A 54,897-nucleotide genomic window follows, 5' to 3' on the forward strand; every position below is an offset into this window, starting at 1 on the left:
TATCGTCGTCGAAGAGCCGATTCCGGATGTCGGCGTGCAAGCGAACGAGATGCTGTCCTCCGTGTTCCGGAACCTGCTGAACAACGCTGTCCAACACAACGACAAGGACAGGCCGGTCGTCGAGGTAACTATCCGCGAGAGAGCGGACGAGGTCGAAGTGACGGTCGCGGACAACGGGCCGGGAGTGCCCGAATCCCAACGCGAGACGATATTCGGGAAGGGCGAGATGGGCCTCGATAGCGGTGGAACGGGCATCGGGCTCTACCTCGTCCACACGCTGGTCAAGCAGTACGGCGGCGACGTTCGGGTCGAAGACAACGACCCAGAGGGTGCGGCCTTTACCGTAACGCTCCCGAGAGCGGGGTGACGAATCGTCTTCGCCAGTGACCGCTCCGACAGGCTCCCCGAATCTATATTATAAATCGAGTGCACTTTTTCGGCATGTCTTTCGATACCACCCCACAAAAAATCGAATCCGGAACGTCCGGACTCGACGACGTGCTACACGGGGGACTCCTCTCGGGCCACACAGCGATCGTCACTGGTGGACCGAGGACGGGAAAGACTATCTTGGCCCTCCAATTTCTCGCGGCCGCCGATGGTGACGCGCTGTATATCGGCTTCGAAGAGCGCGAACGAGAACTGCGACGGAACGCAGAACACCTCGGGATCGATCTGTCTGATGTCTCGATATTGGATCTAAGCGCGAAGGGAGACCACTTCTTCTCCGAAGAGGCGTACACCCTCTTCTCCAGCGAGGAGGTCGAAGGTGAAAAGTTGCTCAAACAAATCGCCTCGGCAATCGAGAACTACGACGTTGATCGTCTCGTCGTCGACCCGCTCTCGGAACTCCGCTCGCTGCTCCCCGACGACTTCCAGTTCCGTCGCAACATCTCCTCGCTGTTCAACACGCTCAACGACCGGGACATCACGGGCGAGTTCAGATCGACGAACTACCAGACCAGCTATCTGGCAGACAACCTCATCTTCCTGCAGTATCTAGAAGTCGACGGCGACATCGAGAAGGCAATCGGCGTGCTGAAAAAGCGCTTCGGCGGGTTCGAACAGTCGTTACGCGAGCTGTGGATCGACACCGGTGGACTCCATGTCGGCGAGCGACTGAGCGGCTACCGTGGGATCCTCACCGGAACCCCGGAACCGACCACCGAGGATCGGTAGCCCGGCCGGAGCAGAGATCCCAATGAACGAGGTTATCGGACGTGGTGCGACGCGAATAGCCCTTCGGGTGAGTCGCGACCGTAATCGACGCCTGCTTGCCGACCTCCTCGCGGATCACGACGTCGTCGATATCACCGATACCGTCCCGGGAGGGACCGATCTCTGCATCGTCGATGATCGAGGGTTGACTCGGATAGCGACAGCGCTCACCGACTGGAAGCACGACCAACAGCCGACCTACGCGCCGGTACTTCTCCTGTCCGAGTCGAGCAGAACGAATCCATGGAAACGGTACGGCGGTCGGTTAGGTGAGCAAATCGACGCCATCCAGCCGATCCCGGCCCCGAAAATGGCGATTCGCACACGCGTCGAGTCGTTGCTGGAGACACGACGGTACTCCGAAGAGTTGGCGAGTGAACGTCAGTTGGTCGAGCAAATCTTCGACACGAGTCCGATAGCCAAGGTCGTCCTCGACGCCGACGGCAATATCGTGCGAGCGAACCAGCGCGCCGAGGACGTACTCGGACTGAGGAGATCGGAGCTCTCCGAGCGATCGTACGATTCCCCGGAGTGGCGGATCATCGACGAGAACGGCGACCCGATCCCGAGCGACGATCTCCCCTTCTCTCGGGTCATGAGGTCGGGCGAACCGGTCTACGGCTACGAACATGGGATCGAGCGTCTCGACGGGGACCGAGCGTGGCTCTCGATCAATATGGGACCGATCCTCGACGAGAACGGTGAGATCGACTATCTCGTGAGTTCCATCGAGGACGTCACCGAGCGCAAGCGACTCGAACGTGAACTACGGGAGTCCGATGAACTCCACCGGGCCACGCTGAGCAACATCATGGATACGGTGTTCATCACCGACGACGCGGGCCGGTTCACGTACATCTGCCCGAACGTCCACTTCATCTTCGGGTACACGGCCGACGAGGTTCGAGAGATGGGAACAGTAGAGGCATTGCTTGGGGAAGATCCCGCACCAGATGGGGTTGCCGACGGGGAGACGGCCGAAAATATCGATTGGCAAGTCACCGACTCCGAAGGGGAAGAACACATTTTGCTGGTCACGGTGACCTCGGTCTCGATTCAAGACGGGTCGAGACTCTACAGCGCCCGTGACGTCACGGACCTCGTCGAATCCGAGCGTCGGCTCGAACTCGAGCGAGAGCGCCTCGAAACCGTCGTCTCGAATGCCCCACTCATCCTCTCCGCCGTCGACAGCGACGGGACGATCACGCTCAGCAAAGGGAAACAGCTCGAACAGATCGGCCTCGAACCCGGAGAACTGGTAGGAAAGTCAGTGGAGGACGCGTTCGGCGACGTGCCGGAGATTCTCGACAACGTCGAGCGGGCACTCGACGGCGAGGAATTCTGGACGGAAACGCGCATCGGAGACCGGTATCTTCAGGCGTGGCATCAGCCCGTGTTCGAGGACGGCGACGTGGCTCACGTAATCGTCGTCGCGCAGGACATCACGGATCGCAAACGCCAAGAGGAACGGTTCCAGGCGTTCGTCGAGGGGTCCTCGGACATCATCACCGTCCTCGGCAGTGGGGGGGTCGTCGAGTACGTGAGTCCCTCCGTCGAGCGCATTCTCGGATACGACCCCGACGAACTGGTCGGTGAGAACGCGTTCGACATAATCCATCCGGAGGACCGCGACGACCTCGTCGCGGGCTTTGCAGAACTTTCCAGGGAGGACGGGGAGACGTTTACCAAGCGGTATCGAACGAGACACGCGGACGGGTCGTGGCGGTGGACGGAATCTCGAACGACCAAGCGACCGGACATGGCCCAGGGGAGATACGTCGTCAACACGCGCGACGTCACCGAGCAGGTAGATGTCGAACGAAAGCTCCGTAGGACCGAGCAGAGTCGCTCGCTCGCACTCAAAGTCTCCCAGGCCGGTGTCTGGGAGTGGAACCTGGAAACCGACGAGGTGATATGGAACGAGGCGATGGAGGCGCTGTTCGGAATCAACCCGGACACGTTCGAGGGGACCTACGAAGCATTTGCCGACCGCCTCCACCCCGAGGACCTCCCCGACGTCGAAGCGGCCATCGAACAGTCCATCGAACAGGACGAGCCGTTCCACACGTCGTTTCGAATCGTCCGGGACGACGGTGTCGAACGCTGGGTCGAGGCACGAGGAAAAGTCGTCTCCGATGGGGCCGGGGCCCCGGAACGAATGTTGGGCGTTAACGTCGATATCACCGAGCGAAAAGAGCGAGAACGCGAGCTCGAACAGTACGAGACAATCGTCGAGACGGCGGCCGACCCGATCTACGTACTCGACGACGATGGCCAAGTTACGCTGGTGAACGAAGCGTTCACAGCGGCGGTTGGTCTCGCGAAATCTGAGATCACGGGGGAGAAGGTCACGACGTTACTGGACCGGGACGACGTCGAGGCAAGCCTCGTACGCGTTGAGGAACTGAGTGAAGGCGCCGGGAGTCACGAGACGCTCGAAGTGTCCGTTTCGACACCGGAAGGGCAACGGCAGTACGAGGTCAATATCACACCCATCACCGGTGCTGAAGACGGCGTATCGGGGACGGTAGGCGTCGCACGCGAGGTCACCGACCTCAGGGAACACGAGCGTCAGCTTCGGCGGACACAACGGGCAATCGAAGCCTCCGGCCACGCCATCTACATCACGGATCCCGATGGAGTAATCGAGTACGTCAACCCGGCCTTCGAAGAGATCACGGGCTATGCGCGAGAGGAGGTGATTGGGAACACGCCGCAGCTCTTGAGTTCGGGAGAGCTTCCGGAGACCCACTATGCGGAGCTCTGGGCGACGATCAAATCGGGCGACATCTGGGACGAGGAGATCGTCAACGAGCGAAAGGACGGCGGGCAGTATCACGCCGCTCAGACGATCGCGCCGATCATGGACGAAAACAGCCGAATCGAGGGGTTCGTCGCCATCCAGACGGACATCACCGATCACAAGGATCGCCTCCAGCAGTTGCGGGTCATGGATCGCGTGCTCCGGCACAATCTGCACAACGACATGAACGTCATCCGGGGGTTCGCCGAGATAGTTCGACAGGAGGCCGAAGACCCAGTGTCGAACTATGGAAAACAGATCGTCGAACACAGTGACCACCTCCTGAACCTCACTGACAAACAGCGGAAGATCACCGAGGTTCTCTCGTCGGAGCCACATCGCGAGTCGGTCGATGCGGTGTCCACAGTCCAACGGACCGTCGAGATGATCTCGAAAAACTATCCGGACGCACGCATCGATCTCGACCTTCCGGAAGAGGCGACCGTGTCGGCAACTGATGGCCTCGGACAGGCCATCGAAGAGTTGGTGAGCAACGCGATCACGCACACCGATCGGGAAGTCCCCGACGTAGCGATTCAGGTCACGAACGACGTTGAGACCGTCCAGATTCGGATCGCGGATACCGGTCCCGGTATTCCGGAGATGGATCGCCGGGTCGTGCTGGGTAAACACGAGGTCGAGCAACTCTATCACGGGACTGGATTAGGACTCTGGCTCGTCTCGTGGATCATCCGACGCTCCAACGGAAGTCTGTGGTTCGAGGAAAACGAGCCACGCGGGTCGGTGGTCGTGATCACGCTTCGAAAACCGACCGACGCAACGAATGGATTGTCCTAGCCCGGTTGTGACTAACGCGCGGTGCGAACAGCCGATGAGCAAGCGCTCGCAGTGGTGACGAATCGGCGTTCAGATCGGCCGCGCTCGGCCTGTCAGGCGACGGACGGGCGTGATCGACTCCGAGAGATGCTCCGAACTCCCGCTAGACGGTGATCCATCTGCACTGCAGTCTCGACTGTCGCGGGATAATTCATATCGCGACATGCGATTTATGCGCCGTTTTCGGGAACCAGTATCTTCAATTGGACCGGCGGCCGAAAGACAGCTATGAGCCTCGAGATGGAACACGACTGCCCGGAGTGCTCGAACGACACCTTCTGGCGGACTGCGAGCACGACGCTCCACCTGGGCGAGAAGACGAAGTGGACGTGTACCGACTGCGACTACGGGCTGGTTCGTGTCGACGGCATCGACAGCTCCGACAACTACGGCGCCTTCTGAGACCGTCGGCCGAACTGATTCGGGAGTAGGGGTGCTATATCGACGAACAGCCGACAGCCGTCACTCGATCTGCTCGCGGTACTCGTCGGCCGAGAGCAGGTCGTCGAACTCGCTCTCCGAACTCGGTTCGATTTCGATCATCCAGCCCTCGCCGTAGGGGTCCTCGTTGACCAGTTCGGGTGCGTCGAACAGATCCTCGTTGACGGCGAGGACGGTCCCCGAGACGGGCGAAACGAGGTCGGAGACGGCCTTGATGCTTTCGACGACGCCGAACTCGCCCTCTTTCGTCACGTCGTCGCCCTCGGCCGGGAGTTCGACGAACACCACGTCGCCCAACTCGTCCTGTGCGAAGTCGGTGATGCCGATCCGAACGCTGTCGCCGTCGGTGGTCGTCCATTCGTGCGATTCCAGATACCGTCGATCCGTGGGTACGTCGAAGCTCATTTGTCGATGAAGGGGGGAGTTACTACGTTCGCCTGTTTCGGTTCGCCCCGGACCAGCACCCGAACGCGGGTGCCCGGAGGTGCCTGTTCGGTCGAGAGGTAGCCGAGACCGATGGGTTCGCCGAGCGTGGGACTCATCGTCCCGCTCGTGAGATGGCCGAGATGCTCGCCGTCGGCGTCGACCACCTCGTAGCCGTGGCGGGGCACGCCCCGTTGCTGGAGGACGACACCCCTGAACCGCTCGTCGACGCCCTCGCTCTCGACGCGTTCGAGGGCGTCACGCCCCACGAACTCCGTGTCGAGGTCGACCGTCCACCCGACGCCCGCCTCGTAGGGGGTACGGGGTTCGTCCTCGGGATCGAAGTCCTGCCCGGAGAGGAGAAAGCCCATCTCCAGCCGCAAGGTGTCGCGAGCGCCGAGGCCACAGGGCTGGCAGTCGAACGCCGACCACACCGTCTCGGCCTCGTCCCACGGGACGAGGAACTCGAAGCCGTCCTCGCCGGTGTACCCCGTCCGCGACGTGAAACACCGCACGCCGGCCACGTCGAGGAACGCCGCGTCGAAGCGGGCGATATCGCGACTCGCGCCATCGGTCGCCGCCGCGGCGAGATCGGGCGCATCGGGACCCTGCAGCGCCAGCATGGCCCACTCCTCCGTGGCGTTGTGGACCGTCGCGTCGAGATCCCACTCGTCGCGATACTCGATCCAGCGCGTGTACATTTCGGTGTCGTGCCCCGCGTTCGGGATGAACAGGTACTGCGGGACACCGTCGGCATCGGCGAGCCGAAACACCACCGTGTCATCGAGGATGATCCCCTCGTCGTCGGTGATACACGCGTACTGGGTATCGCCCGGATCGAGTTCGGCCACGTCGTTGGTGGTCAGTCGCCCCATCAACTCCGCCGCGTCGGGGCCTGATACCCGAATCTCGCCCATATGCGAGACGTCGAAGAGGCCGGCCGACTCCCGAACGGCCGCGTGTTCGGTCCGGATCGAGTCGAACTCGACCGGCATCTCCCAGCCGCCGAACTCGGTGAACGAGGCATCCCGGTCGGCGTGGATCGCGTGTAAGGGTGGCTTCCGTAGGCCCATATCCGTATCTCGACGCCTCGTGACCTAATGGTTTTGTCCGTCGCTGAACGGATAGTTATTGGATAAACCGTATACTGCAATACAGAATCGAGGGTGCGCGTCCCAACCGAAAAGCGAAAGTCCAGCCCTGCTCGTACGTGCCCGTCTGGATGGTATCCACCCGACGACTTCGACTGCTGTCCCTGTGTCTCGGTCTCGGTGCGCTCGCCGTACTCGGGTGGCAGTATTCGGTGGCCGACCTGCTCGCCTACATTCGGGGCGAGAATCGGTGGGTCGTCGTGTTCGGCCTCGGTGTCTTGTATCTCGTGCGCCCACTGCTGCTGTGGCCGCTCAGCGTGTTCTCCGTGTTCATCGGCTACGTGTTCGGCTTTCCCGTCGGCGTCCCGCTGGTGCTTGGAGGGACGCTGCTCACCTGCCTCCCGCCGTTCCTCGTCGCGACGCACTTCGGCCACGAATTCGGTCGACTCGCAACCCACGGTTCGGCGCTGGTCGAGACGACCGGCGAACTCCGGGGAATGGTCGCCGCACGCCTCTCGCCTGCCCCTGCCGACGCGGTGTCGTACGGGGCCGGCATCGCCGGCGTGCCGCTCCGGAGCTTCGCGCTCGGCACACTCGTCGGTGAACTGCCGTGGGCGCTGTTTTACGTGCTTCTCGGTCGCTCCCTTCGCACCTTCTCGGCGGCAGGGATCGAACAGATCGACCTCCGTCTGCTCCTCCTCGCCGCGCTCGTCTCCGTCCTCCTCGTCGCACGGCCGCTCTACGAATACCTCCGGGACCGACTCCGATTCTAACCGTCGACAGGCGTGGAGTTGCGTCGATTGCGGAGGAACCGGTAGAGGACGAACACCGCCGTTCCAAGAAGGGCACCGAACCAGAGCGTGCCGACGCGGATGACGAGCGTGGAACTGACGGCGACCGTCCGCGAGTAGCCGAGGACGACGAGCAACCCGACCATCGTCGCTTCGGCGGCGGCCAGGCCGCCGGGAAGCAGGCTCGCAGCGCCGACCACGGAGCCGAGGCCGAACACGAACAGCGCGAGGAGGAGCGAAGAATCGACGACGAACCCGTTCAGGACGATCCACAGCGCGACCCCTTCGAGCCCCCACGCGACGACGCTGATGCCCATCGAGACGACGAGCGGTCGGAGCCGGAAGAGCGTGTACGTATTGTCGTAGAACTCCCGTACGTCGTCGGCGTATCCGCCGATCACCGGAATCGTCTCGAGGCCGTCGAGCAGTCGCAGACAGAGGGTGCGCCACTGGATGAGCATCAGCCCGCCGAAAAACAGTGCCGCGACGACTACCAGCGTCGTCGACGACTGCTGATAGACGACGAGACCGAGGCCGGCGAACGCCATCAGCGCGAGCAGGTCGGTGACACGCTCCGCGCCGACGACCGACGCCGTTCGATTCACGGCGACATCGTGGAGGTCCCGGAGGAACCACGCCTTCCAGACTTCGCCGGCCTTGCCCGGGGTGACGACCATCATGAGGCCGCTCACGAACACCAACAGACTCGATCTGAGGGGCACGTCGATGCCGAGTTCGTGCAGGTAGAACTCCCACTTCAAAAATCGGACGCCGTAACTGACGGCGACGAGTCCGAACACGGCGCCGATTCGCCACCACTCGAGGAGCGTGAGCGCATCGACCACCGCATCGGCGTCCCCAAAGAGGAAGAGACCGAAGAACACGACGACGGTCAACAGCGCTGTGACCCAGAGACCGTGTGTTCGAACCGCGCGTCGCACACGGGGGAGAACGCCGCTCATCGCTGCAGGAGAGCGAGGGCGTCGTTGAGTTTCGTGGCGACGTGCCCCGACAGGTACCCTCCACGGCCGCCAGTCTCGGTCGTGCCTGCGAGAATCGCGTCGAGAACGGGCCCCCCACACTCCGTGTAGGCGCGCCCGATCTCCATCGGGAAGTGGGCGTCGCTGCCGCCTGTGATCGCGAGGTCGTGTTCGGCTGCGAACGAGCGGGCCGCCCGGTTGTAGCGCGAAAAGACGCACCGCGAGTTCGTCACTTCGACACCGTCGACCGCGGCGGCAATCCGATCGAGATCCTCGGCGTAGTATTCACGGAGCCTGTCGAAGGGGTGTGAGAGGACGGCCACGCCACCCTGCTCGTGAACGTGATCGACGACCGTGAGTGGATCCGCTTTCGGCGGCACCTCGTCGACACCGAGGGCGAGCAGGTGCCCCTGCGAAGTCGTCACCTCGACCCCCGGAACGACGGTGAGGGAGTCGGGTGCGAGCCTCGCCACCGCGGCGTAGCCGTCGAGCGTGTCGTGATCGGTGATGGCGATACCGTCCAGACCGGCGGCGACCGCGGCGTCGACGATCCCGGAAGGCGTCGCGCGCGAACACGGCGACGCGTCGGTGTGGACTTGCAAATCGAAGCGGCTCATCGAATCACCTGCACGACGAGAGCCGGGACGTTGTACAGCACACCGGCGGCGGTGAGTCCCCACAAAAAGAGATTCAGGATCGACGGGCGGTCGGTCAGCAGATACTCGGGTCGGCCGGCGATGTCGGTCGTGTAGACGAGGTGGTGGTACCGAAAGGCGCCGAAGAAGGCGAACGGGAGCGTCAGCATCATCGTATGACTGGTTCGTGAGAAGGAGTACAGCGAGTACGCCATTAACAGCGTTGCCATCGTCATCACGAGGAGTTGATCGAGGTTTCCCTCCGAATACGCGTCGAGCACCACCCGAGTGTCACGGGGATCGGTGGCGAGTTCCAGTTCGCTCCGGCGCTTGCCGAGGGCGAGCACCAGCGCGAGGAGGAAGGTGCTGACGATCAACCACGGACTCAAGAACACGCCGATGGCGACGACACCGGCGACTGCGCGGAGCACGAACCCGATGGCGACGACGAGAATATCGACGAAGACGACGTGTTTGAGATAGAGCGAGTAGAGCGCATTCTGGGCGAGATAGACGCCCAAGACGGCGAGAAACAGGGGGCCAAGACTGTAGGCAGCGACGAGACCCGCGACGACGAGTGAGCCGCCGAAAGCGACGGCAATCGGGACGGATACCTGTCCGCTGGCGATGGGGCGGTGTCGTTTCTCCGGGTGGTTTCGATCCTCCTCCAGGTCGCTAACGTCGTTGAAGATGTAGGCCGCGCCGGCTATCGCGGTGAACGCCGCCACGCCGACGAGGAGTTCGATCCACGCGCCGAGATTCAAGAGGTTCTTCGAGAAGACGATTCCCAGAACCATCACGCCCTGTTTGTACCACTGCCACGGACGGAGTGCCCGGCACAATCCAGTGACCGTGGCGACTGGATTGGTCGCGGAAAGTTCCGTCATTCGGTTGTTCGGATTTCCGACAGCGGATATATAAATATTCGGTCACGGCGTCAGGTTAATCCGCTCCGGCGAGATACTGGTCACGGGTTCGGCCATCGGAGTATAGATCCGCAAGGACGTGCGTGTACACCGACGCGAGCGTACAGATCGCCCAGTAGCGGCTCACGGGGTAGAGGAAGGCAACGAGTGCGCCGCCGAGGAGGAGGTGACTCAGAAGCCGCTGATCGCGCCAGACATCGCCGTGGTCGAATATCGACGCCTGATCGGCGAAGATCCGTGACGGGTCGCGGAGACACCGCCGGAGGCTGGTCCAGTCGCCACGGTTCAGGCGAGCGATTACGAAGTGATCGAAGTCGATTCCGACGCCGAGGGCGACGAAGTACACCCACAGGAGGATCCGAGAGTGCTGGGCGGGGGCAGCGGCGGCGACGGGGATGCCGAGGACGGCGGCGAGGAGTGCGTGGTTTCGAGAGTACATCGTAGATCAGTCTCGACTAGCGGTGACAGCGGGAGATGGAGAGAGGAACAATAAAGACACTGCGTTAGTCAGTCCGACACAATGAGTGAGTCGGATCAAGAGACGTCTCCGGTATCTCACTACGACTCGGTGGTAGTGACGGGCGGAACGGGGTTCCTCGGCCTGCACACGTGTCAGCACTTCGCAGAGCGGGGATATGACGTGACGGCGCTGGATCTGAAACCGTTCGACGCGGCGGACGACACGGCAGGTATCGACTTCGTCGAAGCGGACGTTCGCGACGAAGACGCCGTCGTCGAAGCGTTCGAACGGGCGAACGCCGACGTGGTCGTCCACACGGCGGCAGCCCTGCCCCTCTGGGACGACGCCAAGATTCGCGATGTGACGATCGGCGGGACGCGCTCCGTCCTGTGGGCCGCGAAGGAACTCGACATCGACCGCGTCGTCTACGTCTCCTCGACCGCGGTCTACGGAACCCACGACACGCATCCGATCACCGAGGAGTCGCCGCTGGACGGCGTCGGGCCGTACGGCGAGGCGAAGATCGAGGCCGAAAACGTCTGCAGGGACTTCCGTCGAATGGGAATGTGCGTCCCCATCGTCAGGCCAAAGACGTTCATCGGCCCACAGCGCCTCGGCGTCTTTCAGGTGCTCTTCGACTGGGTGGAAGACGGTGCGAACGTTCCCCTCGTCGGCTGGGGGAACAACCGGTACCAACTCCTCCACGTCAAGGATCTGGTGCGGGCGATCGAACTCCTGTTCAGCCGCGACGAAGGTGAGGTGAACGACACGTTCAACGTCGGTGCGACGGAGTACGAGACGATGAAAGAGGACTTCCAGGCGTTGCTCGACGAAGCGGGAACGGGGAAACGCGTCGTCGGGACCCCCGCGCCGCTGACCGTCCTCGCGCTTCGAGTCCTGAACGAACTCGATCTCTCGCCCCTCTACCCGTGGGTGTACGAGACGGCCCACGAGGACTCCTACGTCTCCGTCGAGAAACTCCGTGGACTCGGCTGGGACCCCGAATACTCGAACGAGGAGGCCCTGATCGACACCTACCACTGGTACCTCGAAAATTACGAGCCGACACAGGAGCAGACGGGCAAGGACCACCGCGTCGCGTGGGACCAGGGTGCGCTCACACTCGTGAAGTACGCTTTCAAGCAGTTCTAGATGGATATCGACCGCAGAGAGGCGACCGTCGTCGGTTCCCTCATCTCGCTCGGTGCGGCGTTGCGAGTCTTCCGGATCGGGACCGAGAGTCTGTGGCTCGACGAAGCCGCGTCGGTCAGCTACGTCACGACGATGAGCGTCCGCGAACTCGTCGTCAGAATCCCGTGGACGGACAACAGCCCACCGCTGTACTACCTGTTGCTCGACGCGTGGACGGAGCTGTTCGGCGTTTCGGAAGCCAGCGTCCGACTGCTGTCCGCCGTCTTCGGAATCCTCTCGATTCCCCTGCTGTACCTCATCGGAAAGCGGCTGTTCGGCGAGCGCGTCGGGCTACTGAGCGCCGGGATACTCGCGCTCTCACCCTTCCAGCTCTGGTACGCACAGGAAGCGCGAGCATACAGTTTGCTGTTGCTCCTCTCGCTGCTGTCCTACTACTACTTCCTCCGGGTGGATGGCGACGGAACCGCAGCCGACACGGTCGGATACGTGGTGTTCTCGGTCTTGCTCGGCTACACGCACGTGTTCGGATTCTTCGTCATTCTCGCGCAGTCGCTCTACGTCCTGCTCAGATACGTCCCCGCAACCGAGGGGCTCGTCGGGGAGGAAGTCGTGGCGTGGATCAAACATCAGTCGCTGATCGGCCTCCTGCTCTCCCCCTACGTGGTCGTGTTGCTGGTTAGAATCGTCGCCGAGCAGGGGGACGTGTGGGTGTCGATGCCCACCCTCAGGAGTATCGTCGCCGCGCCAGTCGTCTACTTCGGGACGACGGGCAGCGTCCGCCGGAGCATCCCGATCAACCTCCTGATACTGGCCGTTCTGGGGGGACTGACGCTGCTGTCGCTGACGCCGCTTCTCCGGCAGTTGCGAGCAGGCGAGTGGCCATCGCCCGACACCGAGAGCGGGTACGCCACGCTCAACGCACTGCTGTGGTTTCTCGTGCCGATCGTCGTGCCGATCGTGCTGTCGGTCCTGCTCACCCCGATATATCTTATCCGGTATACGATTCCCGCGTCGGCGGGCCTGTATCTCCTCGTGGCGAAGGGGATCGAGACGATTCCGCGGCGCAACGTGCGACTGGTCGCGGCCGGACTGATCGTGCTGACGCTCGTCCAGCCACTCCCGATCCTGTACGCCGACGACCAGAAAGAGCAGTGGCGGGAAGCGGCACACGCGATCGAGTCGAACGCCGACGAGGGGGATCTGATCGTGATCAGCGCGACGTACGTGCAGACGCCGTTCGAGTACTACTACGAAGGGAAGCTGGCGGTGGTGCCGGTCGAGGAGGACGTGTCGGCGACGGCCCTCCGGTCGAACACACGGGGTCACGACACCGTCTGGTTGATCACGTCACACGTAAAAGACCACGAGCGGGAGCGACTGAGGGACCTGCTCGACGACGACTACGTCCGCGTGGACGAGATTCAACTGAATCGGATCAGGATACAGAAATTCAGCACTGCGTCGGCATAGCGCGGGCACGAACGGCCGAGCGTGTGGTTACTGCCACGGGTTCGACGCGACGGTGTGGAGGATGGCCAGCGCCAGCACCGAGACGGCGACGAGGACGATGGCGACCGGATACGCGGCGTCGAGGCCGAGCGAGACGAACGACACCCAGATCTGGACGGGCATCGTCCGGGGGTAGTACGCGAGCATCATCGTCGCGCCGAACTCGCCCATCGCGCGAGCGAACGCGAGCGTCACGCCCGCGAGGATGCCCGGCCCGGCCAGCGGGAGCGTGACGCGCCGGACGGTCGTCAGTCGGTCCATCCCGAGGACGCGCGAGGCGTGTTCGAGCGACCGGTCGACGCCCTCGAACGCCGCCTTCGCCGTCACGACGACGAACGGCGACGCGACGAACGTCTGGGCGAGCACCACGCCCGCGAGCGACCGCGTGAGCGGGAGGCCCGCCGCGGCCGCCGCGTCACCGAGGAGCGTGTTCGGTCCGACCACTGTGAGGAGGACGACCCCACCCACCGTCGGCGGCAACACGAGGGGAAGCACCACGGCCGCGAGGACCGCATCCGTCCACCGCGTGTCGGCGCGGGCCAGCCAATACGCGAGCGGCAGGCCGAAGACGGTGCCGACGAGGGTGCTGAGCGTCGCGGAGAGCACGGACGTAGTCACCGCGTTCACGACTGTCGGCTCGGTCAGACTGGCGGCGACCGCACCCGGTGGCGCCGAGAGGAACAGCGACGCCAGCGGCGCGAGATAGTAGCACAACAGCAGGCCGCCGAGGGCGAGCGTGACGGTGAGCCAGTCGAGACGGAGCGAGAGCCGTCGGCGCATCGATTGGGCCGACATCGTCACCGGAGGATCGTCACGTCCGACACCGGTTCACGGAGTGATCTGGCGTCGGCAGTCGTCGCTCGCCGCACCTCGGGCGGCACCTCGCCCCGGTAGCGCGGGAACCCCTCACGGCGCAGGAAGCCCGAGTCGTCCAGATAGTCGCCGGTCGTGTGGACGACGAAGACCGACCGCGCGGCGTCGCTCGGCTTCCGGATCGTCGAACCGTAACTGATGAGGTCGCCACGGATCTCCTGTCCGCTCGGCAGCGTGTAGGAGACGGTCGAATACCGGTCGGCGTGGTCGGGGTTGCTGAGGTCGATCCGGTCGGGGAGGTCGACGTAGTCGTAGCCGCGTTCGACGGCCATGTTTCGGTAGGCGAAGGCGGCGTCGATAGCACCGGTCTCGAACTTGCTGAGCAACGCCGTCTCGGGGTAAATCTGCCGACGGGCCGGAATCGTCTCGTGGAGCGCCGGCGCGTCGTCGTAGTAGCGAGCGGCGAGTTCGAGGGAGAAGAGCGTCCGATACCCCAGCGGATCCTGATCGGGGTCGGTACGGCCGAGTCGGACGGCACCGTCGGTCAGCGGTTCGTACCACTGTTCCGTACCCGCGTCGGCGACACGCCGACCGCCCTCGGTGTCCGGGTTGTACGCGAGGACGACCGCGTTGCTCGTGAAGGTCGCGTACCACGGCGGCGAGAGCGGGTTCTCGAAGAGCGCGGTGTCGGCGACGGTAAGGATGTCGGGATCACGTTTCCCCGCGGCGACCATGCGCGCGACGGTCGCCGAGCCGTGGGCTTCGACCCGGATGGGCACGTCGACGGCGGGAGTGAGCCCCGACTCCAGGGCGTGCTGAAGGCTCCCGGCGGCGAGAATCGCGACCGTCAGGGTCCGGCCGCCACCGTCGCCGGCAGTGCCCGCCCGCGCGCCCCGCCCGACACAGCCCCCCAGTCCCACCGCCCCCAGCGCGCCGACCCTCCGCAAGAACGCGCGACGGGAGTGGGTGGGGTTCTCGTCCATAGAGTCGTGTACTAATGGTTGAGAAAAAAGTTTATCTCAAATGATTTTGTTTTAGTCGCATGGTCTCGGCCGAATCGACGACGCTGACCGACCGACAGGTGGAGGTGCTCGAACTCCGGGAGCAGGGGCTCACCCAGCGTGAAGTCGCCGAGCGACTGGGGAGTACGGGGTCGAACGTGAGTGCCATCGAGCGCGCGGCGGAGCAAAACGTCGAGCAGGCCCGGCGAACGCTGCAGTTGATCCGGACGATCCGCTCGCCCGTCCGCCTGACCGCCGACACCGGCACGACGTTCGACGACCTAGTCGACACCATCTACGACCGGGGCGACGAGGACGGCGTGAAGATCGCCTACTGCCGACCGGAACTCTACGCCCACCTGTTCGGGCAACTCGAACCGTACACGACGCGGAATCGCCTCGACAGGGAGATCGAAATCGGCCTGACCCGCGACGGCGAGGTGAAGGTGTTCGTCCCCGACCAGTAGGCATCATCGACGGACGTGCATCGGTGCGCCGGCGACCAATCGCGACGGCGTCGCTCTCGGGATCGGTGAGCATGAGCGCCGCGGAAGCCGGCGACGGTGACGCCAACAAACTGCTCGCCCGTGCCGACGACGAACGGATCGTCACCCGAAGCGTCCGGATGTACCTCGACGCGGTGGTCGACCCCGTCGTCATCGTGGTCGGTCACGAGGCGAACCGGGTTCGAGCCGCGCTCCCCGAGGCGGTCCGCGTCGTCCACAACCCCGACTACGCCGACGGGCAGGCGTCGTCGGTCCGGATCGGCATCGGTGCCCTCCCGGACGACGTGGACGCCGCGGTCGTCGGCCTCGGCGACATGCCGTTCGTACGACCCGAAACCGTCACCCTGCTCGCTCGCGCCTTCCACGCGGGCGCTGGAGACCCACTCGCGGCCGCGTTCGACGGCCGACGCGGCAACCCGGTCTGTTTCGGACGGCAGTGGTTCGACGCCCTCCGCGACGTGCGCGGGGATACGGGCGGGCGGGAACTCCCCCTGACGGCGCCCGACGCCGCGCTGGTCGAGACGGCCGACCCCGGCGTCCGCCGGGATATCGACCAGCCGTCCGACCTGCCGTCGGAGTGACCAACCCCCGGCAGAGCGAAGTGATCCCCTCGCGTACACGCACTCATGACCGGACACGTCGGCCGCGTTGCCCTGCGAGTGACCGATCTCGACCGGACGGTCGCTTTCTACGAGGACGTGATCGGGTTGGAGACGCTCTCCCGTGACGGCGACCGGGCCGTCCTCGGGGTCGACGAACCGCTGCTGATCCTCCAGAGATCGGACCGCCCGGCCCGCGGTCCGGACGAGACCGGCCTCTTCCACACCGCGTTTCGAGTCCCGTCGCGCGCCGCCCTCGGCGACGCCCTCGCCCGGATCGAAGCGGCGTGGCGCCTCGACGGGGCCTCGGATCACCACGTCAGCGAGGCGCTCTACCTGCGCGACCCGGAGGACAACGGCATCGAGGTGTACTGCGACCGACCGCAGACGGAGTGGCCCACGACCGACGACGGCCGGGTCGAGATGGACACCCTGCCGCTGGCGCTCGATCCGCTCCGCGACGCCGCGGCGGGTGACGACCGGGCACCGTCCGGCACGACCGTCGGCCACGTCCACCTCGAGGTGTCGGATCTCGACGCGGCGCGGTCGTTCTACGCCGACGATCTCGGCCTGAACGTCCGGGCGTCGATGTCCGGAGCGCTCTTTCTCGCGTTCGGCGACTACCACCACCACGTCGGCGCGAACGTCTGGAACGATCGGTCGACGCCGCCCGACGGCAGAGGACTGGCGTGGGTGGAACTCGTCACCAACGACGCGGACGCGATCCGCTCGCGCATCGATACGGTGACGGCCCGCGAGGAGGGATTCGAGGTGGTAGACCCCGACGGCATCACGATCCGGGTGCGCCGACCGGCGTCTCACCCGCCTTCCGGCCGGTGAGTCGTGTTCGGCGTGGCATTCGAGTAACGCCCGCAGCGCGCCAGTCGGTTTAGCATTGGCCAAATTCAGAATACGGAACCGTAGCAACTGTGGTCAAAATTGCTTAGTATATGCTAACCATAACTGCCGACAGAGCGACGCCACGCATGAAGGAAATCGAGTTCGCGATCCGCTACGAGCCGGGCGCCGACAAGCTGATGGACGTGTTCCACGAGAATCCGAGCCTCTCGTGTCGGTCGTCGGCCTGTTACTCGAACGAGACGGCGATGTGGCGGATCGACCACGTCCGCGGCTCCGAGGCGGCCGTTGAGGCGTTCGCGGAGGTGTTTCTCGACGAGGATCGTTGCAACGAGTGTCTCGACCGGCCGACCTGTGACTCCAGTCGGGAGTACCACGTCCTCGACCGGACGCCGGAATCTCGGACCATCTACACGTACCGGCGCGAGGTCCACCGCTGTCACTCGCTGCCCTACTTCGTGCTGGATCACGTCGGTGACGGCGTCGTCTTCGAATCCAGACGGACGCAGGGAGAGTACCGCTGGAAGATTCTCTACCCCGGCAACGAACCGGTCGGCGAACTGTTCGACACCATCGACCGCATCCTCCGGCAGGGCCTCTCGCTGGAACTCTCGCATCTCCGCCAGTCGGGGAACTGGAACGCCGACACCCGCACGGCCTTTCAGCTCTCACACGAGCAGTGGGATATTCTGAGCCACGCCGTCGAGGAAGGCTACTACGCCCGCCCGCGCGAAGTGACGGTGGCGGAACTGGGCGAGCAACTCGGGCTGCCGCGGTCGACGGTCCAGTATCGCCTCCGCTCCGCAGAGGACCTGATCGTCACGGAGTTCGTCCGCAACACGCTCTAGCCGATCAACAGCCGGAGGTTGTACGCGGTGGTGAACGCCCCGACGATAGCGAGCATCGCCGGCGGCCCGTAGTAGAGCGCGGAGTCGGCGTCGCGGGCGCCGTGGAGGCTGATCGCCAGACAGACGAAGAAGGCGAGCAGTTTCAGCCCGACCAGTCCCGACAGCCCGAACGCCTCGATGGCCATTCGGAGCAAGACGTTGCCCTCAGCCACCGCGTCGTCGTATCCGACGAGCGCGAGGGTGGTCACGATGTCGCCGACGCCGTATGTGGCCGCGGAGACGAACCAGAGCCAGGAGAACTCGGCCGGATCGAACGGCGTCTCCTCCAGAGAGACGGGGACGGCAGATTCCATACCCGATCATCGTTACGTCGGCTAATAACGTCGACTCCCAAATTATCACGAACGAAAAGAGGGACGGGCGACACGGCGCCGTCGGGAGCGAGAACCGGGACGTATATCCCCACGAGCGGGGTAGGGCGGCTATGGACCTGTTCGGACGGGGGGACGACGGCGAGGCGGACGGGGAGCCACGGGTCGCGCTGTTCGTCGACGGGCCGAACGTCCTTCGGAGCGAGTTCGACGTAGACCTCGACGACGTGCGTGAGGCCGCGGCGGCGGTCGGGGTGCCGGCCGCAACCCGCCTCTACGTCGACGAACACGCCACGCCCGAACTCATTCAGGCCGCCGAAGCCCGCGGATTCGAGGTGATCGTCACCAGCGGCGACGTGGACGTGAAACTCGCGGTCGACCTCACCCGCTTCGCCGTCGAGGGTCGCGCGGACGTGATCGCTATCGCCTCCCGCGACACCGACTTCAAACCCGCCATCGAGGCGGCCAACGCCTGCGGCCTCCGGACGCTCGCCATCGCCCCCGGCGAACACGGCCGGTCCGATGCGCTGCGCAACGCCGCGGCGGAGAGCGTCACGCTCGACGACGCCTGATTTTTAACGTCCGCGCTCCGATCCACACCCGTGACCGACCCCGATCTCGACACGCCAGTCCTCGACGATCACCTCCACCTCGACCCGGACGCCGGCCGGGGGCTGGAGGCCGTGCGTGACTTCCGTCGCCTCGGCGGGACGCACCTGCTGGTCGTCAACAAACCGTCGTGGCATCTCGGCGTCGAGGCCGAGACTGGCGAGGACTTCCGGGCCGTCTTCGACCGGACGCTCGACGTCGTCACGGACGCCGACGACCTGCTTCCCGGTCGAGCGTGGCCCGTCCTCGGCGTCCATCCCGGCCTGATCTCGCGGCTCGTGGACGACCGTGGGTTCGCGCCCGACGAGGCCCGCGACCTGATGCAGGCCGGCCTCGACGTGGCCGCCGAGTACGTCCGCGAGGGACGCGCGCTCGCGCTCAAGACCGGCCGTCCCCACTACGACACCCCCGACGCGGTGTGGGACGCCTCGAACACGGTCCTCCGTCACGGGTTGGCGCTCGGCGCCGACGCCGACTGCGCGGTCCAACTGCACACCGAGGCCAGCGAGGACCTCACCGATATCGCCGGGTGGGCCGAGGAACGTGGGCTCTCCTCCCACCGCGTCGTCAAACACTACGCGGGGCCGACGCTCGCCGGGCCGACACCCAGTGTGATGTGTCGCAAAGAGTGGCTCCGCGAGGCGGCCGAGCGCGGCGACCCCTTCCTCATGGAGACGGACTTCGTCGACGACCCGGACCGGCCGGGGGCGGTGATGGGGCCGAAGACCGTTCCCCGGCGCGTCCGCATGTTGCTGGACGAGGGGTACGACGATGCCGTCCGGCGGGCACACGTCGAGACGCCCGCGCAGGTGTACGGAATCGATACCGAGGCGACGCTGACGGGGTGACGGGGTACATAGGAAAGGTCTTTGAGTCCACAAGCGTTCGAACGAGGTATGACCGACGTGGAGGACACGTTCTACACGGAAGACCGCTGGCAAAACTGGATCGGCCGCGTAGCCGAGGAGGATCTCGACCCCGAGAACGAGGATTCGGCGCGCCTCCTGCTCAACCTGCAGGACGACGCCGCCATCGCCGTCGCGAAGATCGTCAACGCGTACGAGGACGGCCGCCTCGACGAGGAGGAAGCCATCGACGAGTTGACCGACGTGCGCGACATCGTCCTCGACGACGTGGAACTGGAGGACGAGGAAAAGCGGATGCTCGTCGACGGCGTCCAGACCAGCCTCGTCTGTGTCTTCTACGCCGCCGAGGAGTACATCGCCGCCGGCCCGGCCGAGGACGGCACCATCGAGGAGTACGTCCACGCCGCGGCCGACGCCGAGGCCAACGAGGATCTCGACGCCGCACTCGGCTACCTCGTGCAGGCCGGGACGCGCATCATCGACGGCGACGAACTCGACATCGCGCTGGTCGAGGATCTGGAGTACGGGCTGGTGTCGGAGTGGGTCAACGGACTGGACAGCCTCCAGAGCGCGATGAGCGACCCCGAAGTGGTCGAAGAAGACGACGAGTGATAATTGGGCCGGCACCCTTTTGCGTGTCCCCCGGAAACACCGGGCGATGAGCTTCCGGGGCGACCGTCGTGCCGTCACCGTCCAGGTCGGAGCGATCCTCCTTTTCGGGATACTCGTTCTCCTCCTCGCCACCTATCAGGCGACGATCGTCCCCCAGCAGAACGAACAGGTCGAGTTCAACCACAACGTCGAGGTCCAGCAGGACCTGCTCACCCTCCGGGGCGAACTCCTCGAAGCCGCCGACGGCGAGCAGTTCCGCGCGGTCACCATCAAACTCGGCACCACGTATCCCGAGCGCGCCCTGTTCGTGAATCCGCCGCCGGCGTCGGGGACGATAGGGACGGCCGACGCCGGGGGGATGGGCGTGCACAACGTCCGCGCCACCAACGAGGAGACGCGCGACTACCTGAACGGGAGCCAGGAATACGGAACCAACCACGTCAGCTACCGGCCGTCCTACAGCGTCTACCAGAACGCCCCGGCGACGACGTATCAGAGCGGCGTCCTCGTCAACGGCTTCGACTCGGGGCGGGCCGTCGCCATCAGCGAGCAATCGATCGTTCGCGGCAACGAGATTCGGCTCGTCGCCGTCGCGGGCAACCTCTCGCGGTCGCAAGTGCGAGCCATGGACGTCCAGCCCCGGTCGCTGAGTACCGTCCACCAGTCCACGACGGTCCGTGACAACGGGAGCGGGATCGAGATCACCGTCCCGACGACGCTCTCGGAAGACGCGTGGGAGTCACTCCTCCGCGACGAACTCGATCCGGCCGGCGATCCGAACAACGACCGGTACGTGACGGGCGTGACGGACGTGGCGGGGACCGACGCCGTTCGCATCACGCTCGAAGCCGGACGCACCTACCGGCTCCGAACGGCGCTGGTGGGGGTCGGGATGGGTGGCGAGACGCCACAGCCGGCGTACGTGACCAACGTGACCGAGCGGAACACGTCGCTGGCGGCGGGGACGCCGCTCGTCGTCGAGGTGCGCGACCGCTACAACAACCCCGTCGATCCGACGACGTATCCGACCGACGTGACCGTGAACGTCACCGAGGGGCGGGATCTGGTCGCGCAGAACCGGACGACCGTCAGAGCGGACGGTCGGGCACAGGTCACCTACACCGGCGGTGAGGGGACCGTCACGCTCGCCGTCGAGCGGTTGAGCGGCCCCGAGTCCGAGGTGAGCTTCAATGTGACCGAGCGGACAACGAGCGACAGCGACGACAGTAACGACACGACGCCGAACCTCCGGGTTAGAGTCGACGATCTGACTAACACCGACACCGGGGCGCCACATTACATCGTCTCCTACGACGCCTCGAACGCGAACGGCCAGTTCGACCGCGTCGAAGTGAAGTTCATGTCCGACAGCGGCGGTAGCGGCACGGAGATCGGGCAGTCGGAGCGGGGGAGCGTGGAGTTCCAGACGACCTACGGTGGGAACACCGACTACTACATCACGCTCCGCGCGTACTACGAGGACGGGAACGGGGGAACGACCGTCGAGCGGATCCGAACGGTCATCGACGAGGCGGACGCGCGGAACCCCAGCGACAACGAGGATTTGAGCGAATCCGGCAGCCCGTCGCTCGCCTCGTGGTCTATCGAGGACAGAACCAACAACAACGTGAGATACCGCTTCCAGTACGACGTCGACACCCGGGGGAACTTCCGGAACGTGTACCTCGGCGTAATCAGCCGCGACGGCAACGGTGGAAAGACCGTCGAGAATACGACGCAGTCGGGGCGGACGTGGCAGGGGTCGACCTACGGCGTCAACGCCGAGTACAAGGTGACGATTCTCGTCACCGACGCCGACGGCGTCGTGGTCGAGGAGAAGATGCGAATCGACCGGGCCGACGGGGATGCCAATGGCGATCCGCCCTGATTCCGACCGCGGCCAGTCGGAAGTCGTCAGCGAGGTGCTGGCGGTGGCGCTAGTCGTCATCATCGTGACGGTCACCGGAACGTATCTCCTCCAAGACGTGACGACGCCGGACGAGGAGACGCGTGCCCAGATGACGCTCTCCGTGACCGACGACCGGATCGAACTGACCCACGCGGGCGGCGAGGCCGTCCCGGAAGACGCGCTGAACGTGGTGGTGCGGGTGAACGGGACCGAACAGCCGGGAATTACGTGGGAAAGTGGAAGCGTCGACGGCGACGGCGACGCGACGTTCGACCCCGGGGAACGCTGGATTCGCGTCGGCCTGTCGCTCTCGGGCGACGCTAGGGTACGTGTCCTGCTTGCCGACACCCACACAGGAACCGTACTGCTCGACCGAACGGTGACGCCGTGAGGGCACAAACTACTCACGGCCGGCAGCCGAAACCGCGAGAGATGAGCGTCGTCTCCCGACTCGCCGCCCTCGCCGGCGCGCTTCTCCTCGCCGTCAGCGCGCTCGCGGCCCTGTGGGGTGTCGGCCTCGTCGGCTGGATGCTCTGGGCCGGCCCGACCGCCACCCGGGTCATGGCCACGATGGTCGCGTTCGGCCTCTCCATCGGGTGTGGGCTGACCGGTGTCGTCCTTCGGAAGCACGCCGCGGGCACGCTCCTACCGAGCGACGTTGATCTCTCCGTCGGGTTCCGGGGCGGGCAGGGAGGACTGTGAGCGAGGGCGCAAGGAGCGAGTGAGGGCGCAGGGAACGAGCCCACGTGAAGCGACCGAGGCTTCGAACCGAGCGGGGGAGAAACGCCCGCGAGACGAGTGGAGTGAGCCACGGAGCGACGAGATGCCCTTCGACGTTCGACGTAGCTAGCATCGACAAACCCATATGCTGGCTCGAAGAACACGGGGGTATGACCGCCGTCGGCATCGACGCAATCGAAATCTGGACGGGGAAGCTCAAACTCAACTTGGCCGAGACGTTCGCACCGGCCAAGGACGAGTCCCCGGAGAAGTACACGAAGGGCCTCGGACTCGAGGTTTCGTCGTTCCCCGACACGTACGAAGACATCGTCACGATGGGGGCGAACGCCGCCAAGCGGTTGATGGACCGCAAGGGTCTAGCACCCGACGACATCGGTCGCATCGACGTGGCGACCGAGAGCGCCTTCGACAACTCCAAACCCGTCTCCACCTACATCGCCGGGTGTCTGGAAGAGGTGTACGACGGCGACTTCCACCACGCGAACAAGGGCGAGCGGAAGTTCGCCTGCGTCGCCGGGACCCAGAGCATCGACGACGCGTACAACTGGATCAAGGCGGGGCGCAATCGCGGCCGCGCGGCGCTGGTGATCGCCACCGACACCGCGCTCTACGCCCGCGGTGACCCCGGCGAGGCCACACAGGGTGCGGGCGCCGTCGCCATGCTCATCTCGGAGGACCCGAGCGTGGTCGAACTGTCGACCGAGCAGGGCTACGGCAGCGCCGACGAGACGGACTTCCTCAAACCCAACCAGCAGTTCCCGAGCGTCGACGGCAAGCGCTCGGTGCAGGTGTATCTCGCGCGGATGCGCGAGGCGCTGACGGACTTCGAGAGCGTCGCCGGCCGCATCCACCCCGACGACTACGCCTACTTCCCGTTCCACACCCCGTTCCCGGGGATGGTGCGGAAGGCCGCCCTCCTCGGGTTCCGGCACATGACCCGCGATACGGAAATCGAGGACGGACTCGCGGACGAACTCGGCCGCCAGCCCCGCGAGGAGGAGTACGAAGACTGGGACGCGTACGAGGACGCGATCCGGGAGTACATGGACGCGCTGAAAGAGACGGAGACGTACAACGACTGGTACGCGCGGGCCATCGACCCGACGCTCACCCTCTCCCGGCGGGTCGGCAACTGGTACACCGGCTCCGTCCACGTCGCGCGGGCGAGCGCGCTCAAGACCGCCGCCGAGACGGGGCGGGCGCTCTCGGGCGAGAAACTGCTCGTCGGCTCCTACGGCTCCGGCGCGCAAGCCGAAATCCACTCCGAAACGGTCGCCGACGGCTGGCGCGACGAGGTCGACGCGTTCGACATCGACGAGCAACTCTCACGGCGCTACGACCTGAGCTTCGAGGAGTACGGCCGCGTCCACGACGCCCACAACCACGAGAAAGAGCGGGAGTTAGAGGAGTTCACCGTCCCGAGCGGCGAGTTCGTCTTCACCGGCTGGGGCCGGATGAACGAACGCAAGTACGAATACGTCGACTAGGGGAGTTCCCGCAGTTTCGCGAGCGCCTCGTCCAGATCACAGGTCGACACGGCGAGCGCGAAGCCGTCGATTTTCGCCAGCGCTGTCGCGTGTTCCCACAGGTCCTCGGGTTCGAGACCGTGGAGGACGACGGCGTTGGGTGTCGGATTCACCACCCGGAGCGCGACCAGCGGCGACTCCCCGCGGGTCACGTCGGTGAAGACGAGCGCGCGGTTCGTGCTCTGGCCGTAGAGGCGATAGAACTCCTCGCTCGGGAGGCGTTTGATCGCCTCGATGCTGTTGATGACCGTGTGGCCGCTGACGTGATCCCGATCACCGGGGACCACCTCGGTCGCGTCCATGGCCTCGTAGAACCGTTCCAGCGGGATCGACGTGGGATACTCACGGAGGTCGTGGACGATGTCGCTCTCGAAGCCCGCGGAGATGACGCGCGCGTACTGGCGGATACGACCGCCGCCACGGGACTCGTCGATGTCGAGCAACGCCCGGACGATCCGGCTGACGACACCGATCCCGGGGCTCTCACGCCGACCGCTCTCGTAGTCCGAGATGACCGAGGAGGAGACGTCCAGCCGCTCGGCGAGTTCGGTCTGTGAGATATCGAAGTCGGTCCGCCACTTCCGGAGGGTCGCGCCGGGGTTGGAGCTGAGCGTTATTTCGCCAGCGATGCGCCTGGCGAGGTCGTCGCGGGGATCGTCGCTCATTGGCCACCCCACCGGCCCTGTGACCACACCATACCGAATGAGGCGAGCGGTGAGCGCAAAAGGCTACCGACTCGGGGGACGGACGAGGGAGAGGTGGCCTTTAGGCGACCCGCGCCCAGAGAGAGCCCATGACCCGGACCATCGACGACGCGACGGCCGACCGACTCGGGGCGCGACTGGCCGACGCCGCGCGTGACGGCACGGCACTCGACCCGTCGACCCTCCCCGACCTCACCGTCGCGGACGGCTACGCGATTCAGCGAGCACTGCTCGACCGCCGCACGGCCGACCCCGTCGGCTACAAAGTGGGGTTCACCTCACCCGCGATTCAGGACGAGTTGGGCGTCGACGCGCCCGCCTACGGCCGCGTCCTCGCCGACACCGTCCGGTCGGAAGGACGGCTCGACGCCGCCGCCCTGATCGACCCGAAACTCGAACCGGAGCTCGCGCTCCGTCTGGGCGAACCGCTCGACCCGCCGGTGACACCTGCTGACGTACTCGCCGCGGCGGATGCCGTCGTCCCCGTGATCGAAGTGGTCGACTCGCGGATCGAGGGGTGGGAGCTGACCGCTGGGAGCGCCGTCGCCGACAACGCCCTCGCCGCAGGCGTGGTCCACGGCGACCGGATCGGCGACCCCGCCGACCGCGACCTGTCGCTCGAAGGCGTCGTCGTGCGCCGGAACGGCGAGCGCGTCGCGACGGGCGTCGGCGCCGACGTACTCGGCTCGCCCGCGCGGGTGGTGTCGTGGCTGGCCGACGCGCTCGCCGACCGTGACGAACGGCTGAGCCCCGGCGATCTGATCTCGACCGGATCGCTCACCGAACTGATCCCCTTCGACCCGGGCGACACCGTCGAGGTGCGCTTTGCCTCGCTCGGCTCGGTGACTGTTTCGCGCTAACGGGCGACAACCTCAAGCCAGTCACGGGCCGACGGTCACCCATGCCCTCGACGGTCGTCCACCTCGCCGTCGGCGCCGTCGTCGCCGCCGCACTCCTGGGCGACGAGTTCGACCGCCGCTCGGTGGCCGTCGTCCTCGCCGCGACGGCGATACCGGATATCGACACCTTCGCCGGCCTCTACCTGCAGGGCGCCCACCGAGCCCTGTTGCACACGCTCGTCCTGCCCGCCGTCGCCGGCGCGGTTCTCACGTACGACACCCGAGTTCGCACGGCCTCGCGCCTCCACGCGCGCTGGGGGCCACGCGGCGTCCGTGTGGCGTGGGTCGCGCTCGCGGCGCTCCTCCTCGGTGGCATCCTCCCCGACCTGATGACCAACGGCGTCAACGCCTTCTACCCGCTCTACGACCGCTTCCTGACCGTCGACGGCGAACTCCTGCTATCCAATCAGCGGGGCGTCGTCCAGACGTTCGTCGACCTCTCGGCCGATCCCGAGCGGACGACCCAGAACACCCACTACTGGACGGGAGTCGATCCGTCGCCGGGAGCGGAACCGGAAAACGTCGAGCGCATCTTCCCCGTCGTCCGCTCGGGCTTCCAGTTGCTCGTGGTCGTCCTCGGGGCGTTCACACTGGGGGCGCGGTTCTGGGAGGAGCGATAGCGAGGGTGCGTTCATGTGAGTCCAACCATTACCCCTCGCGATGGTCACCACGACGCTCCTGTGGCTCCGCCGTGATCTCCGCCTCCACGACAATCCGGCGCTGGTCGCGGCCGCCGACGCCGACCGCCTCCTCCCAGTCTACGTCTTCGACGAGGATCACTACGGCACCGCCGACTTCGGCGGCACCGACTCGTTCACCTACGAGAAGACCGGGGGTCGGCGAACGCAGTTCCGGATCGACGCCATCGCGGACCTTCGCTCGCGCCTGCGCGACCGGGGGAGCGACCTCGTCGTCCGCGTCGGCGACCCCGAAACGGTCCTGTCGACCCTCGCGGACCGCGTCGATGCCGACGCCGTCCACGTCCACACGCGCCCGACGCCAGAGGAGCGAGCGGTCGAGCGGGCGGTGGAGCGGGTCGTCGACGCCGATCTCGTCCGCCACTGGAGCCACACGCTGTACCACCCGGACGACCTCCCGAACGACGTGTCGACCATCGACGACACGTACACGCCGTTCCGGAAGGCGGTGGAGTCGGGGGCGAGGGTTCGCACGCCGGCGTCGGTGCCGACGCTGCCGGATCGACCGGCGGCCGCCGTCGACGCGGGCGTGATTCCCGACGCCACCGACCTCGGCGTCGAGGCCGATCCGATAGACGACCGCGCCGTGCTGGCGTTCGAAGGTGGCGAGACGGAGGGGCTGGCCCGCCTCGACGAGTATCTCTGGGCGACCGACTCCCTCCGGGAGTACAAGGAGACCCGGAACGGGTTGCTCGGGCGGGACTACTCCTCGAAGTTCTCGCCGTGGCTGAACGAGGGATGTCTGTCGCCGCGGCGGGTGAGCGCTGCGGTGGACGCGTACGAGGACGAACGCGTCGCCAACGACTCGACGTACTGGCTCCGATTCGAACTCCTGTGGCGCGATTTCTTCCAGTTCCAGTTCGCCAAGCACGGCGGGACGTTCTTCACGCCGGGCGGCATCCGCCGTCGCGACATCGCGTGGCGCGAGGACGACGCGGCGTTCGACCGCTGGACACGCGGCGAGACGGGGATTCCGTTCGTCGACGCAAACATGCGCGAACTGGCGGCGACGGGCTACCTGTCGAACCGCGGCCGGCAGAACGCCGCCTCGTTTCTGGCGAACGACCTCCGCGTCGACTGGCGGTGGGGTGCGGCCTACTTCGAGACGCGGCTGCTCGATTACGATCCGGCGTCGAACTACGGTAACTGGGCGTACGTCGCTGGCGTGGGCAACGACTCTCGGAACCGCTCGTTCGACGTACTGTGGCAGGCGCATCGGTACGATCCGGACGCCGAGTACGTCCGTCGGTGGGTATCCGAACTCGACCGCCTGCCGCCGGACCGGGCCCACGAACCGTGGACTCTCCCCGACGACGAACGGGCGGCGCTCGACTATCCGGCGCCGATGGTCGACCCCGAGACGCAGTACGGTGAGGGATGAGCGAGCCCGACCGCTGCGACGTGGTCTACGTCCGCATTGACGACGGCGACGGCGATCACCTGTTGACCGCACCCGTAGGGTCGAGACTCCGGGACGTGCTCCGCGACGCTGGTCACTCGCCGCACACCCGTCTCACCGCGCGGGCGAACTGCGGCGGGCGGGGGCTGTGTGGCACCTGTGGCGTCCGGCTCGACGAGAGTCCGGCTCCGGACCACTGGCACGACGCCCTCGCGGATCGCTGGGGGTATCCGCGGCTCTCCTGTCAGGTGACGCTTCGCGAGGACGTGCGGGTGCGCCTCCCAGCAAAGATGATCTGGGGGCGGCGGGAGTAAGGACTCAGACCGGCCGGCCGTCGACGTCGGTGCCGACGAGGTAGGTGCCGAGAGTCAGGAGCGCTGCCGCGGCGACGGCGACCAGGTCGACGGTTCGTGTCGTCCCGGGGAACACGGTCGGGAGGAACGCCGCGGTTCCCACGATCATCAGGACGATACCGATCAGGCCACGCTGCTTGAGGCCGAGCATACGACACCGCTCGTGCCCCAGTCACATAATTGATTAGCTTTTGCGCCGGCGGCTGGGGTGCCGACTCACCGCCGGTACTCGTGGCCGACGACGAGGGCGACGACGTTCGCGAGGAGGAGGCTGGCGAACACCGTGGTCTGCTGGCCCTGGAGGCCGCCGACGAGGAGGGGCAGGTAGAGGAACGGCAAGGCCACGGCGGCCCAGAACGCCAAGAATCGAAGGGGGGCGACGACGACAGCGAGACTCAGGCGGACGAGCCGGGAGTCGGTGAGTTCCTCTGGGCGGGGCAAGCGGTCGATCGGAGCGGTGGGGGACGAGTTCGACATCGGGGACACCTCGACTGATAGGTGTCTCCCCGAGACCATATACCCCGCCGAGCGTTCCCGTCGTTTCGGGGTATTTCACGCGCGTCGCGTGTGGTACGCAGTCCTTCACGAACACTTCTAATCGGTCGTAACCTTTCATTGCGTTCTCTCATTCTTTTATTCTGGATAGAACGAGAGAATACAGTGCGAGCGATTTAGGGGGTCATTAGCGACTTCGAACCGGTGTTCTCTTAACGCCGGTGACGCGTAGGACACGACGAACGTTCATGTCGAATGCGAGCGCCACCACAGAGCGGCAAGTCGACAGCAATCTGTTCATTACCGTCTCCGGACCACCGGGATGTGGTGCGACGACGCTCACCGAGGGACTCGCGGATGCACTGAACTGCGGGTACGTCATCGGCGGCGAAATCTTCCGCGATCTCGCCGAGGAGCGCGATATGTCGCTGCAGCAGCTCATCGCCAAGGCCGAAGAGGACGACACCATCGACCGGGCGCTCGATCAGCGGCTCCGCCGGATCGCCGAGCAGTGGGGGGCGGCGAACAAGGCGTTCATCCTCGAATCGCGGCTCGCCGGGTGGCTCGCGGGTAACCGTGCCGACCTGCGCATCTGGCTCGACGCACCGGAGGAGGTCCGCATCGAACGGCTCAGCGACTACGAAGTGAGCTACGAGATCGAGCGACCCGACGAACGTGCCTCGGAGGAGATCGACCTCAAACACCTCGACGAGGAGGACGAAATCGGGCCGCTCCTCCGCGTCCGCGAGGTGAGCGAGGCCGGCCGCTACGAGAGTTACTACGGCATCGACGTGGATGACCAGTCCTTCTACGACCTCTCGATCAACACCGCCCGGTGGGACGCCGACACCGTCCTCGACATGGTACTCACGGCTATCGAAGGCTACGACCCGGAGACGGACGAAGGCGCCTTCACCACCCGCGACGTGACGATTTAATCCTCGCCGACGAGTGCGCGGCGGAGTCGTGGCAGTTCACCCCGTATCGCTCGCCGCTTGACCAGCAGGAATCCGAAGAAGATCAACGCGAAGCCGGCCGCGGTGGCGACCGAGAGCCCTTCGTCGAGGAAGAGCCACCCGGAAAGCGCCGCGAATATCGGAGCGACGTAGGAGACGAGGTTGATCTCGACGGCCCCCAGTCGATCCAGCAGGTCGAAGTAGATGAGGAAGCCGAGGGCGCTGGCGGCCAGCGAAAGGTACGCGAGCGCGAGCATTCCCTCGACGGTGACGGTCACGCCTGCGAGCGACTCACCGAGGCCGAGCGAGACGGCGTGCATGAGGAGCGCACCGCCGAGCATCGACCACGCTTCCAGCGTCTCGATCGGTAACTGGGCCTCGATCCGCCGAGTCAGGACGGAGCCGAGCGCGAACGAAGTCGCGGCACCGAACACGAGGAGTTTCGCGACGACACCGCCCGTCAGGAGCGCACCCGGTTCGGGCCGGGCGAGAACGATCACCCCCAGCAACCCGAAGCCGAGGCCGACGATGCCGACAGCGGTCAGGCGTTCGTCGGGGAGGAACGCGCGGGCGAAACCAGTCGTCAGGACGGGGCTGAGACTGACGATGACGGCGGCGGCCGCGCTGGTGACGGCCGGGTCGGATTCGCCAATAAAGAGAAAGACGTGGTAGCCGGCGATCAGGAGCGTCGACCCGACGGCGACGAGCGCCCACTGGCCGCGGCCACGCGGGATCGGATCTTCGACGACCCACGCGGCGTACGCGAGCATGAGGACGCCGGCCACGTCGTAGCGGATCGCCGCGAACAGGACCGGCGGGAAGTAGTCGAGGCCGGCCTTGATCGCCATGAACGCCGAGCCCCAGATGGCCGCGAGAGTGAGAAAGAGCGCGAGATTGCGGTAGCGGGACACGGCGGTTATCGACCCGACGCGGCACTCAACGTTTCGATTCCCGCCGCTGGTCGCGGATCGTTCGAAGCACGTCCTGCCGGGCGACGATGCCGACGAGTTCGCCGTTTTCTACGACCGGCAGCCGATTGATATCCCGTTCGTCGTCGGCCAGCAGGTCGAGGATGGTGTCGAGGTCGGTGTCGGGTGTGACCGTCACCACGTCCGCCGTCATCACCTCGCGGATCGGTCGGCCGGCGTGTTTCGCGAGGTCGATGCCGAGGTCGAGGTCGTCCCACGACACGTCGATGGCGTAGGTGAGCGTCTCGGTGAAGGGCGGGAGGCCGATGGGAAGCCACAACACGCGGTCCTCGGTCTGGAACAGGTGGACGAGGTCGTGTTGGGTGACGATGCCGACGACGCGGCCACCATCGACGGCTTCGCCGTCTTCCCGAGGCGTCTCCGACGTCTCGCTCTCGACGACGGGAAACCCGTTGAAGTCGGCCCGTGCCAGTCGGCCGAGCACCTCGCTTACCTCGTCGTCCGGCGCGACCGTCTCTACGTCCGTCTCCATCAGGTCGCGAGCAGTCAAGGGCATGCGTGTGGTGAGGGCCGTCGACCGTGTAGGTGTTACGGGTCGCTCGACGCGGCACGCGGGACCGAACGGCACCGACTCCCCGACACCGCGTCCGACTACCCGTCCCCGTTCGCCCCGCCATCGATTAGTGTAAATGCGCCACACAGTGGGGTATGGGTCACTTAGTGCGGTGCCGTACGGAGGCGGGAATCGAACTGGACCGAGCCGATCGATGGGCGGCGGAAATACGGAGTGCAGTGGGTGACGGGGCATGAACGGGCCTGTCCTCCAGGCTGCGGGGAGCGAGACCGGATTCGTCGGCGAATATCTCACCGACTTCGGAATCCCTCCCAGTCTGGCGAGCGCGATCGGCTCTGCAGCTGTGTTCGTCGTGGTGTTCGTCGCGCTGTACATCATCGGGAAACAGCTCTTCGTTCCCTTTGTCGACGGTCTGCTCCGTCGGCAAGGTGTCGACGAACACGCTCGGAAGCCTCTCCGGGTGCTCAGCTACGCGATCGTCGTCCTGGGTGGTCTCGGCCTGGGCTTCGCGCTCGCGGGCTACGGCAACATCCTGCTTGCCCTGTCGACCGTCGGGGCAGCCGCCACGCTCGCGATCGGGTTCGCGCTACAGGACGTCATCAAGAACTTCGTCGCCGGCGTCTTCATCTACACGGACCAGCCGTTTCGAACTGGCGACTGGATCGAGTGGGGAGGGAACTCCGGGTTCGTCGAAGATATCGGTCTCCGGGTAACTCGCGTTCGCACGTTCGACAACGAACACCTGACGGTTCCCAACTCGCAGTTGACCGACGACGTGATCAAAAACTACGACAGAAACCGGACGCTACGGCTCAAATTCACGTTCCGAATCGGTTTCGAGGACGACATCGACGACGCGATGGACCACATCATCGCCGCCGCGGAGGCGGAAGAAGAGATCCTGGAAGAGCCGGCACCGTCGGTCAAATTGATGGAGATCAACGAGGCGTCGTTCGACCTACAGGGCCGGATCTGGATCCGCGATCCTGGCGATTCCGATTTCCTCGGGATTCGCGGGCGGTTCGTCAAGGATGTCACCGACCGGTTCGAGGCCGCGGGAATCTCGATCCCGTATCCACACCGCACCGTCGACGGCTCGCTCGACACGTCGTCGCGCGTCCGATCGGGGTTCGTGTCGGACGATTGATCATGTCCGAGACGGTTCGGATGCCGGAGCCGAACGCGACATCCCGTCATCGACGCCAACGACCGACCCAGCGCCGCCGTACGTTTAAGTAACCCGACCGCGAAGGCAGCGTATGGCCGTTCACGGCCGTTCGACGCTCCGGGATCTGTTCGACGACTCGCCCACGCCCCACATCGCGCATCCGCCGCGCACCCATCACCGACACTTCTACGTCGCGACCGACGGCTCCTATCGAGCCGACGGTGGCGGCCTCGGGGCGGTCATCGAAGCGCGTGACGGGACGCGGGTCGCCCGACTCGCGCTCGAAGACACACCGCCGGACAACAACGTCGCGGAGTATCGGGCGCTGCATCTCGGGCTGGATGTCCTCGCCGCACGGGCGCCACCCGGCTCGCGGGTCGGCATCCTCGTCGACCACGACGACCTCGCGGCGAACGTCAACCGGGCCGTCCTGACCGCCGATCACCCCGACTGGGAGCCAACCGGCCCGGTCACCGTGCCGTCACGGAGCGAGTATCACTGGCGCGGCATCCGCGCCCGCATCGGAGACTTCGACGAACTCCGAGCGGCGCGGATCGACAGTCGCGTCAACCCCGCGCACCCGCTGGCAAACGCGCCCGAGCGGTACGCCCACGTCAACGGCCGTGAGGAGAAGTGCGTGATTCCCGAACGAGACGGCCGGCCGTCGCGGACTCACGGCCGTAGTCGCACGCCCTCGCCAGATACCGAGGACGCGACACCCGAGATTCCGCCGCCGTCGCGGGCCGAACGGCGGGCGGGAGATTAGCGCTACTCGTCGCGTTCCTGCGCGTCGACGACCGCCACGCCCGCGAGGTTGACGATGTCTTTCACCTCGTCGCCGCGCTGGAGGACGTGAACCGGCTTGTCCATCCCGACCAGCATCGGGCCGATGGCGTCCGCGCCGCCGAGCCGTTGCAAGAGTTTGTAGCCGATGTTGCCAGCTTCGAGGTTCGGGAAGATCAGCACGTTCGCCGGCTCCTCTAGCTCCGCGAAGTCGTAGGTGCCGTTCAGGATGTCCTCGACGACCGCCGTGTCGGCCTGCATCTCGCCGTCGACCGGGAAGTCGACCTCGGGATCGTCACGGAGCATCTTCGCGGCCCGCCGGGGCTTGCGCGTGCCCTGATTGTCGACGCTCCCGAAGTTGGAGTAGGAGAGCAGGGCAGCCCGGGGTTCGACGTTGAACCGACGGGCGAGTTCACCTGTATGCCGGCCGATTTCCGCCAACTCGGCCGCACCGGGGTCCTGATTCACCGTCGCGTCGGCGACGAAGATCACCCGATTCCGGAAGGTGAGCATGTAGACGCCGGCCGCGTACTCGGCGTCCTCGGCCGTCCCGATCACCTGCAGCGGCGGACGCAGGGCGGACGGGTAGTGGTGCATCAGACCGGTGAGCATGGCGTCGGCGTCGCCCATCTCCACCATCACGCTTCCGAGGTAGTTGCCGTCGCGGACGAGTTCGTTCGCCTCGCGCCGGGTGACGCCCTTGCGCTTGCGGAGTTCGTACAGCCGCTCAGCGTACGGTTCGAGTTCGTCCGCGCTGGGATCGACGATTTCGGGCTCGAAATCGAGGCTGAGGTCGTCCATCGTCGTCCAGATCTCGTCGCGGTCACCCAGCAGGACGGGCGTCGCGATCCCCTGATCCGTGATCTGGTAGGCGGCGCGGATCATCTTCTCGTCGGTCCCCTCCGCTAGAACGACCCGTTTGGGGTCCGTTTTGGCCTTGTTGAGGACGACCCGCATCATCTCGCGGGACTTGCCGAGTCGTGCCTCCAGTTCCTCGCGGTAGGTGCTGAGGTCGATGGATTTCCGGGCCGCGTCGCTCTCGATAGCCGCCTGCGCGACGGCGGGTGCCACCTCGAACATCACCCGCGGGTCGACGGGTTTGGGGAGGATGTACTCGGGGCCGAACTGGAGCGGTTGGTCGCCGTAGGCCTTCACGACCGCGTCGGGCACGTCCTTGCGGGCGAGAGCCGCGAGCGCGCGGGCCGCCGCGACCTTCATCTCCTCGTTGATCTCCGTCGCGCGCACGTCCAGGGCACCCCGGAAGATGAAGGGGAAGCCGAGGACGTTGTTCACCTGATTCGGGAAGTCCGACCGTCCGGTGCCAACGATGACGGTGTCGTCGCGGGCCTCTTTGGCGTCGTGGTAGTCGATTTCGGGTTCGGGGTTGGCCATCGCGAAGATGATGGGATCGTTGGCCATCGACCGCACCATCTCCTGACTGACGATGCCGCCGACCGACAGGCCGACGAACACGTCCGCCCCCTCCATCGCGTCGGCCAGGTCGCCCGCCGGGCGGTCCTGTGCGAACTTGGCCTTGTACTGGTTGAGTTCGCCCGCCTCGACCCGCTCGGACGTGATGATGCCCGAGGAGTCACACATCGTGATGTTCTCTCTCCGGACGCCGAGGGAGACGTAGAAGTCGGCGGTGGCGATGGCGCTCGCCCCCGCCCCGGAGATGGTCACCGTCAGATCGTCGAGATCCTTGTCGACGATGTCGGCGGCGTTGACGAGGCCGGCACCGGTGATGATGGCGGTACCGTGCTGGTCGTCGTGGAAGACGGGGATGGACATCTCCTCGCGGAGGCGCTCCTCGATTTCGAAGCAGTCGGGTGCCTTGATGTCCTCCAGATTGATCCCGCCGAAGGTGGGTTCCATCGCCCGCGTCGACTTGATGATGTCGGCGGGGTCGTCGAAGTCGAGTTCGATGTCGAAGACGTCGATGTCGGCGAAGCGCTTGAACAACACGCCCTTCCCCTCCATGACGGGCTTGGACGCCTGCGCGCCGATGTCGCCGAGACCGAGAACGGCCGAGCCGTTGGAGATGACGCCGACGAGGTTGCCCTTGGACGTGTACTCGTAGGCGAGGTCCGGGTCCTCGTGGATGTCGGAACACGGGGCCGCCACGCCGGGGGAGTACGCCAGACTCAGATCCCGCTGTGTGTTCGTCGGCTTCGTCGTCGAAATCTCGATCTTGCCGGGAGGGTCCTGTCGGTGATACTCCCTGGCGTCGTCTTCGAGTCCCATAGGCGCGACCACAAGGGGGCAGACAAAAAACCTTCCGTGGCGCGTCGACAACGGTATTCGGCAGACGACGAGAGCTTCAGCGACGAACGCGCGTGGTGTCACCGGCGCCCACACGTCAACAGGAGGTATCGTAACTGTCGAGAGATTCTCGGCGAGAATCTCTCGTGACTTCCAATTCCTCCTAAACGTTTGGGCCGATTCCTCACGAACGGGAGGTTCGGACAGGTCTAAGTACGCAGGGTGCCGAAGCGCGCGTATGAGCCTCCGCGACCGAGTTACGTTTCCCCGGTTCGCCGCGTTCACCACGGGGCTGACGCTCACGCTCGTCATGCTCGGCGTCTACACCGCCGCGACGGGGTCGGGGCTGGCCTGTTCGGCCCAGTGGCCGCTCTGTGACAACGGCCTCCTCCCCCAGACGATTCCGAGTTTCATCGAGTGGTTCCACCGCCTCGTCGCCATGGTGACGGGGTGGTTCATCATCGGCACCGCCGTCTGGGCGTGGCGCCGGCCCGAGACGGGAACCCGACTCACGGCCACGCTCGCCGCCCTCCTCCTGCCCCTCCAGATCAGCATCGGCGCCGTGACCGTGACGCTCAACGGCATGTTGCCCGACGGGTACTCGCCGCCGACGCAGGGCGCCCACCTCGTCGTCGCGCTCACCATCTTCTCGCTGCTCGTGTGGACGGCGCTCTCGGCACGCGAGGAGACGGGACCGACGCTCGAACGCGTCCGTCGGGCTCTCCTCGTCGCGCTCGGTGCCCTCGTCGTCACCGTCCTCGCCAGCCGTGTCTTCACGCCGACACCGTACGGTCCGGCGGGACAGGCAGTCTTCTACGGCGCGGCACTGCTCACCGTCGCCGCGCTCCTCGCCGCGACCCGGTGGCTCGCCGACTCGGCAGTGTCTCGGCTTCGGATCGCCACGGGGACGGCGCTCACCCTCCTCTTCGTCGGGATGCTCCTCGGCCGTGACCTCGTGTTCTACACGTCGACCGTTCGCCTCGTCAACGCGGCCGCGTTCCTGCTCGCGGGCGCCATCGTCGCCGCCGTCGCCGTCCTCACGCGGCGGGCACGGGCCGACGGTCGCGTCGGCTCCACGGTGAGTTAGAATTCGGTGACGACTTCGACGCCCGTCGTCTCGTAGTCGGTCATCGCCGCCAGTCGCTCCGGCACGTCCGACAGTGACACTTCCCGGCGGACGAGACGCGCGGGTTCGATAGAGCCCGATTCCAGCAAGCGGAGCAGTTCGTCGTAGCGCGTCGGCGGCATCCCCCGCGCCCCGTGGAAGTCGGCCTCCATCATCGCCATGCGCTCCACCGGGAGCGACACCTCGCCGCGTTCCTCGTCGGTCGTCAGCCCGACCTGGACGTGGGTCCCCCGGCGGCACAGGGAGAACACCGAGTTCCGACAGGTCTCGGCCACACCGAGAGCGTCGACGGAGACGTGGGCGCCGCCGTCCGTCTCGCCGCGAATCGCGCCAGTGACCTCCTGTCCCGACTTCCCGTCGGCGTTCACCACGGCGTCGGCACCTAGATCGCTGGCGAGGTCGAGCGCCGCGTCGCGGATGTCGACGGCGACGACCCGTGCGCCGAGGGCATCGGCGATGTGGACCGTCGAGAGACCGACGCCGCCACAGCCGTGGACAGCGACCCAGTCGCCGGCGCCGACATCGCCGCGAGCGGTCAGCGCGTGGAAGGCAGTCATGAACCGACAGCCGAGCGCCGCCATGTCACGGGCCGAGACACCGTCGGGGAGGGGCATGGCGTTGTAGTCGGCGTGGGGGGCGTGGACCTGTTCCGCGAACGCCCCCTGGGCCTCCTGCTGGAACCCAAGGGCGAGGCCGTCCTCGCAGACGTTGCCGTGGCCGCTCAGACACTGGGGACACGAGCCGTCACCGAGGTTGAACGGGACGGCGACGCGGTCGCCCTCGCTCACCGTCTCGACCTGGTCGCCGACGGCGACGACCCGACCGGCGGGTTCGTGTCCGAGGATCTGACCGTCCGAGACGCGGTCCCCGACCCATTCGCCGTGGCCCTGCCAGGCATGCCAGTCGCTCCGGCAGACGCCACAGGCCTCGACCTCGACGACCGCGCCGTGAGGCGCGGGATCGGGTCGTTCGACGTCGGTGATCTCCAGCGGTTCGCCGTGTTCCCGGAGGACTGCGGCGCGCATACCCGTCGCCACGCCGCGACGGCCCAAAACTCATAGGGATTATCGCCACTGTCGATACGTTCGTGCCGGCACGGTGCAGCGCGAATCGACCGTGGCTTCGGAGACGCTCACATGAAATCGGAGAGGCCGGACTGGCCGTCGTCGGTGTCCGCGTCCGCGTCCGCGCCCGCATCCGCATCCGCATCCGCAGTCTCTCCGTCTCCGTCTCCGTCTCCGTCAACTGGATCGTCCGCGCCGTCCGCGTCGTCGGCATCGCCGTCGAGAACACGCCCCTCGTCGACGCCGTCACTCACGTCCCCCCGGCCTCCGCCGAACGCCCCCGAATGCTCCTCTAGCTCCGACTCACGGAGTTCCTGTGCGTCGGCGACGATGGACTCTACCTTGTTCGTCGTCTCGCCGCTCCCCGTCACGAACGACACCGCCGCCTCGTCGAGATCGTAGTAGGCGACCATCGCGACGGTCAGATCACGGGGCTTGCAGTGGTGAGTCATCGCCGCGAGGAAGGGGAGCACCTCGCGACGCGCCGTCGCCATGCTGAAGCCGCCGCGCTCGGCCACCTTGCGGACTACTTCGTCCGCGGTCGAGTCGGAGGAGGGCCAGAACTGTGGACGGTTGAATCGCGTCCACCCGCCCTTGGACCCGTCGCGCGCGGCCGCCACGCCGCCGGCGAGGGCATCGGTCGCGTAGCGCCAGTAGCCGTACTCCTGGCTAGCGCGTACTCGCCCCAACCACCGGTCGGCGTCCGCGAGGCTGTCGTACGCCCGAGCGAGTTCCGCCCCCTCGTACACCTTCGTGACGTTCTCCGCGATCCACTTCGTCAGATCGTCCGGCGTCTCGTCGACGCGGTACGCCGACTGGATCGCCTCTTCCGCCGACTCCTCTTTCAACACCGCGTCGAGGAATGGAAAGACCCCCAAACTCCGGTCGCGGTCGCTCGTCACCACGTCGTCGACGGTCAGCCGACGGTCGTCCTCCGCGGCCGCCTGCAGGTCGTTCACCGCCGAACGGAGGTCGCCGTCGTTCACCTCGGCGATACGGTCGAGGGCGTCGGCGTCGAATTCGACGTTCTCGCGCCGGCAGATGTCCCGGAGGACGGGGACGATCGAACGTGCCGATACGTCCCGGAATTCGATCTCCCGACAGGCGTTGCGGAGTCCTCGACTCATGTCGTAGTACTCGTTGGCGATCAGGACGATGGGCTGATCGGCGTCCTTGACGACCCTGGTGATGGCACTCGCACCGCCGCGGTCGTAGTTGCCGTGAATGTTGTCCGCTTCGTCGAGGATGACCAGTTGCCGACCGCCGCTCCCGTCTCCCATCGATCCGGCGAGCGTCGCGTTCTTCGCGGCGCGACCGGCGAACCGTTCGATCACGTCGGCCGTGCGCTGGTCGGAGGCGTTGAGTTCGACCGTCTCCCACCCCATGTCGGCCGCGAGAGCGTGGGCAGCAGAGGTCTTGCCCACACCCGGACTGCCGTGGACGACGACCGCCTCTCGGTGGTCGTCCCACGTCTTCGCCCACTCCGCCAGTGCGTCACGGGCCTTGTCGTTTCCCCGGACCGCGGAGAGCGTGGATGGGCGGTATTTCTCCGTCCAGTCGGTCATTACCGGACGAAGGCGCGAGACGCGTTTAGTGGTTCCGGAGCGACCCCAAACCGGCCTACCCCTCAACATCTCGAAGAATATTTCCGGAGAGCGCGGACCGCATCATGCAGTACTGGACGGGAGTCGCTCCGTGATCTAGGAGTCGCCGCGACAGTCATCGCCGTCTGGACGAACATGTCAAATTCGACAACACACTTATACACCAGGCTCTACAAGCATCCGATGCCCGCGGCCCACCTCTCCCCCCCATCAACTGGCACCCCAGTTCGAACGCGAATCACTCGCCGTTCGGGGCCGCGGTTCGTTTTTCGGCGCTACGACAACCAGCCAACATCGGTATCGAGAACAGATCGTCACGAAGGATGAGGCTCAGTGACTACTCTCGCCGCCATCGTCGGACGGCGCTGCCGCTATCGGCTCCTGTGAGTCGTTACGTCAAATAAAAGAATCCGCACCGAACGACCGCTTTCGGCGGTCAGTCGTGGTTCGTCGGACGATCGTAACCGTCGATCGAGCCGCACGAAGCGACTCGATCGTGGCTCACGATCGACCGATTAGTTGTCGCGCCGAGCGGCCAGCAGCGCAGCCGCGATGAGCGCGATGACCGCGACGATGGCACCGAAGCCGGGACCGCCGCCCTCAGTGGGCGTCGGCGTCGCCGTCGCCGTCGGTTCCGGCGTCGGTTCCGGCGTCGGTTCCGGCGTCGGTTCCGGCGTCGGTTCCGGCGTCGGCTCCGGCGTCGCGGTGTCCGTCGGCGTCGGTTCCGGCGTTGCCGTCGGTTCCGGCGTCGCCGTCTGGACGTTCTGGACGATCTCTACCTCGACCGTGTCCGAGTTGTAGGAGTCGTCGGCCTCGAGCGTGTACGTGCCCGTCTGCACGTCCTCGAGCTCCAGCGACACCATGTAGGAGCCGTCGTAGCTCCACTCCTCGGTGGTTGCGAGGGCGACGGAGTCACCCTCTTCGGTCAGCAGTTCCACGGTAATCGAGTTGTCGTCCGGACGCAGGTTCGTGCGGCCTTCGACGACCATCGTGTCGTCGACGCCCACCGGGTTCACACCGGAGGCTTCCATGCCGTCGGGGTAAACCGAACCGATCGTCGTCCGGGAGTCAGCGAGGCGGAACTGCTGCGTGACCATGCGGTCGTCGCTCGCAACAGCCTCGGTCGTCTGGTCCAGGAGACGTGCGCGGGCCTGACTACCGGTCAGCGAGTCACTGTCCAGGTTGCTCGCGAGGGACTGGAGACGCGAGTACGCGTCACTGCCCGACGTGGACAGACCTTCACCGAACTGATCGTCGCGGCCGGCGGTCATCGCGTGCGCACTGACCTGACCTTCGACGAGGTCGCTACCAACGTTGAGGTCCTCTTCCTCGAACGTGTTGTCGTCGTCGACGGAGAGGTCAGTGTAGTGGACGTTACCGCGCTCGTCGATGAAGATGAACGCCACGGTCTGGGAGCCCAGCGCCGTGCCGGTCACGTTCACCACGCGGTCGTCGGTGGAGACCTGCCCACCGATCGTCTGGATGTTGGCGTCCAGTTCCGTGTCGGTGACGCGCAGCGACTTCTGGCTGCTCGTCCCCGTGTTGAACGTGGAGACGTTCACGTCGGAGTCGATGCTGCCCGTCCCACCGACGTCGGCCGTGTCGATCACGCCGAAGCGGTACGTACCGGGCTGGGAGAGGAGGTCGTTCCCGTCACCGTCGCCGGCGGAGAGAACGAGGTCCTCCTTCTCGAACGTGTTGTCTGCGTCGACGTTCAGCGAGGTCTGAGTGATACCGTTGTCACTCCGTCCGTCGAGGTCGACGAGCTGGTAGTCGCCCTGGCGGCGGACGTAGAAGGCAACGTCGTCGATACCTTCCGACGCCGTACCGTTCAGGTCGACTTCGCTACCGACAACGTACGTGTTGCCGGGCTGGTTGATCTCGACGTCACCCTGCTCGACCGTGAGCGAGGGATCGTCCTCGAGGCGGCTCGAGATGGCTGCGCCGTCGATGGCGGAGCCAGTCGGCGCAGTCGAGTTCTGTGCGTAGAGGTTGACGTCGACACTGCTGTCGTCGAGGTTGGTCGTGTCGATCTGACCGATGCCGACACCCGTGTCGTCGTCAATCTCGACGACTGCGTAGGCGTAGCCGCCGTTCGTAAGTCGGGAGCCCTTCGAGACAACATCTCCGACGTTCCGGAAGATGCTGTTGTTCGCGGTCGGGGACTGGGTCTGCGAGCGGAACTCGTCGGACTCGATGGTGACGACGTGGAAGTCGCCAGCGTTCGAGCCGCGGATCCTGAAGGTCACGTCCTCACCGCGCGTGACGCGCGACGAGTCGAGATCGAGGGACACGTCGTCGTCACCGGTGACGGTGACGGTCGTGCTCTGGCTGGCCTCACCGAAGTCGAGGTCGTCCGTGCCAGCGAGCGTGATCGTGAACGTTCCCGTGTTGAGGTCCGAGAGATCGAGGTCCCAGTTGACCTCGTTGCTACCGGCGCCCATCTGCCCAACGTCACTCGCGGTCCGAGTCGCCGGGTCGGACGTGCCGCCGGGGTCGTCGTTACCCGTGATGGCGTCGCCAGTCACGTCGAGACCGTCGTCGTTCTCGACGGTGACTTCGAGGTCCTCGGCGTCCTCGTAGTTCCAGGAACCGACGACCGTCAGTTCACCAGAGCCTTCGTTATCGTCGCCCTGCGGCACGGAGCCGCCGGCGATGTCAGCGCCCTGCGCGTTCTCCACGTCGAGCGTGGTCACGCGCGGACGCTGGACGGTCACGCCATCGGAGCCGGAGGCACCGTCGGTCGTGTAGCGACCGGTTGCCTGGTCCTGCGGGACGTCCGGGACTTCGAGGGGCACACCCTCGGCGTCACCGGCCGTCTTCACGATGCCACCCGAGAGGGTGCCACCGAGTTCGAGGCCGGACTCGCCCTGGAAGACGGTCGCACCGGGGTAGATGACACCGGTACCGTCGGCGGTGTTGAAGTCGCCACCTGCGCCGTCGCCACGGTTGTCAGAACCGCCGGCGCTAGCAGTGACGTCGAACCCGGGGTCCGTCGGGGCACTGCCGACAGCCGCCGTCGCGGCCAGGGTTCGGGGGCCAGTGGAAGCTCCAGAAGCGTCAACATTGACCACGATTTCCAGATCCTCAGATCCGGAGGCACTGGTGTTGATGCCGATCTCAACGTCACCACCACCAGTAACCGTAGTGTTGTTGACCGAGAATCCACTGCTACCCTGGAATGCCGCGCTCTCGACGCTGTTAGCCGAGACGCCGCTAACTCCAGAGTAAGTGAGCGTTATTGTGTCTGTACCATCTGCACCGCCGGTGACCGAGGTGAAAGTGACCGTTTGGTCAAAGCCAGGATCACCGGTGGGAACGTCGGTGGCAGTAGCGCCACTGTCACCACCATAATCCGCAGCAGCCGTCCCCGAAAGCGCGACGGTGCCCGCGAAAACGGAGAACACCATCAGCGCCGCGAGGATTACTGCGCGGGCCTTGTCGTTATAGTCTGTCATGTGTTTCGTTGTTGTGTTCGCAGTGACATTCCGGAGGTCGCTCCTCTTTCCTGTCGATTTGTGACCGTGCCGTCCGGAGGGACAGCGCAATCACTGGTAGGGGTACGGCCCTTTCTTTACCCAAGTCTGGTATATGTTTTGTGGTCTTGTCGTGTGTGTGTCAGACATAGGCAGGTCGTCTGCACGGGCACAACACGGGAGGAAAATCACGGATGGGGGGGACTCCTGATGGTAGTCGTCGATTGGTCGGACGGGACCGGATGTCAATCAGAATTAATATAGGCACCAACCGAGCGAGAATCGGATTCCATTTACGTCGGCCGCCCGGAGGCGGAAGTATGCGACGCCGCGCGTTCCTCGCCTCGGCCGGAATCGCCGCCCTCGCCGGCTGTTCGAACGGTGACGGCTCGACGACAGCCACGCCGACGCCGACAGAGACGGGGGCGCCGAACTTCGAACTCCGCGGTGCACGCTTCCCCGGCAACAAGACCCTGAACGTCGTGACGAACTTCATCATCGCCGTCGAGAACACAGGGTCGGCAGCGGGGACGTTCCGATCGCCGCTCCAGATGAAGGTCGGTGACGGCGAGTGGAAAACCGCCGGCGAAGTCGAGATGCCGCTGGACGCCGGTGAAACCGGCGAGTGGCACAGCCCCGATTTCCTCCCGCAGTATCTGACGACCCTCCACTTCCGTCTCGGCGCCTTCGACGAGACGTGGTCGATAAAGATCCATCCGCGCGAACTCGACTTCAGCCACTACTACGCCGTCCCGACGGGACTGTATATCAACGTTCTCGGTGGCTCGTTCGAATCCACGTACTCCACGTCGGGGAACGAGACGGCCGACACGACGAACGACACGGCGACGCCCGCCGCGACGACGACACCGGTCTCGGCACCGGATGAGAAAGCATGGGCGGTGATGCAAGTCGACGTACGCAATCGGCTGGAGGAACCACACGACGCACCGCCCGCATCGTCGTTCGTCCTCGAAGTCGACGGGGAGCAAATGCCCCAGCACCAGGAAGTGAGTGCCAATCCCTACGAAGGCGGCGAACTCGCTGGACGAACGGTCAGACGGGGCGAGTTGGTGTATGCCGTTCCGGAGGGCACGCGGGCGCGCGATATCAGACTCGTGTGGGAGGCATCCCTCCCGAAGGGCGACGTGAAGGCTATCTGGACCAAGTAAGCGTCGTGAAGCGGCTGGGGCGGACGACGGTTGCGCTACAACGGGACGGCGGCCGCCGCGCACCCGACCATCGCGATGAGCAACAGGATGATCGAGAAGGCCTCGACCAAGCATTCGGTGGGCGACAGCAGGCGGAACAGGTCCCTGAGCGTCAGTGCGCGTTTCATTATCAGCGTGTGACTGAGATTATACTTCTGTCGTATTAATGCCTGACCCTAAGTCTCATAGTAGGCTTGGGAGAGATATTATCTCTCGCTGGCGAGTGAGGGGAGAAACGGGGCTGTAGCCACACAGAGGCCCCAAAGACGGCGATCAGGTGTCCTCGGGCGAATCGAGTTCGACGAGGGCAATGTCTAGGTGTGAACTCTCCGCGACGACCGTCGGATTCCGATCGTTCACGACAGCCACGCCACTCGTGGTGAGGACCGCGTATCTGATCTGCGGGTCCGTGCGAAGCCGTTCGACCGAGACTTTCTGCATCGGGCGGTCTGCGTAGAACTGGTACGAGGAGTAGAACCAGACGGCGGCCGCGTTAGGCTGGACGTACACGCGCTCGTCCGCGGGAACGACGTCGGCGGTTCGTTCACCGAGGCGGCGGAACTCCGTATCGGTCGGTTCGTCGCCGAAGCCAGCCGCGTAGACGGAGGGAGCGCCGACGAGCGCACTCACCACGAACACCAGAACGGCGCCGACCGTCAGCCCCCGGGCGAGCGAGCGGACATCGAGCGACACCCCTCCCGGAAGGGAGAGCGATCCGCGGTCGAGCACGTCCGTGGTCAGCAGCCAGCCGCCGAGACAGACGAGAGTGACGGCGGTCGCGACCGTCCAGTCGGGTGCCAACGGCCCGTCGACCAACCCACCTGGACCGTAGAGCCGACCGTCGCTCCCGGCCACGACGGCGAGGACGGTGCCCACGACGACGCCGACGGCCGACGGCCGGTAGCCGTCGAGCGCGGTTGCGACGAGCCACCCCACCGTGATCGCTGCCGGGGCGTACATCGGGAGGATGTACCACGTCTTCGTCCCGAAGAAGGCGAACGGCCCGGCGGCGGCCGCGGTCCACCAGAGCAGGAAGCCGGGCGTCGCGCTCTCGATGCCGTCGCTCCGGAACGAGACAGCCGCCGCACCGACGCTGGCCAGAAAGAGGAACCACCAGGGCCGAAACAGCGACTGAAGTTCCGTCGGATATGGATACTCGAAGATCGGCACGAGCGTCTGCCGACCCGTCGAGGGCGTATCGGTACCGACGATACGTTGCCAGACGGGTTCGAGGAAGATTTCCTCGACGAAGAGATCACCCACGCGAAGGTACACCGCACCCACCCACGACCCGACGGCGACGACGGTGATGGCCGCGGCGATGCCGACGAATCGCGGGGAGAACCGGTCACGGTAGACGAGGGGAAGCGGGAGGAGCGCGAGGAAGAACACGCCGCCAGCGAACCCTTTCGTCAGGAGGAGGGCGGCCGCGACGGCACCGACGAGGACGGGAGACGCGTCGTACCGCTCCGTCGCGTGGAACCAGACGAGGGCGACGAGGAGGGAGCCGAAGAAGACGTGGAGCATATCCGTGGCACCGAAGCGTGCGGCGTTCGTCCCGACGAGTACCGCCGGCGTCGTCAGGAAGACGGCGGCAGCGACGAGACCGGCCGCTGGTCCGTAGAGCCGTCGGCCGAGGACGTACACGAGGACGGTGACACCGACTGCCGCCGTGGCGGACGGCAGGCGAACGGCGAACTCGGTCGGGCCGAAGACGCCGATGGAGAGCGCTTCGAGCCAGATTGCGAGTGGTGGCTTCTCGAGGAACGGCGAGGCGTGAATCGTGTCGAACCCGGCGAGGTGCGGGACCAGCCAGTGCCCCTGCTCGACGGCGTGGCGAGCGGCGTTGGCGTAGAACGACTCGTCCCACCACCACAGCGGCCGCTCCCCGAGTCGATAGAAGACGACAGCGGTGGCGACGACGAACACGACGCCGGTCGGGGCGTCGACAAACGGTGTGCGCAGGCGGTCGATGACCGACTTCACCGACTGGCTCCAACCCTCTGAGACCATCTACACCCGTTGGAGAACTGAGTCGGAGTAAAAAGTGCTGATAGCGGCGCGGTGTTCCGACTCGACGGTCGAGAACGGGAAATGCCCGGGGTGGGCTCCGAACCCACGATCTCCGCATGTCCCAGGTTACGAGGCTCGGCGGGCCTCGAGGGAGGCGGAGGCTTCCAAGGCCGAGGTGTATCCGCACCGAAGCTCGAATACCCTATGAGTGCGGCGCTATGTCCAGCTAAGCCACCCGGGCGCAGTAGGTCGTAGGCAAATGCCGCCCTTGAAGCTTCCCATATCAATCCACCCTCCGGAGGTGTACTGTCGGCGGTTTACCTCAGGGTGGCGAACAGCGCTATCGACGTCCAGCCGGCAGTATTATCAGCCGCCGCGGGGACATTCCGCCCATGAGTCTGCCGGAGATCGTCCAGTCCACCCTCGACGGCGAGTCCGTGGCGGCGCGCGTGGGACTCGGCGGCGACGACTTGCTTCTCGTGACACCGACGCGGACGCTCGTCTACCGGGCGGAGGGCCTCCTCTCCGACGAGGCAGTCGAGGAGTTCCCCCACGATGCCGAGCACGTTGGGGTATCCGAAGGACGACGCAAGGCCAAGATCACGCTCGATTACGGGCTCGACGGCGAGCGCACGTTCTCGGTGCCGACGAAACAGCTCGATCAGGTGCTCCACCCCGTCCTCGCCGGCGTGTTCAACGCCCGCGGCATCACGGATCCCGGTGAGACGGTCAAGCAGACCTACCGGTTCAGCGAGTTGACCATCGTCATCACCAGCGCTCGCCTCGTCCGCCACATCGGCGCCGCCGTCTGGGACGAGGAGTACGAGGAGTACCACTTCGGGGACGTGACCGACCTCGACTTCGAGGAGGGAAGCGTCGCCACGTCGGTCGTCATCACCGTCGACGGGCATCAGGAGCGGTTCAAGACGCCGAACGATCAGGCACGGGCCGTACGCGAGGGCCTCGTCTCCGCGGTGTGTGCGTACCACAACGTCGACGACCTGGAGGAACTTCGCGCGGCGATGGCCGAAGACGAGGACGACGACGAGAGCGTCCCGGACACCGAGGACGGCGACACAGTGTCGTTCGGTGACGGTCCCGATCCGCTCGACACGAGCGGCGTCGACGGCGACGTGGAGGAGACGGACGAAGGGATGACGACAGACACGGACCGAACGGCCGGCGACACCGCGACGGCAGAGACGGCCAGCACCGAACGGGACGAGGGGTTCGGTGGCTCGGGCTTCCAGTCGGCGGGCGTCGTCGACGACGACGCCGTTGCCCGCGAACTGTCCGAACTCCGAAAGCAGGTGGAGGCGCAGAACGAACGCCTCGAACGGCAGGAGCGGACGATCAGACAACTGATCGAGGAACTGCGGCAGGGGCGCTAGTCCCGGCCGAGCACTTTTCGCACGCAGGAAGAGCCGAAGGGACCGAGTTCGCCGGTGTCGAGTTGGAGGAAATGGCCCGTCGAGAGCGACGCGCCACAGCGCAGGCAGTCGAAGTCGCCCTCACGGGTGACGACGTGGCGCTCGAAGCGGACGAACCCGCCACGCTGCATCCGGACCCGGCCCTCGTCGCGTTCGATGATGCCCCGGAGTTCGGCCTCGTCGAGGATCGTTCGAACGAGCGTGGGATCGGTCGTCACCGTCTCGATGCGGTCGACGACGGCCGAGAGCGGCAGATCGTCGTGTTCGAGGGCGGCGAGCAGGTCGAGGGCGAGGGCGACGCGGTCGTCTTCGTGCGCCCGCTCGCGTGCGCGATCGTCCGTCACTGATCGCCGCTTCGACCCGACCCCCCATCAACGTCCCGCTCACGTCACTCACGTCACCCACGCGAATCCAGAGAAGCGCAAGCCGTTTGACCGACGGCGACGAGCGACGGAGTATGGACCGTCGCGTGCGACTCCTCGCCGGCGTGGGTCTCGTCGTCCTCGTGGCCCTCCTCGGCGTCCTCGTCTCGCCGGGGGCAGTCCTCGACCGGCTGGCGTGGGTGGCGGCCGATCCGCTCCGCCTGACGGCCGCACTCGTCGTCGTCGCCGTCGTCCGCCCCCTGTTCGCGTGGCCGACGACGCCGCTGGCCGTCGTGGCGGGCTACGGCCTCGGCCTGCGGGGCTTCCCGCTCGCGCTCGTGTTGGTCGTCGTGACGAGTCTCCCGCCGTACTGGGTGGCGGGGCTCGGGGCGGGTGACGGCTCGGTCGCCGCCGCGGGCGAGCGACTGGTCGCGGAGACGGGCGACCTGCGGAGCGTCGTCGGGAGTCGCCTCCTGCCGCTCCCGTCGGACGTGGTGTCGGCCGGCGCGGGCGTCGCGGGCGTCCCGGTCAGGGCGTTCGCGCTCGGCACCGCCATCGGGGAGGTGCCGTGGGTCGCCGCGGGCGTCGTCGCCGGCGCCTCGTTCGGGGCGATAGGGGAGGTGTCGCTGTCGGCCGCGATGGACCCGCGGATCGTCGTCGGGGCGGCGGCGCTGGCGGTCCTCGTGTTCGCCGAACCGACCTATCGCCTACTCCAGCAGTGACTCGCCGGTCATCGCCGCCGGCTGCTCGATACCGACGAGTTCGAGGAGGGTCGGTGCCACGTCACACAGCGAGCCGCCGGGGCGAATCCGCCGGCCGCCGGACGGGTCGTCGCCGGGGGCGAGGTAGACGAACGGCACCGGGTTGTCCGTGTGGGCGGTGTGCGGGTCGTCGGGCGTCCCCATGTCGTCGGCGTTGCCGTGGTCGGCCGTGACGAGGACGTGCCCACCGGCGGCGCGGACGGCCTCGACCAGTCGGCCGAGCTGGGCATCGACGGCTTCGACGGCATCGACTGCCGCCTCGAAGTCGCCCGTGTGCCCGACCATGTCGGGGTTGGCGTAGTTCAACACCAGTACGTCGGGGTCGTCGCGTTCGATGTAGTCGATGGCGGTGTCGGTCACCTCGACGGCGCTCATCTCGGGGCGCTGGTCGTACGTTGGCACGCCGGGACTCTCGACGATGTGTCTGATCTCGCCCTCGAACTCCACTTCCCGCCCGCCGTTGAGGAAGTAGGTGACGTGGGCGTACTTCTCGGACTCGGCGATGCGCAACTGGGTCTTGCCGGCCGTCGAGAGCACCTCTCCAAGCGTGTCCTCGGGATCGGTGGGTGGGAAGGCGACGGGGAAGTCGAAGCGCTCGTCGTAGGCGGTCATCGTGACGAGGTGGGTGTCGGGCGGGTCGGTGTCGAAGCCCCAGTCGGGGTCGAAGTCGGTCAGCATCCGGACGAGTTGGCGGGCGCGGTCGGCGCGGAAGTTGGCGAAGACGACGGCGTCGCCGTCCCGGATCGGCGGACGGTCGTCGACGAGCGTCGGTTCGACGAACTCGTCGGTCTCGCCGCGGTCGTAAGCGGCTTCGATGGCGTCGACGGCGGTGGCGGCCGTGTGATCGGCCACCCGGTTCACGATGGCGTCGTAGGCGCGGTGCGTCCGCTCCCAGTTCTCGTCGCGGTCCATCGCGTAGTAGCGGCCGATCACGGTGGCCACGTCGCCGGTGCCGTACTCGTCGGCGGCCGCAGCGAGTTGCACGACGGAGTCGACGCCGTCGGTCGGCGGCGTGTCGCGGCCGTCGGTGAAGGCGTGCGTGACCGCCTCGACGCCGTGGCGGGCGGCGAGGTCGATCAACGCGTGGAGGTGTCGCTGGTGGGAGTGGACCCCGCCAGTGCTGACGAGACCCATGAGGTGCAGGCGGCCGCCCGTGTCGGCGACGTGGGAGACGGCACCGAGGAGGGCGTCGTTCTCGAAGAAGGTGCCGTCGTCGATGGAGTCGTCGATGCGCGCGAGCGGTTGGGTGACGACCCGGCCGGCGCCGACGTTGAGGTGGCCGACTTCGCTGTTGCCCATCTGTCCGTCGGGGAGGCCGACCCGGCGACCGGAGACGTCGAGGGTGCCGAAGGCCCCCGTTTCGCGGAGGCGGTCGAACGTCGGCGTGTCGGCGGTCGAGACGGCGTCACGACCGGGCCCGTCGAGCCCCCAGCCGTCGAGGATGACCAGCGCGGCGTCCATGTCGGGAGCGACGCCACGGGCCGTTAACTACCTGTTGCATCGCGTCTGCGCCGAGCCATCGGCACGCCTTTTACCGATGCTCAGGAACACGGATCTATGACAGACGACGAGCAGGCCCCCGTCCGTGTCGGGGTACTGTCGCTCCACAACAGCAAGGAGACGAAGGCGATTCTGAACGCAGTCGAAGACCTCGGGCACGAACCGGTGTGGCTCCGCCGCGAGAACACGACGGTTACCATCGAGGACAGCGAGGTGACGGTCGATCCGGACGTAGACGTGGTCGCCAACCGCCTCCTCCTGTCGACGACGAGCGAACCCGCCGAGTTGCTGGGGCTGGCGACGACGTTCAACCGTATCCGACCGATGCTGAACGAACCGGACGCGGTGCTGACCGCCATCCACAAGTTCGCGACGGCGGCGACGCTCGCGGACTGGAACGTTCGCGTCCCCGATGCCTTCCTCGCGCTGTCGAACGAGCGCCTCAACAGCGGCCGCGGCCGCTTCGGCGACGTGGGCGTCTACAAGACCGCCATCGGCACCCACGGCGGCGGGACGTGGAAGGTCGACCTGACGGAACCGGTCAACCCCCGCGTCGGCAACCGGCAGGCGTTCCTGCAGGACCTCGTGGAACGCGACGAGAGCCGCCATCGTGACCTCCGAGTGTACATCGTCGACGACGACATCGTCGGCGCGATGTATCGCTACGCACCGGAGGGGGACTGGCGGACCAACGTCGCCCTCGGCGGCGACGTGGCCGACGCTACCGACGACCTCCCCGAGTCCGCGGCGGAAACGGCGCTCTACACGGCGGAAGTGATGGGACTGGACTACGCTGGCGTCGACCTCATCGAAGGAGACGACGGCTGGTTCGTCCTCGAAGTCAACCCGACGGCGGGGTTCAAGGGGCTGTATCAGGCCACGGGCACCAGCCCCGCCCCCTACGTGGCGAAACTCGCCATCGAACAGGCCGGCGGGAGCGTCGACGAGGACCGCGTCGAACAGCTCTCGGCGACGCTCGACGACTCGACGCCCTCGTGCAAGCCACGCATCACGCCGCCGGAGCAGGAGGACCTGCCGGTCATCGGCTACATCGAGGACGTGATCGTCAGCGGCACCAGCGGATCGACGCAGGTGAAAGCGAAGTCGGACACGGGAGCGACGCGGACGAGCATCGACACCAGCCTCGCCGCCGACATCGGCGCCGGGCCGATCAAGAGCATGACGCGCGTGAAATCGGGGAGCATGAAGTCGGGGAAGGCCCGCCCGGTCGTCGACCTCGTCATCGGCATCGGCGGCACGCAACACACCGTCACCGCGAGCGTCGAGGATCGGAGTCACATGGACTACCCCCTGCTTCTCGGCCGGGACGTACTCGAACACTACCGGGTGGACGTGCGCCGCCGCGCCGACGACGACGAGCGGAGCGACGGTGAACTACTGGAGGAGTGACGCGCCAGCGCCGGAAGCCACAGGGATTTTGCCTCTGGTTCCGGTAGAGGCGAGCGATGACGCCGCTCGAACTCGGCCTCCGACTGGTGGCCGGCCTGCTTCTCATTCTGGCGAACGGCTTCTTCGTCGCTATCGAGTTCGCCCTCACGCGGGTCCGCCAGTACCCCGAATCGGAGTTCGACACCCCCGCCCTCAGCCGGGCGTGGGAGATGACGCAGGATCTCGAAATCTACCTCACGAGCTGTCAGGTGGGCATCACCGCCTCCAGTATCGCGGTGGGTATCGTCGCCGAACCGGCGCTCGCGGCGCTGTTCGAACCCTACTTCGCCGGGAGCGCGCTGGCCGGCGTCGGTGCGGGCGCGCTTATCGCGTACGCAATCATCAACCTCGTCCACCTCACGCACGGCGAGCAGACACCGACGTATCTTGGCGTCGAGCGCTCGAAGTTCGTCTGTCAGTACGGCGCGCGGCCGCTCTACTGGTTCGCGTGGCTCATCTCACCGATCATGCGCGTCGGCGACAGCGTCGCGAAAGGGACGCTCAAACTGTTCGGCATCGAGATGACGGGCGCGTGGCTCGAAACGGAGGAGCAGGTGATCGAGTCCCGAGCGGACCTCCGGAACCGCCTCGACTCCCTGCTCGACGAAGGGGACGTGCCCGAGGAGCGCCAGCAGGAAGTGCTCAACGCCCTCGCAGTCGACGAGATGGCCGTCTCGGAGATCGTGACCGACGCCGACGACATCGTCTCGCTGTCGGTCGAGGCGTCGACCGACGAGAACCTGGCGGCGATGCGGTCGACACCACACACCCGCTTCCCGCTCGTCGGTGACGATCTCGCGGACTTGCGTGGCATCGTCTACACGCCGTCGGTGCTGACGCATCTGGAGGCGCTGGAACGCGGCGAGCGGACGTTCGAGGACATCGCGGCGCCGCCGATGACGCTCGCGGCGGAGACGAACGTCAGCGACGCCTTCGACCAGTTTCAGGCGCAGGACCAGGAACTCGCCCTGGTGCTCGAAGACGGCGAGGTGACCGGACTCGTGACCGCGACGGACGCACTGGAAGCCGTGATGGGCGAACTCGAAGATCCGCTGGATCGGGCGTACGGGGAGTAGCGAGCGGCAGGCGCTAGCTCTCGTAGTGTTCCCAGACGTATAGCGTGCCGTAGGAGCGGTACGGCCGCCACGGCTCGGCGGCAGCGCGCATCTCGTCGCGGGAGTCACAGTCGTACAGCGATTCGAGCCCACGCCGGATGGCGAGATCACCCAGTGGAAGTACGTCCTCGCGGCCGAGGACGAAGATCAGATACATCTCGGCCGTCCACCGGCCGATCCCCGTGATCGCCGTGAGTTCGTCGATCACGGCCTCGTCGTCGGAGTCGGTGAGCCCCTCGCGGGTGAGGTCGCGGTCGCGGAAGGCCGTGGCCGCGTTGCGGAGGTAGTCGACCTTGGTGCCCGAGAGCCCGGTGTCGCGGAGGGCGTCGCGGTCGGCGGCGAGCACCGTCGCGGGCGTCACCGCGTCGAGGTGGTCGAAGAGCCGTTCGCGGATCGCGTCGGCGCTCGCCGTCGACAGTTGCTGGTTGACGATGCTGACGACGAGCCGGCGGAACTCGTCCTCGGCAGGCTGGAGCGTCAGGCGGCCGTGCGTCTCGATCAGGTCGGCCATCACGGGATCGGTCCGGAGGACGGCGTGGGGATCGGTGGTCGTCGTCATCTCAGCGGTCCTCCCCGCCCGCTGGTGCGAGCGGATCGAATCGGTCCATGCGGTCGAAGACGCGGTCGGCGATATAGACGGTGCCGACCGACAGGACGAGCGTCGCGAGGATCAGCGGGATACCGGGCTCGTACCGGAGTGGCGGGTAGTAGCCGAGTCCGTAGTCGAAGACGTCGTTGACGAGGAGGGCGACGAGCGCGGCCTTGAGCGCGCGGTCGGTCGTCCGGCCGTAGTAGGGGATGGCGAACGCTTCGACGACGAAGAGGAGGTGCGTGAGCATGATGCCCCAGTAGTCCCAGAGGGCGGCGCCGCCGAAGCCGACGTACTGGTCGGGGTGGAGGTTGAGGGCGACGACGGTCCAGAGGCCGTACTTGATCAGCCAGACGAACGCGAACGTGTGGAGGTAGGCCAGCGGGACGTTCGTCGGGGCGTCGCGAACGGGGTTGCCGAGGTGGGGGAGGAGCGTCGCGAGCGAGAGCGTCACCAGCGCGAGCGCGGTCGGGGAGTCACCGAAGAGGGGATAGAGGAAGGTCGGGAGGTCGGCGAAGGAGGGATCGGAGTGGACGTAGAAGCTCACGCCGACGAGGAACGCGGCGCCGTTGGCGACCAGAAGCGTCGAGAGGCTGGGTGCGTTGCCGAGGTAGTACTCGACGTAGCGCCCGGCGTCGAACGAAACCGTGACCATCGGTGAAGTGGTGGACCGGTCGGCGGTAAAAGCTGTCGCGTCGTGGAGGGAGCCACGAAGGCGCGTCAGAGCGCCGTCGAGGGGACCGACGTTCGACCATTTAAGTATCCGCCTCGCGGAGGGACGGATATGGATTCGGACGCGGCCTTCACGTACAACGGCGGGAAGGTCGCCCCCGGCGAGCGTCAGAACCTCCGGTACGGCATCAGCGAGACGTATCTCGGCGACCCGGTTCGCATTCCGGTGACGATCATCAACGGCGAGCGCCCGGGACCGACGGTGTTCCTGTCGGCGGCCGCGCACGGCGACGAACTCAACGGCATCGAGGTGGTGCGCGAGGTGGCGTTCGAGTGGGATCTCGACGACCTCGCGGGGACTATCGTCTGTCTGCCCGTGTTGAACGTGCAGGGCTTTCTCACCCAGCAACGCTACCTCCCCATCTACGACCGCGACCTCAACCGCTCGTTCCCGGGTGATCCGACCTCGACGAGCGCGAAGCGGATGGCCCACGCTATCTTCCGGAACTTCATCGCGCCCTGTGACCTCGGCCTCGATTTCCACACGTCGACGCGCGGGCGGACGAACATGCTCCACGTCCGGGCCGATACGGGCGACGACGCGGTGTCGCGACTGGCCCGTGCTTTCGGGGCGAGCGTCATCATCGACAGCGCGGGGAGCGACGGGACGCTCCGGGGCGAGGCGACCCGGGCGGGCGTCCCGACGATCACGGTCGAGATGGGGCAGGCCCACCGGTTCGAACGCTCGCTGATCGACGACGCACTCGACGGCGTCCGGAG

General features: G+C 66.0%; 56 protein-coding genes, 1 tRNA gene and 1 pseudogene (2 of these 58 running past the window's edge). 32 read left to right on the top strand and 26 right to left on the bottom strand.

The window, feature by feature from the left end; genetic code table 11:
• The 4 genes from DU502_RS14250 to DU502_RS18385 all read left to right on the top strand — a co-directional run.
• Window positions 1–367, top strand: partial view of a PAS domain S-box protein gene (locus tag DU502_RS14250; RefSeq protein ID WP_158601155.1) — the 3' portion only. The gene continues 2,639 nt to the left of window position 1, outside the view; the window shows 367 of its 3,006 coding nt (coding positions 2,640–3,006); the start codon falls outside the window, past its left edge; it ends in the stop codon at window positions 365–367.
• Between the two features lie 74 nt (window positions 368–441).
• The gene (locus DU502_RS14255; protein WP_121920181.1) at window positions 442–1,179 is read left to right on the top strand and encodes an RAD55 family ATPase; all 738 of its coding nucleotides are present in this window, start codon (window positions 442–444) and stop codon (window positions 1,177–1,179) included.
• Window positions 1,180–1,201: 22 nt separating this feature from the next.
• Window positions 1,202–4,819: a PAS domain S-box protein gene (locus tag DU502_RS14260; protein ID WP_121920180.1), complete on the top strand. Its 3,618-nt coding sequence runs from the start codon at window positions 1,202–1,204 to the stop codon at window positions 4,817–4,819.
• 267 nt (window positions 4,820–5,086) lie between these two features.
• Complete coding sequence (locus DU502_RS18385) at window positions 5,087–5,260, top strand: DUF7838 family putative zinc beta-ribbon protein (protein WP_166033688.1); 174 nt, start codon at window positions 5,087–5,089, stop codon at window positions 5,258–5,260.
• 60 nt (window positions 5,261–5,320) lie between these two features.
• Here DU502_RS18385 and gcvH read toward each other — a convergent pair whose 3' ends face one another.
• Both gcvH and gcvT read right to left on the bottom strand, forming a co-directional pair.
• Window positions 5,321–5,704: a glycine cleavage system protein GcvH gene (gene gcvH / locus DU502_RS14265; protein WP_121920179.1), complete on the bottom strand. Its 384-nt coding sequence runs from the start codon at window positions 5,702–5,704 to the stop codon at window positions 5,321–5,323.
• Entirely contained in the window at window positions 5,701–6,795 is a 1,095-nt protein-coding gene (gcvT, locus tag DU502_RS14270) for a glycine cleavage system aminomethyltransferase GcvT (RefSeq protein WP_121920178.1), read from the bottom strand. Before gcvT ends, gcvH begins: the two co-directional genes overlap by 4 nt.
• Before the next feature lie 149 nt (window positions 6,796–6,944).
• Here gcvT and DU502_RS14275 point away from each other — a divergent pair, with 149 nt between their 5' ends.
• Complete coding sequence (locus DU502_RS14275) at window positions 6,945–7,586, top strand: TVP38/TMEM64 family protein (RefSeq protein ID WP_124897089.1); 642 nt, start codon at window positions 6,945–6,947, stop codon at window positions 7,584–7,586.
• On the opposite strand, the gene DU502_RS14280 is transcribed toward DU502_RS14275, so the two are convergent.
• Genes DU502_RS14280 through DU502_RS14295 form a run of 4 tightly spaced genes read right to left on the bottom strand, consistent with a single transcriptional unit; the run spans window position 7,583 to window position 10,584 of the window.
• The gene (locus tag DU502_RS14280; protein WP_121920176.1) at window positions 7,583–8,566 is read right to left on the bottom strand and encodes a lysylphosphatidylglycerol synthase transmembrane domain-containing protein; all 984 of its coding nucleotides are present in this window, start codon (window positions 8,564–8,566) and stop codon (window positions 7,583–7,585) included. The two genes, DU502_RS14275 and DU502_RS14280, sit on opposite strands and share 4 nt — an antisense overlap.
• Window positions 8,563–9,201 (bottom strand): PHP domain-containing protein, encoded by a 639-nt coding sequence (locus DU502_RS14285; protein ID WP_121920175.1) that lies wholly within the window; start codon window positions 9,199–9,201, stop codon window positions 8,563–8,565. The genes DU502_RS14280 and DU502_RS14285 overlap by 4 nt, the downstream gene beginning before the upstream one ends.
• A complete protein-coding gene (locus tag DU502_RS14290) occupies window positions 9,198–10,106 on the bottom strand; it encodes a UbiA prenyltransferase family protein (RefSeq protein ID WP_199722703.1) in 909 nt (302 codons plus the stop codon). Before DU502_RS14290 ends, DU502_RS14285 begins: the two co-directional genes overlap by 4 nt.
• 55 nt (window positions 10,107–10,161) lie before the next feature.
• Window positions 10,162–10,584: a hypothetical protein gene (locus DU502_RS14295; protein ID WP_121920174.1), complete on the bottom strand. Its 423-nt coding sequence runs from the start codon at window positions 10,582–10,584 to the stop codon at window positions 10,162–10,164.
• A gap of 81 nt (window positions 10,585–10,665) precedes the next feature.
• Between DU502_RS14295 and DU502_RS14300 the strand changes: the two genes are divergently transcribed.
• Together DU502_RS14300 and DU502_RS14305 are read left to right on the top strand one after the other, a co-directional pair.
• Window positions 10,666–11,757 (top strand): NAD-dependent epimerase/dehydratase family protein, encoded by a 1,092-nt coding sequence (locus DU502_RS14300; RefSeq protein WP_121920173.1) that lies wholly within the window; start codon window positions 10,666–10,668, stop codon window positions 11,755–11,757.
• The gene (locus DU502_RS14305; protein ID WP_121920172.1) at window positions 11,758–13,227 is read left to right on the top strand and encodes a glycosyltransferase family 39 protein; all 1,470 of its coding nucleotides are present in this window, start codon (window positions 11,758–11,760) and stop codon (window positions 13,225–13,227) included.
• A 27-nt stretch (window positions 13,228–13,254) separates the two neighbouring features.
• Here DU502_RS14305 and DU502_RS14310 read toward each other — a convergent pair whose 3' ends face one another.
• Both DU502_RS14310 and DU502_RS14315 read right to left on the bottom strand, forming a co-directional pair.
• Window positions 13,255–14,061: an ABC transporter permease gene (locus DU502_RS14310; RefSeq protein WP_121920171.1), complete on the bottom strand. Its 807-nt coding sequence runs from the start codon at window positions 14,059–14,061 to the stop codon at window positions 13,255–13,257.
• Between the two features lie 2 nt (window positions 14,062–14,063).
• On the bottom strand, window positions 14,064–15,062 hold the full coding sequence (locus tag DU502_RS14315; RefSeq protein WP_121920170.1) for an extracellular solute-binding protein: 999 nt from the start codon (window positions 15,060–15,062) through the stop codon (window positions 14,064–14,066).
• Window positions 15,063–15,121: 59 nt separating this feature from the next.
• Here DU502_RS14315 and DU502_RS14320 point away from each other — a divergent pair, with 59 nt between their 5' ends.
• The 4 genes from DU502_RS14320 to DU502_RS14335 all read left to right on the top strand — a co-directional run bounded on the left by DU502_RS14320 (window position 15,122) and on the right by DU502_RS14335 (window position 17,891).
• Window positions 15,122–15,547, top strand: a complete 426-nt coding sequence (locus DU502_RS14320) for a Tfx family DNA-binding protein (protein WP_121920169.1) — start codon at window positions 15,122–15,124, stop codon at window positions 15,545–15,547.
• 23 nt (window positions 15,548–15,570) lie between these two features.
• On the top strand, window positions 15,571–16,167 hold the full coding sequence (locus tag DU502_RS14325) for a nucleotidyltransferase family protein (RefSeq protein ID WP_199722701.1): 597 nt from the start codon (window positions 15,571–15,573) through the stop codon (window positions 16,165–16,167).
• A 45-nt stretch (window positions 16,168–16,212) separates the two neighbouring features.
• Complete coding sequence (locus DU502_RS14330) at window positions 16,213–17,025, top strand: VOC family protein (protein ID WP_121920167.1); 813 nt, start codon at window positions 16,213–16,215, stop codon at window positions 17,023–17,025.
• A 146-nt stretch (window positions 17,026–17,171) separates the two neighbouring features.
• Complete coding sequence (locus tag DU502_RS14335) at window positions 17,172–17,891, top strand: helix-turn-helix domain-containing protein (protein ID WP_121920166.1); 720 nt, start codon at window positions 17,172–17,174, stop codon at window positions 17,889–17,891.
• On the opposite strand, the gene DU502_RS14340 is transcribed toward DU502_RS14335, so the two are convergent.
• Window positions 17,888–18,244, bottom strand: a complete 357-nt coding sequence (locus tag DU502_RS14340) for a hypothetical protein (protein ID WP_121920165.1) — start codon at window positions 18,242–18,244, stop codon at window positions 17,888–17,890. The two genes, DU502_RS14335 and DU502_RS14340, sit on opposite strands and share 4 nt — an antisense overlap.
• A 131-nt stretch (window positions 18,245–18,375) precedes the next feature.
• Here DU502_RS14340 and DU502_RS14345 point away from each other — a divergent pair, with 131 nt between their 5' ends.
• From DU502_RS14345 to hmgB, 7 genes are all read left to right on the top strand, one after another.
• Window positions 18,376–18,834: an NYN domain-containing protein gene (locus DU502_RS14345; RefSeq protein ID WP_121920164.1), complete on the top strand. Its 459-nt coding sequence runs from the start codon at window positions 18,376–18,378 to the stop codon at window positions 18,832–18,834.
• A gap of 30 nt (window positions 18,835–18,864) precedes the next feature.
• Entirely contained in the window at window positions 18,865–19,719 is an 855-nt protein-coding gene (locus DU502_RS14350; protein WP_121920163.1) for a TatD family hydrolase, read from the top strand.
• A 48-nt stretch (window positions 19,720–19,767) separates the two neighbouring features.
• A complete protein-coding gene (locus DU502_RS14355) occupies window positions 19,768–20,349 on the top strand; it encodes a DUF2150 family protein (protein WP_121920162.1) in 582 nt (193 codons plus the stop codon).
• A 46-nt stretch (window positions 20,350–20,395) separates the two neighbouring features.
• The gene (locus tag DU502_RS14360; protein WP_121920161.1) at window positions 20,396–22,237 is read left to right on the top strand and encodes a BamA/TamA family outer membrane protein; all 1,842 of its coding nucleotides are present in this window, start codon (window positions 20,396–20,398) and stop codon (window positions 22,235–22,237) included.
• Complete coding sequence (locus DU502_RS14365) at window positions 22,221–22,649, top strand: type IV pilin N-terminal domain-containing protein (RefSeq protein WP_158601154.1); 429 nt, start codon at window positions 22,221–22,223, stop codon at window positions 22,647–22,649. The genes DU502_RS14360 and DU502_RS14365 overlap by 17 nt, the downstream gene beginning before the upstream one ends.
• A gap of 41 nt (window positions 22,650–22,690) precedes the next feature.
• On the top strand, window positions 22,691–22,960 hold the full coding sequence (locus DU502_RS14370; RefSeq protein WP_121920159.1) for a hypothetical protein: 270 nt from the start codon (window positions 22,691–22,693) through the stop codon (window positions 22,958–22,960).
• A gap of 188 nt (window positions 22,961–23,148) precedes the next feature.
• Window positions 23,149–24,486, top strand: a complete 1,338-nt coding sequence (gene hmgB / locus DU502_RS14375; protein ID WP_121920158.1) for a hydroxymethylglutaryl-CoA synthase — start codon at window positions 23,149–23,151, stop codon at window positions 24,484–24,486.
• On the opposite strand, the gene DU502_RS14380 is transcribed toward hmgB, so the two are convergent.
• On the bottom strand, window positions 24,483–25,190 hold the full coding sequence (locus DU502_RS14380; RefSeq protein ID WP_121920157.1) for a helix-turn-helix domain-containing protein: 708 nt from the start codon (window positions 25,188–25,190) through the stop codon (window positions 24,483–24,485). The genes hmgB and DU502_RS14380 overlap by 4 nt on opposite strands.
• A 128-nt stretch (window positions 25,191–25,318) precedes the next feature.
• On the opposite strand from DU502_RS14380, the gene DU502_RS14385 reads away from it, so the two are divergent.
• The 4 genes from DU502_RS14385 to DU502_RS14400 are packed head-to-tail and all read left to right on the top strand — an operon-like array spanning window position 25,319 to window position 28,539.
• A complete protein-coding gene (locus DU502_RS14385; protein WP_121920156.1) occupies window positions 25,319–26,089 on the top strand; it encodes a 2-keto-4-pentenoate hydratase in 771 nt (256 codons plus the stop codon).
• Between the two features lie 41 nt (window positions 26,090–26,130).
• Entirely contained in the window at window positions 26,131–26,748 is a 618-nt protein-coding gene (locus DU502_RS14390; RefSeq protein WP_121920155.1) for a metal-dependent hydrolase, read from the top strand.
• A 40-nt stretch (window positions 26,749–26,788) separates the two neighbouring features.
• Window positions 26,789–28,207, top strand: a complete 1,419-nt coding sequence (locus tag DU502_RS14395; protein ID WP_121920154.1) for a DASH family cryptochrome — start codon at window positions 26,789–26,791, stop codon at window positions 28,205–28,207.
• Window positions 28,204–28,539: a 2Fe-2S iron-sulfur cluster-binding protein gene (locus DU502_RS14400; RefSeq protein ID WP_121920153.1), complete on the top strand. Its 336-nt coding sequence runs from the start codon at window positions 28,204–28,206 to the stop codon at window positions 28,537–28,539. The genes DU502_RS14395 and DU502_RS14400 overlap by 4 nt, the downstream gene beginning before the upstream one ends.
• Before the next feature lie 4 nt (window positions 28,540–28,543).
• Here the strand turns inward: DU502_RS14400 and DU502_RS14405 are convergent, their stop codons facing one another.
• Both DU502_RS14405 and DU502_RS14410 read right to left on the bottom strand, forming a co-directional pair.
• On the bottom strand, window positions 28,544–28,729 hold the full coding sequence (locus tag DU502_RS14405; RefSeq protein ID WP_121920152.1) for a hypothetical protein: 186 nt from the start codon (window positions 28,727–28,729) through the stop codon (window positions 28,544–28,546).
• A 65-nt stretch (window positions 28,730–28,794) separates the two neighbouring features.
• The gene (locus DU502_RS14410) at window positions 28,795–29,055 is read right to left on the bottom strand and encodes a hypothetical protein (RefSeq protein ID WP_121920587.1); all 261 of its coding nucleotides are present in this window, start codon (window positions 29,053–29,055) and stop codon (window positions 28,795–28,797) included.
• A gap of 266 nt (window positions 29,056–29,321) precedes the next feature.
• Between DU502_RS14410 and cmk the strand changes: the two genes are divergently transcribed.
• Window positions 29,322–30,011 carry a (d)CMP kinase gene (gene cmk / locus DU502_RS14415; RefSeq protein WP_121920151.1) on the top strand — a complete coding sequence of 230 codons (690 nt, stop codon included), beginning with the start codon at window positions 29,322–29,324 and terminating at the stop codon, window positions 30,009–30,011.
• On the opposite strand, the gene DU502_RS14420 is transcribed toward cmk, so the two are convergent.
• Window positions 30,008–30,940 carry a DMT family transporter gene (locus DU502_RS14420; protein ID WP_121920150.1) on the bottom strand — a complete coding sequence of 311 codons (933 nt, stop codon included), beginning with the start codon at window positions 30,938–30,940 and terminating at the stop codon, window positions 30,008–30,010. The two genes, cmk and DU502_RS14420, sit on opposite strands and share 4 nt — an antisense overlap.
• Window positions 30,941–30,965: 25 nt before the next feature.
• Entirely contained in the window at window positions 30,966–31,514 is a 549-nt protein-coding gene (locus DU502_RS14425; protein WP_121920149.1) for a CBS domain-containing protein, read from the bottom strand.
• Window positions 31,515–31,764: 250 nt separating this feature from the next.
• On the opposite strand from DU502_RS14425, the gene DU502_RS14430 reads away from it, so the two are divergent.
• Window positions 31,765–32,679 (top strand): mechanosensitive ion channel family protein, encoded by a 915-nt coding sequence (locus tag DU502_RS14430; protein ID WP_121920148.1) that lies wholly within the window; start codon window positions 31,765–31,767, stop codon window positions 32,677–32,679.
• 112 nt (window positions 32,680–32,791) lie between these two features.
• The gene (locus DU502_RS14435; protein ID WP_121920147.1) at window positions 32,792–33,466 is read left to right on the top strand and encodes a ribonuclease H family protein; all 675 of its coding nucleotides are present in this window, start codon (window positions 32,792–32,794) and stop codon (window positions 33,464–33,466) included.
• Window positions 33,467–33,468: 2 nt separating this feature from the next.
• Here the strand turns inward: DU502_RS14435 and DU502_RS14440 are convergent, their stop codons facing one another.
• A complete protein-coding gene (locus DU502_RS14440; protein ID WP_121920146.1) occupies window positions 33,469–35,727 on the bottom strand; it encodes an NADP-dependent malic enzyme in 2,259 nt (752 codons plus the stop codon).
• A 256-nt stretch (window positions 35,728–35,983) separates the two neighbouring features.
• Between DU502_RS14440 and DU502_RS14445 the strand changes: the two genes are divergently transcribed.
• On the top strand, window positions 35,984–36,832 hold the full coding sequence (locus DU502_RS14445) for a COX15/CtaA family protein (RefSeq protein WP_121920145.1): 849 nt from the start codon (window positions 35,984–35,986) through the stop codon (window positions 36,830–36,832).
• On the opposite strand, the gene DU502_RS14450 is transcribed toward DU502_RS14445, so the two are convergent.
• From DU502_RS14450 to DU502_RS19125, 4 genes and pseudogenes are all read right to left on the bottom strand, one after another.
• The gene (locus tag DU502_RS14450; protein WP_121920144.1) at window positions 36,829–37,896 is read right to left on the bottom strand and encodes a zinc-dependent alcohol dehydrogenase family protein; all 1,068 of its coding nucleotides are present in this window, start codon (window positions 37,894–37,896) and stop codon (window positions 36,829–36,831) included. The two genes, DU502_RS14445 and DU502_RS14450, sit on opposite strands and share 4 nt — an antisense overlap.
• Before the next feature lie 107 nt (window positions 37,897–38,003).
• On the bottom strand, window positions 38,004–39,500 hold the full coding sequence (locus tag DU502_RS14455; RefSeq protein WP_121920143.1) for a replication factor C large subunit: 1,497 nt from the start codon (window positions 39,498–39,500) through the stop codon (window positions 38,004–38,006).
• Window positions 39,501–40,054: 554 nt separating this feature from the next.
• Complete coding sequence (gene csg / locus DU502_RS14460) at window positions 40,055–42,613, bottom strand: HVO_2072 family ArtA-dependent S-layer glycoprotein (RefSeq protein ID WP_166033586.1); 2,559 nt, start codon at window positions 42,611–42,613, stop codon at window positions 40,055–40,057.
• Between the two features lie 294 nt (window positions 42,614–42,907).
• Window positions 42,908–42,997, bottom strand: a pseudogene (locus DU502_RS19125) (surface glycoprotein); the annotation flags it as partial.
• Between the two features lie 338 nt (window positions 42,998–43,335).
• Here DU502_RS19125 and DU502_RS14465 point away from each other — a divergent pair.
• Window positions 43,336–44,187 (top strand): hypothetical protein, encoded by an 852-nt coding sequence (locus tag DU502_RS14465; protein WP_121921460.1) that lies wholly within the window; start codon window positions 43,336–43,338, stop codon window positions 44,185–44,187.
• Window positions 44,188–44,222: 35 nt separating this feature from the next.
• Here the strand turns inward: DU502_RS14465 and DU502_RS18920 are convergent, their stop codons facing one another.
• The 3 genes from DU502_RS18920 to DU502_RS18395 all read right to left on the bottom strand — a co-directional run bounded on the left by DU502_RS18920 (window position 44,223) and on the right by DU502_RS18395 (window position 46,480).
• Window positions 44,223–44,354, bottom strand: a complete 132-nt coding sequence (locus tag DU502_RS18920) for a hypothetical protein (RefSeq protein WP_277872149.1) — start codon at window positions 44,352–44,354, stop codon at window positions 44,223–44,225.
• Between the two features lie 145 nt (window positions 44,355–44,499).
• A complete protein-coding gene (locus DU502_RS14470) occupies window positions 44,500–46,239 on the bottom strand; it encodes an ArnT family glycosyltransferase (protein ID WP_121921461.1) in 1,740 nt (579 codons plus the stop codon).
• Window positions 46,240–46,321: 82 nt separating this feature from the next.
• A tRNA-Met gene (locus DU502_RS18395) sits at window positions 46,322–46,480 on the bottom strand.
• Between the two features lie 151 nt (window positions 46,481–46,631).
• Here DU502_RS18395 and DU502_RS14475 point away from each other — a divergent pair.
• On the top strand, window positions 46,632–47,630 hold the full coding sequence (locus DU502_RS14475) for a DUF7115 domain-containing protein (protein WP_121921462.1): 999 nt from the start codon (window positions 46,632–46,634) through the stop codon (window positions 47,628–47,630).
• Here DU502_RS14475 and DU502_RS14480 read toward each other — a convergent pair.
• Complete coding sequence (locus DU502_RS14480) at window positions 47,627–48,013, bottom strand: DUF5830 family protein (RefSeq protein ID WP_121921463.1); 387 nt, start codon at window positions 48,011–48,013, stop codon at window positions 47,627–47,629. The genes DU502_RS14475 and DU502_RS14480 overlap by 4 nt on opposite strands.
• Window positions 48,014–48,126: 113 nt before the next feature.
• Between DU502_RS14480 and DU502_RS14485 the strand changes: the two genes are divergently transcribed.
• Entirely contained in the window at window positions 48,127–48,753 is a 627-nt protein-coding gene (locus DU502_RS14485; RefSeq protein WP_121921464.1) for a VTT domain-containing protein, read from the top strand.
• On the opposite strand, the gene gpmI is transcribed toward DU502_RS14485, so the two are convergent.
• A complete protein-coding gene (gpmI, locus tag DU502_RS14490) occupies window positions 48,739–50,253 on the bottom strand; it encodes a 2,3-bisphosphoglycerate-independent phosphoglycerate mutase (protein WP_121921465.1) in 1,515 nt (504 codons plus the stop codon). The two genes, DU502_RS14485 and gpmI, sit on opposite strands and share 15 nt — an antisense overlap.
• A gap of 96 nt (window positions 50,254–50,349) precedes the next feature.
• Between gpmI and DU502_RS14495 the strand changes: the two genes are divergently transcribed.
• Window positions 50,350–51,702, top strand: coding sequence for a putative ATP-dependent zinc protease (locus DU502_RS14495; RefSeq protein WP_121921466.1), 1,353 nt, complete (start codon window positions 50,350–50,352; stop codon window positions 51,700–51,702).
• Window positions 51,703–51,758: 56 nt separating this feature from the next.
• Window positions 51,759–52,817, top strand: a complete 1,059-nt coding sequence (locus DU502_RS14500; RefSeq protein ID WP_121921467.1) for a CNNM domain-containing protein — start codon at window positions 51,759–51,761, stop codon at window positions 52,815–52,817.
• A gap of 13 nt (window positions 52,818–52,830) precedes the next feature.
• Here the strand turns inward: DU502_RS14500 and DU502_RS14505 are convergent, their stop codons facing one another.
• Complete coding sequence (locus DU502_RS14505; RefSeq protein ID WP_121921468.1) at window positions 52,831–53,415, bottom strand: DNA-3-methyladenine glycosylase family protein; 585 nt, start codon at window positions 53,413–53,415, stop codon at window positions 52,831–52,833.
• A gap of 1 nt (window position 53,416) precedes the next feature.
• Window positions 53,417–54,100 carry a DUF1405 domain-containing protein gene (locus DU502_RS14510; protein ID WP_121921469.1) on the bottom strand — a complete coding sequence of 228 codons (684 nt, stop codon included), beginning with the start codon at window positions 54,098–54,100 and terminating at the stop codon, window positions 53,417–53,419.
• A 129-nt stretch (window positions 54,101–54,229) separates the two neighbouring features.
• Between DU502_RS14510 and DU502_RS14515 the strand changes: the two genes are divergently transcribed.
• On the top strand, window positions 54,230–54,897 hold the 5' portion of the coding sequence (locus DU502_RS14515; RefSeq protein WP_121921470.1) for a succinylglutamate desuccinylase/aspartoacylase family protein. It continues 331 nt past the right edge of the window; only the first 668 of its 999 coding nucleotides appear in the window; it begins with the start codon at window positions 54,230–54,232; its stop codon lies beyond the right edge, outside the window.

The sequence above is a fragment of the Haloplanus aerogenes genome (genome assembly GCF_003856835.1).
In the GTDB taxonomy this organism is placed as follows: Archaea; Halobacteriota; Halobacteria; order Halobacteriales; family Haloferacaceae; genus Haloplanus; species Haloplanus aerogenes.

What these genes read in the sequence shown, in the direction of transcription:
- DU502_RS14255 (WP_121920181.1), top strand. Translation starts at nt 442, where the DNA reads ATGTCTTTCGATACCACCCCACAAAAAATCGAATCCGGAACGTCCGGA.
- DU502_RS14260 (WP_121920180.1), top strand. Translation starts at nt 1,202, where the DNA reads ATGAACGAGGTTATCGGACGTGGTGCGACGCGAATAGCCCTTCGGGTG.
- DU502_RS18385 (WP_166033688.1), top strand. Translation starts at nt 5,087, where the DNA reads ATGAGCCTCGAGATGGAACACGACTGCCCGGAGTGCTCGAACGACACC.
- gcvH (WP_121920179.1), bottom strand. Translation starts at nt 5,704, where the DNA reads ATGAGCTTCGACGTACCCACGGATCGACGGTATCTGGAATCGCACGAA.
- gcvT (WP_121920178.1), bottom strand. Translation starts at nt 6,795, where the DNA reads ATGGGCCTACGGAAGCCACCCTTACACGCGATCCACGCCGACCGGGAT.
- DU502_RS14275 (WP_124897089.1), top strand. Translation starts at nt 6,945, where the DNA reads ATGGTATCCACCCGACGACTTCGACTGCTGTCCCTGTGTCTCGGTCTC.
- DU502_RS14280 (WP_121920176.1), bottom strand. Translation starts at nt 8,566, where the DNA reads ATGAGCGGCGTTCTCCCCCGTGTGCGACGCGCGGTTCGAACACACGGT.
- DU502_RS14285 (WP_121920175.1), bottom strand. Translation starts at nt 9,201, where the DNA reads ATGAGCCGCTTCGATTTGCAAGTCCACACCGACGCGTCGCCGTGTTCG.
- DU502_RS14290 (WP_199722703.1), bottom strand. Translation starts at nt 10,106, where the DNA reads ATGACGGAACTTTCCGCGACCAATCCAGTCGCCACGGTCACTGGATTG.
- DU502_RS14295 (WP_121920174.1), bottom strand. Translation starts at nt 10,584, where the DNA reads ATGTACTCTCGAAACCACGCACTCCTCGCCGCCGTCCTCGGCATCCCC.
- DU502_RS14300 (WP_121920173.1), top strand. Translation starts at nt 10,666, where the DNA reads ATGAGTGAGTCGGATCAAGAGACGTCTCCGGTATCTCACTACGACTCG.
- DU502_RS14305 (WP_121920172.1), top strand. Translation starts at nt 11,758, where the DNA reads ATGGATATCGACCGCAGAGAGGCGACCGTCGTCGGTTCCCTCATCTCG.
- DU502_RS14310 (WP_121920171.1), bottom strand. Translation starts at nt 14,061, where the DNA reads ATGTCGGCCCAATCGATGCGCCGACGGCTCTCGCTCCGTCTCGACTGG.
- DU502_RS14315 (WP_121920170.1), bottom strand. Translation starts at nt 15,062, where the DNA reads ATGGACGAGAACCCCACCCACTCCCGTCGCGCGTTCTTGCGGAGGGTC.
- DU502_RS14320 (WP_121920169.1), top strand. Translation starts at nt 15,122, where the DNA reads ATGGTCTCGGCCGAATCGACGACGCTGACCGACCGACAGGTGGAGGTG.
- DU502_RS14330 (WP_121920167.1), top strand. Translation starts at nt 16,213, where the DNA reads ATGACCGGACACGTCGGCCGCGTTGCCCTGCGAGTGACCGATCTCGAC.
- DU502_RS14335 (WP_121920166.1), top strand. Translation starts at nt 17,172, where the DNA reads ATGAAGGAAATCGAGTTCGCGATCCGCTACGAGCCGGGCGCCGACAAG.
- DU502_RS14340 (WP_121920165.1), bottom strand. Translation starts at nt 18,244, where the DNA reads ATGGAATCTGCCGTCCCCGTCTCTCTGGAGGAGACGCCGTTCGATCCG.
- DU502_RS14345 (WP_121920164.1), top strand. Translation starts at nt 18,376, where the DNA reads ATGGACCTGTTCGGACGGGGGGACGACGGCGAGGCGGACGGGGAGCCA.
- DU502_RS14355 (WP_121920162.1), top strand. Translation starts at nt 19,768, where the DNA reads ATGACCGACGTGGAGGACACGTTCTACACGGAAGACCGCTGGCAAAAC.
- DU502_RS14360 (WP_121920161.1), top strand. Translation starts at nt 20,396, where the DNA reads ATGAGCTTCCGGGGCGACCGTCGTGCCGTCACCGTCCAGGTCGGAGCG.
- DU502_RS14365 (WP_158601154.1), top strand. Translation starts at nt 22,221, where the DNA reads ATGGCGATCCGCCCTGATTCCGACCGCGGCCAGTCGGAAGTCGTCAGC.
- DU502_RS14370 (WP_121920159.1), top strand. Translation starts at nt 22,691, where the DNA reads ATGAGCGTCGTCTCCCGACTCGCCGCCCTCGCCGGCGCGCTTCTCCTC.
- hmgB (WP_121920158.1), top strand. Translation starts at nt 23,149, where the DNA reads ATGACCGCCGTCGGCATCGACGCAATCGAAATCTGGACGGGGAAGCTC.
- DU502_RS14380 (WP_121920157.1), bottom strand. Translation starts at nt 25,190, where the DNA reads ATGAGCGACGATCCCCGCGACGACCTCGCCAGGCGCATCGCTGGCGAA.
- DU502_RS14385 (WP_121920156.1), top strand. Translation starts at nt 25,319, where the DNA reads ATGACCCGGACCATCGACGACGCGACGGCCGACCGACTCGGGGCGCGA.
- DU502_RS14390 (WP_121920155.1), top strand. Translation starts at nt 26,131, where the DNA reads ATGCCCTCGACGGTCGTCCACCTCGCCGTCGGCGCCGTCGTCGCCGCC.
- DU502_RS14395 (WP_121920154.1), top strand. Translation starts at nt 26,789, where the DNA reads ATGGTCACCACGACGCTCCTGTGGCTCCGCCGTGATCTCCGCCTCCAC.
- DU502_RS14400 (WP_121920153.1), top strand. Translation starts at nt 28,204, where the DNA reads ATGAGCGAGCCCGACCGCTGCGACGTGGTCTACGTCCGCATTGACGAC.
- DU502_RS14405 (WP_121920152.1), bottom strand. Translation starts at nt 28,729, where the DNA reads ATGCTCGGCCTCAAGCAGCGTGGCCTGATCGGTATCGTCCTGATGATC.
- DU502_RS14410 (WP_121920587.1), bottom strand. Translation starts at nt 29,055, where the DNA reads ATGTCGAACTCGTCCCCCACCGCTCCGATCGACCGCTTGCCCCGCCCA.
- cmk (WP_121920151.1), top strand. Translation starts at nt 29,322, where the DNA reads ATGTCGAATGCGAGCGCCACCACAGAGCGGCAAGTCGACAGCAATCTG.
- DU502_RS14425 (WP_121920149.1), bottom strand. Translation starts at nt 31,514, where the DNA reads ATGCCCTTGACTGCTCGCGACCTGATGGAGACGGACGTAGAGACGGTC.
- DU502_RS14430 (WP_121920148.1), top strand. Translation starts at nt 31,765, where the DNA reads ATGAACGGGCCTGTCCTCCAGGCTGCGGGGAGCGAGACCGGATTCGTC.
- DU502_RS14435 (WP_121920147.1), top strand. Translation starts at nt 32,792, where the DNA reads ATGGCCGTTCACGGCCGTTCGACGCTCCGGGATCTGTTCGACGACTCG.
- DU502_RS14440 (WP_121920146.1), bottom strand. Translation starts at nt 35,727, where the DNA reads ATGGGACTCGAAGACGACGCCAGGGAGTATCACCGACAGGACCCTCCC.
- DU502_RS14445 (WP_121920145.1), top strand. Translation starts at nt 35,984, where the DNA reads ATGAGCCTCCGCGACCGAGTTACGTTTCCCCGGTTCGCCGCGTTCACC.
- DU502_RS14450 (WP_121920144.1), bottom strand. Translation starts at nt 37,896, where the DNA reads ATGCGCGCCGCAGTCCTCCGGGAACACGGCGAACCGCTGGAGATCACC.
- DU502_RS14455 (WP_121920143.1), bottom strand. Translation starts at nt 39,500, where the DNA reads ATGACCGACTGGACGGAGAAATACCGCCCATCCACGCTCTCCGCGGTC.
- DU502_RS14465 (WP_121921460.1), top strand. Translation starts at nt 43,336, where the DNA reads ATGCGACGCCGCGCGTTCCTCGCCTCGGCCGGAATCGCCGCCCTCGCC.
- DU502_RS18920 (WP_277872149.1), bottom strand. Translation starts at nt 44,354, where the DNA reads ATGAAACGCGCACTGACGCTCAGGGACCTGTTCCGCCTGCTGTCGCCC.
- DU502_RS14470 (WP_121921461.1), bottom strand. Translation starts at nt 46,239, where the DNA reads ATGGTCTCAGAGGGTTGGAGCCAGTCGGTGAAGTCGGTCATCGACCGC.
- DU502_RS14475 (WP_121921462.1), top strand. Translation starts at nt 46,632, where the DNA reads ATGAGTCTGCCGGAGATCGTCCAGTCCACCCTCGACGGCGAGTCCGTG.
- DU502_RS14485 (WP_121921464.1), top strand. Translation starts at nt 48,127, where the DNA reads ATGGACCGTCGCGTGCGACTCCTCGCCGGCGTGGGTCTCGTCGTCCTC.
- gpmI (WP_121921465.1), bottom strand. Translation starts at nt 50,253, where the DNA reads ATGGACGCCGCGCTGGTCATCCTCGACGGCTGGGGGCTCGACGGGCCC.
- DU502_RS14495 (WP_121921466.1), top strand. Translation starts at nt 50,350, where the DNA reads ATGACAGACGACGAGCAGGCCCCCGTCCGTGTCGGGGTACTGTCGCTC.
- DU502_RS14500 (WP_121921467.1), top strand. Translation starts at nt 51,759, where the DNA reads ATGACGCCGCTCGAACTCGGCCTCCGACTGGTGGCCGGCCTGCTTCTC.
- DU502_RS14505 (WP_121921468.1), bottom strand. Translation starts at nt 53,415, where the DNA reads ATGACGACGACCACCGATCCCCACGCCGTCCTCCGGACCGATCCCGTG.
- DU502_RS14510 (WP_121921469.1), bottom strand. Translation starts at nt 54,100, where the DNA reads ATGGTCACGGTTTCGTTCGACGCCGGGCGCTACGTCGAGTACTACCTC.